Source organism: Bacillus sp. Xin1, assembly GCF_013314535.1.
GTDB lineage: Bacteria > Bacillota > Bacilli > Bacillales > Bacillaceae_G > Bacillus_A.
In genome coordinates, this window is record NZ_JABUAE010000016.1 from 57,672 (window position 1) to 106,064 (window position 48,393).

The window sequence follows — 48,393 nt, forward strand, 5'->3', positions numbered from 1 at the left end:
TCGAATATATTCGTATTACAGAAAACAGACATAAATATGAATAAGAAAAAATGACATAATATTACACTCATTTAGAGGTTATACGATTGTATACCCTCTTTTTCGTCATAAAAAGACGTTCATTCCATGGCAAAACCACTTTACCGAACGTCTTTTCAATCACTTTTATATAACTATCTTATGCCTTTTTAACAAATTCAGATTTTAATTTCATAGCTCCAAAACCGTCAATTTTGCAATCGATATCATGATCTCCGTCAACTAAACGGATACTCTTTACTTTTGTACCTATTTTGATAACGGATGAAGTTCCTTTTACTTTCAGGTCTTTGATTACTGTTACAGCATCCCCATCGTTTAAGATATTTCCATTTGCATCTTTCACAACTTTTGTATCTTCACTATTTTCAGTTTCTGATTCTAAAGCCCATTCATGCGCACACTCTGGGCAAACAAAAAGACTTCCATCTTCATACGTATATTCTGAATTACATTTCGGGCAGTTTGGTAAGTTTTGCATATTTTTTATTTCCTCCATTATAAAAATTACTTTCAATTCCCTTTTTATACCTTCGTAACCATAACAATTACGAACTTAAAATTCATGAAAAATAGGGATATTGCTTATATACTGCCATAGTATTTTCAGATTGACAAGCCAACTTTATGTGAACATTTTGTCTACAAATTAAACAGAGGATACTCTGCTCCTGTATGGAACTTAGTATCCTCTCGTCCTTATAAACTTACAGTCTCTCCCACTAACACCTTCGCTTTTTCCAAAGCTTTTTGAATTTGTTCGAATCCTGTCCCACCTGCACTATTACGACGTTTTACCGCTGCATACGGTGAAAGAACTTCATATAAATCCTCTTCAAATAATGGGCTCATTTCTTGATATGTTTCTAGCGGTACATCTAATAGATAGATTCCTTTTTGCGTACAATGAAGAACGAGCTTCCCGACAATTTCATGCGCTTGGCGGAATGGAAGTCCTTTGTTTGCTAAATAATCAGCAATTTCTGTTGCATTAGAGAAGTCTTGTTTTACAGCTTGCCCCATTTTTTCTTTGTTTACAGTCATCGTTTCTAGCATGCCAGCCATAATATGCAAGCAGCCTTCTACTGTTTTCACTGTATCAAACATTCCTTCTTTGTCTTCTTGTAAGTCCTTATTATAAGCAAGCGGCAGGCCTTTCATTACCGTTAATAAACTAAATAGATTGCCGTATACTCTCCCTGTTTTACCACGGATAAGCTCGGCCATATCAGGGTTTTTCTTTTGCGGCATAATGCTGCTTCCTGTTGCATACTGATCGCTCATTTCAATAAATTGAAACTCCTGACTGCTCCATAAAATGAGTTCTTCACAAAAACGTGATAAATGCATCATTAATATAGATGAGTTGCTAAGAAACTCTAATATGAAATCACGGTCACTTACCGCATCTAAGCTATTTTCATAGATTCCGTCAAAACCGAGAAGCTTTGCGCTATACGCACGATCAATCGGAAATGTTGTTCCCGCAAGTGCGCCTGCACCAAGCGGAGACATATTAATGCGCCCGAGTGAATCTTCATAGCGGTTTACATCACGCTCTAGCATCCAAAAATATGCAAGCACATGATGAGCGAACGAAATTGGTTGCGCACGCTGCAAATGTGTATATCCTGGCATAATCGTTTCAACATTCTTCTCTGCTTGATGAACAAGAACAGATTGCAATTGTTTCGTTGCCTTTATAATATCTTTCACTTTATTACGTAAATATAAATGCATATCTGTCGCAACTTGATCATTACGGCTTCTTCCTGTATGAAGTTTCCCGCCAACTTCACCAATTTGCTCAATTAACATCTTTTCAATGTTTAAATGAATATCCTCAGCATCTACTGAAAAAGTTAATTCATTTGCTTTCGCTTTTTCTAGTAAATGTTGTAAACCTTCTTTAATTTTTTCTGCTTCTTCTTTTGTCACAATCCCCTGCTTCGCAAGCATTGTAACGTGGGCAATACTTCCTTCTATATCTTCTACCACTAATTTTTGGTCAAAGGAGATAGAAGCTCCAAACTCCTCGACCCATTCTTCTGCTTCTGCTGTAAAACGACCACCCCAAAGTTTGCTCACGCTTCCACCTTCTTCTGATTCACTTGGCTGTATACTTTTGTTGGAAGACCAAATAAAGAAATAAAGCCAACTGCTGCATCATGGTTAAACTCATCATCCACTGTATATGTTGCTAATTTTTCATCGTATAGAGAGTACTCTGATTTACGTCCCTCTACAATTGCATGACCTTTAAACAATTTCACGCGCACTGTACCTGTTACTGTTTTTTGTGTTTCTTGTAAGAATGCAACAAGTGCTTGTTTTAAAGGCGAGAACCATAAACCGTTATAAATAAGTTCCGTTAATTTTTGTTCAATCATCGGTTTAAAATGAGCTACTTCTTTTACAAGCGTTAAATCTTCTAACTCTTTATGCGCTGTAAGTAATGTCATTGCTGCTGGACATTCATATACTTCACGCGATTTAATCCCAACAAGACGATTTTCCACATGATCGATACGTCCAACACCATGTTTTCCAGCAAGAGTGTTTAACGTTTTGATTAGTTCAGAAAGCGAATAAGAAGTACCATTTAATGTTGTTGGTACACCTGCTTCAAAGCCAATTTCTACAAACTCCGGTTTATTCGGTGTATCTTCTAGTGCTAATGTCATTTCATATGCATCTTCTGGTGGTGCTGCCCATGGATCTTCTAAAATCCCACATTCATTGCTACGTCCCCACAAGTTTTGGTCAATTGAAAAAGGACTATCTAAATTGATTGGAATCGGCACATCATTTTCTTTTGCATACGCAATTTCTTCTTCACGTGACCATTTCCATTCACGTACTGGCGCAATCACTTCTAAATACGGATTTAATGCTTGGATAGAAACTTCAAAACGAACTTGGTCATTTCCTTTTCCTGTACAACCATGAGCTACTGCACTTGCGCCTTCCTGCTCTGCAACTTCTACTAGTTTTTTCGCAATTAACGGACGAGACAATGCAGAAACAAGTGGGTATTTTCCTTCGTATAACGTATGACCTTGCAGAGCCATCAATGCATATTCATTCGCAAATTCTTCTTGAACATCAATCATGTAAGATTTAACAGCTCCTACTGAAATTGCTTTTTCTTTTACGAACTCTAAATCTTTACCTTCCCCTAAATCTAAGCAAAGTGCAATAACATCGTAATTTTTCTCTTGTAACCATTTAATTGCAACGGAAGTATCCAGACCTCCGGAATATGCTAACACAACTTTTTTCTTCTCCATTTTATATCCCCCTAAAGAATAAATATTCATTATGATTTATATTAATTCAAACTTTAACACCTTTTATAAAATGAATCAAGAGATATTAGCAAAAATTTTTCAAACAATTTCGTCGAACTTCTTTCTTTTTTTCGGTACAATGAAAACAGAAAATGGGGGGTGTCTATGTGGAACAACATTTTATATACGATGAACACCTAGGAATAGAAGTACCTGAATTACAAGAAGAATGGGAAGATATCCCTGAAAAAGTACAACATGCTATTTTATTAAAATGGGAACAAATTCGCGGGAAAATTCCTGATCGTATAAAAGAACTTGAATGTCATATTAATCAAAAACAACATCGTTTAAATAACGAAGAGAACTTTGAAATCTCCTGTAGGCTCAATTCTGAAATCGCAAACCTTGCCTCCATCATTAATGATCTATGGCTTTGGTATCGCCTTACTCAAAATGTATCTGAGGGGAAAGCGCATCAGTAATAATCCAAATAAAAAGGCATCTATAAATAGATGCCTTTTTATTTGCAATTCAATTCTTCTTCCTCAACCATCTCATAAACTACCCCTTCTTGCCTCTCATAAAAAACTTCTCGCAATCAAAAGTTTTTTATTGTATCATGATGCAGGTACATAAGAATAGGAAAATCATTCCAAATTAGTTGTATATTACAAAATAATAATTTATTAAATCTACTTATCTACTACACAAGTAAACACAGAAATAAGTCAAGATCACCTTCATATGGAAGAACATTCTAAGGCTACTCAACAAATAAAAACGTTAAAAACAGATGAATCCCTAAACGATGTTTCAACTAATAAAAAAGGACAGATTCAAGAAAATGATGTAACTACCGATAAAAAAGAACAAATTCAAGAAAACAATCTAACTTCTGATACAGAAGAACGCATTCAAGAAAATAATGTAACCCCTGATAAAAAAGGACAAATTCAAGAAGGCAATCTAACTTCTGATACAGAAGAGCGCATTCAAGAAAATAATGTAACCCCTGATAAAAAAGGACAAATTCAAGAAAGCAATCTAACTACCGATAAAAAAGAGCAAACGCAAGAAAACAATCTAGCTCCTACTATAAAAGCACAAACACAAGAAAATAAAACGGAATTAGAGACAAACAAGGAAGAGAATAACCAAAAAGAAGGCTGGATTAAAGAAGGAAATAATTAGTACTATTACTCAAATAGTGTGAAAGTAACAGGATGGAAAAATGATCAAGGTAACTGGTATTACCTTGATACCAATGGTGCTATGGTTACTGGATGGACGAAAGTGAACGGTACATGGTATCTCCTTGCTCACGATGGTGTAATGCGTACAGGTTGGTATTTGGACGATGCTAACTGGTACTATCTTCATGGCGGCGGTGATATGGCTACCGGATGGACGAAAGTAAACGGAAAATGGTATCTTCTTGCTCACGATGGCGTCATGCGTACAGGTTGGTATTTTGACGGTGCTAACTGGTACTATCTTCATGGCGGCGGTGATATGGCTACCGGATGGACGAAAGTAAACGGAAAATGGTATCTTCTTGCTCACGATGGCGTCATGCGTACAGGTTGGTATTTTGACGGTGCTAACTGGTACTATCTTTATAATGGTGGTGATATGGCTACTGGATGGATTCAAGATAATGGAAAATGGTATTACTTATATGCAGATGGAGTCATGAAAAAAGAGTCTGTATATTTAGATGCTCCAATGATTTTCCAACTACCTGAACTACGTAATGGATGCGAAGTTGTTTCAATGACAATGATGCTAAAATATCATGGATATAATGTAGACAAGCTAACATTAGCGAATCAATTACCTGTTGATTCTACACCTATGGTTAGAAGTGCTGGATCTATTTTAATATGGGGAGATCCTTCGGTTGGATTTGTTGGGGATGTCAAAGGTATATCGCCTGGATATTCAATTGATCCAGCTCCATTAAAAAAAGTATTAGACCGTTATACAAGCAGCGGCATCAATTTAACAGGATCTGATTTTTCTAAAATTGAGCGTTTAGTAGCACAAGGCAAACCGGTTGTAACTTGGATTACAGCATCTTTTTCACATCCTGTAGCTCCAAAAAGTTGGAAAACTTCATCAGGAAAAGTTATCCAAGCTGATTTTGATATGCACGCCGTGTTAGTCACTGGGTATGATAATGATTATGTATATATTAATGACCCTCTTCGACGCGGCAAAGGGGCTAAAATTCCAAAAAACAAATTTATTAGCAGTTACAATTACATGGGGAAAAAAGCATTAAGCATGTAGTAAACACAAATAAAAAGAGATAAAATGGGTTCCATTTTATCTCTTTTATTTTGTAAATTTACACATTTATACCATATAATAAATAAAAATAGATTTTGAAAGGAGCATAAAAGTCATGAAAGCTTTTGTCATTATTGTTCTCACTTTTCTTAGTGTCATTAGTTGGGAGGCTTTCTTTAAAGACAAAACAGATATAAACAATACAAAGCAGCAAAATGAATAAATTTGTCATTCCATAATTCAAAATCCCGCCTTATTTCCACCCTCTATTCCTTATGCATAACTGATCGTCACTATCATGTGCACTACCTACTTATTACTTATAACCCCTGAACAAACAAGACTATTCTACAAAAATATATAAGAATCCTAATTCAATCGCTATGAAACTGCAAATTATGTAGTTTTTTCTTCTGTTATTGTCGGTTTCCATCCACATACATTTTTTCAAAGTATGATATAATAATATAAAATCTTTTACAGAAAGGATTTAGATATCATGATCGCTCGAAGGAGCATGTGGCATCGAATTGATGAATCTTACACGTAGCGTATTTTTTCAGCCAGATACTTTAGTCTAGCGAAAAAAATACGAGAGTGGGGAAATTATGATTGCCCGAAGGATAATTTGGCAACGAAAAGACTCTTCTTACACATAGCGTTTTGTTTAAGCCTTTATTGTTACTCGCTAAACAAAACGAAGAAGAGGGCAGGATTGCTAAATAATAAATCCTACTCAAAGTTTTGTTTAGTCGTTTTTAGACTTAAACTAAAACGAAAGTAGGGAGAATTGATGGACGAGAGGATTATTCGTTATTTCTTCAGCGACATATAGCGTAGTTAGTTTTACGTAAACTAACTGAAGGCTACATGAGCTCGTAGTTAGTTTACGACACAAAAAGGACTACTAACTACGGAAAGAAGGAATAACGATGAGGAACATCCAAAGTCGACAAATTATTAAAGAAATTTTTATGGTTTTAATCGGTTCATTTATTTTATCAGCAGCACTGTATCACATTCATTTCCAAAACCACTTAACAGAAGGTGGTTTTGTAGGAATCGCGCTATTTATCCAGTACTTTTTTGATATTTCACCGTCAATTTCAACTGTATTGATGGATATCCCAATCATTTTATTATGTGCTACATTTTTAGGTAAAAAGATGGTTGGTTATTCATTTATGGGCTCTATTTCATTCGGAGTATTTTATTCTCTCATGGAAAACTATTCTCCATTTACAGTGGATTTATCAAATCATTTATGGATAGCTGCAGTAGTGGGCGGCGCGCTAGCTGGTATTGGACTCGGTTTTATATTGCGATTTGGCGGTGCAACCGGTGGAGACGATATTTTAACTATTGTATTAAGCAAAAAAACTCGCTTTACAATTGGGCAAATTTTCTTCGTCTTTGACGCGATTGTTCTAGCGCTTTCATTATATTATTTAACATGGACAGAAATTGCTTTTACTATTCTTTCAATTGCCATTCAGGCGAAAACATTGGATTTAATTTACTATCCAAAAACAGAAAAGAAAGCAGTATCTATTCCAATGTCAAAAAAGCATGCAACAAACTAAAAGCGAAAGGCCTTTGCCTCTCGCTTTTTTTATGCTCTTTTTTCTTTTTCTAATATGTAACGCACTTGATAGAACCTGTTTGCAAACTCTGTTACATTCCGCGTTAAGCGATAATTCACCGTAGAACCAATCGCTATCCCTAACACAGGAATACCTTGGAATAATTTGCGACGAAGCGCATAGATCGAGAAGGTTTTCAGAATTTGTTTTAACACAACTTCTGTAGAAGCTGGTTTTAACACTTCTTCTTCTCCTTCATAAAAGAACGAATCTTCTTGTTCTAACTCCTGAAGCAAGTTATACCAAGCATATTGCTGGAGCCTTGCTGGCAACAGGGCCGCATGGAATACTTTTAAAGCAAGCATCATTTCATAAGGCTTGTTCACGTCATGACCAAACGACGTTGCAATAAGCTGAACTGCCTTCACATTTAAAGTAATCATAACAGGGAAATCGGCAGTCAATAATAACAAACCACCTACCCCAGTTGCCCCTCCCTGCACGAAAGAATATAACCGATGCTTTGCTGTCTGTTGCTCTGCTATATATGTTAATTGATCAATGGATAATGCTTTCAATTCTTCCAACTGTTCAATCGATTCATCAAATAACCGCGCTGTTCCTAAAATACGATTTCGCGCATCAAGCTGTGATTGTGAGCTTTGAATCAATGCATGGAGATGGAATAACCATCCATCTGCTTTCGCAAAAAATTCCTTTCGCTTTTTCTCTGGAATTTTTGCAATTGAAGTATGCAACCACTTATCAAATACTTTTTGGAAATCGGTAGACTCCTGTTCTAACAATTGTTCTTCCCAATTTTTAACCTCTTGTAAAATGGCTTGTTCTCGCTTTGATCGCATCGTAACAACCACCTCGCTCAATTTTTTTCTATTGTAACATATTTCCGGTTTTTCTTTGTAAATCTGATAGGCTAAACATATATTTATTCAATATATGGGAGGTATGTTTGTGTATCCATGCGCGAAAGCATTTGGAGTATCCAAATGGACTCATTCATTTTCTCTCAGTAAAAATAAAACAAAAATAAAAAACGGAATCCTATAGGATCCCGTCTTTTTTACATATATTAACCAATGTCTCCAAGACGTAATACGTCACGAGCAATCATAACTTCTTCGTCAGTTGGAATTACGATAATTTTCACTGGAGAGTGAGGGAAGCTGATGAATGCTTCTTCGCCACGAATGTCGTTACGTTTTGGATCGAAGTATACGCCCATAAACTCAAGGCCTTCTAATACACGCTCACGAATTAGAGCACTGTTTTCTCCAATACCAGCTGTAAAGATGATTGCGTCTACACCTTTCATACGAGCTGCATAAGAACCAATATATTTATGAATACGCTCTACGAATACCTCTAACGCTACTTCTGCACGGTGGTTTCCTTCTTCTTCCGCTTGTTCGATGTCACGTAAGTCACTAGAGAATCCAGAAAGACCTAGCATACCACTTTTCTTGTTTAATACGTTCAGAACTTCTTCTACAGATTGTCCTGTTTTTTCCATGATGTATGGAATTAATGCAGGGTCAAGGTTACCAGAACGTGTACCCATTGTTACACCAGCAAGTGGAGTGAAGCCCATAGAAGTATCAATAGATTTTCCACCTTCTACAGCTGCGATACTTGCACCGTTACCTAAGTGACAAGAAAGTAAACGTAAGTTTTCAAGTGGACGACCTAATAATTCAGCCGCACGCTCAGTTACATATTTATGAGAAGTTCCGTGGAAACCGTATTTACGGATGCCATATTTCTCATAGTATTCATATGGTAAGCTGTAAAGGAATGCAGATTCTGGCATTGTTTGGTGGAATGCTGTATCGAATACTGCTACTGCTGGTACGTTTGGAAGTACTTCTTGGAACGCTTTAATCCCTACAATGTTTGCTGGGTTATGAAGTGGTGCTAAATCACTTAAATCTTCAATATCAGCTAATACTTGATCAGTAATTAAAACAGAATCAGCAAACTTTTCGCCGCCGTGTACAACGCGGTGGCCGATACCGCCAATCTCATCAAGAGATTTCACGATTCCGTTTTCAGTTAATTTGTTAAGAAGCATATTAACTGCTACTGCATGATCTGGAATGTTTGTAACTTCTTTTTGTTTTTCGCCGTTCACAGTAATTGTGAAGATACTATCTTCTAAACCGATACGTTCTACTAAACCTTTTGTTAATACTGTTTCACTTGGCATTTCAAATAATTGGAATTTTAAGGAAGAGCTTCCTGCATTAATCGCGATGATTTTTGACATCTGTCTTTCGCCCCTTTTTCTCTTGGTCGCTGTGTGGATTACTCCACAAACCGCTCGATTTTATCTGATTAAATTTACCAAATATGAAAACGTTTCACTTTTAGTAAATTTTATACTCACGATTTTAATTTAAACATCGTACGACATATATTTCAAGTGAAAAAATTGTAACACCAAGAAAAAAAATATATTACAGATTTCAAAAAAATTCAGTTTTATCTTGTATATATTAAAAATTATTACACACAATACAAAACTGTACTATATCTATGAGTACTACTGTTACACACGTTATGACTTATGAGTAGCAAACCATTCATTTAATTGGTCCATAATGTTCTCCATCGCTTTCATATTGGAAAACTTAGGCAATTCCACTAATAACGCCTGTTTCGGCATCGTTACATTCGGACCTTTCTTTTGGAGAACAAATATACTTTTTGCATTTTTCTCGTTTTTAAACATGGAAACAGGAAGCTGTAATAATCCTTGAATAAAGCTTGTTTCTTTAATAAATGCATGTAATTTCGGTGCTTGATCACTTTCAAAGATAAAGTTCGGTACTAAGAAGAATAAATACCCGCCTTCTTTTGTATGCTTCACACTTTGTTCAATAAATAGGTGATGTGCATAAGACATTCCTTCATCTGCTTTTAAAGTATATTCACTTGCACCTATTTCGTTTGGATAAAACCCAATTGGTAAATCACAAACAACTGCATCTACTGGATCAATATAAAGCGACGCTAGTCCATCTTGATTGAAGAACTCGATTGCTTGCTTTTGTAAATTCGCATTCACTAAAGCAAGTCTAACAAGTACATCATCCACTTCTACACCAAACCCGCTTATCGTTGTACCTTCTTGCGCACCATTAAAAATTGTCGTCATTAAATTCCCTGTTCCAATAGCTGGGTCTAAAACAACGATTTCTTTCTGATCCTTCATAAACTTATGGAATAAGTAACTCATAAACATTCCAACTGCATCAGGCGTCATTTCGTGATTGGCTTGCACGCCCTCTTTCATTCCTTTTAGAATGGCAAGTTGAAATGCTTTGCGAATTTCCTCGCCTTTATATTTTTCTTCATTAAACTTACTATATTCACGATTCAACCGTTCAATTGTTGATTCAGATAATCCCTCTTGCAGAATCGCTCCTTCAAACAAATTATCTCCTGTTTCCACAAGCGCTTCTAAATATGTTACATCCAATTCTTTACGTAAAATTACGGTAGAAGAATCAAAAATAGAAAATAATGTTTCTACTGTCTGACTCACGCATATTCCTCCTTCAGTCAATTACACATAACTTATATCATACCATAAAGTGAAACTTTAATCAGTGGGAAGGTTTCTTCATCCTTACTGATTATTAGCCTCACCAATTGGACATTCTAATTTTTTGCCAAAAGAAAAAACGACCTCTTACATAGAGGTCGCCTTCATTTACATTACTTCGCCGCTTTTGCTGCTTCTAATGCTGCTTCGTAATTTGGATGGCTTGTACCTTCGCTTACGTACTCTACGTAAACTACTTTGTCGTTGCTGTCTACTACGAATACCGCACGAGCAAGTAAACGAAGTTCTTTCATTACTACGCCATAAGCTTCACCGAATGAAAGGTCACGGTGGTCAGAAAGTGTTGCTACGTTTTCTAAGCCGTTTGCTGCACACCAGCGTTTTTGAGCGAATGGTAGATCTACACTAATTGTTAATACTTTTGTGTTTTCAATACCAGCTGCATCTTGGTTAAAACGACGAGTTTGTGCATCGCACACACCTGTGTCGATAGATGGTACAACACTAATTAATTTCACTTCACCTTTGTATGTTTCTAAACTTACTGGAGATAAGTCGTTTGCTAACACTTGGAAGTTTGGCGCTTGATCGCCAACTTTAACTTCTGTTCCAACTAAAGTAATTGGGTTACCTTTAAAAGTTACATTTGCCACTTGAAAATCCTCCCTTATTTAAACAAAATATGTACAATGTAAATGATAGTTTGTCCTTATTCAGAATGCAAATAAAATCGCTTTATTTACAAAAAAATAAAGAAGCTAACCAATCGATTAGCTTCTTTTTCGCTGTTAGATTTCAAATTCTGGTTCATCACCTTTTTGCTTCTCCATCATTTCCTTCACTTTATCAACAGCTTGTGGTGCTAACTCAATGATTTTATCAATCACATGTGTTTGTTTATCTAAATGTAAAACTTTCACTCCATCTCCATTTATAACGAGAAAGGCAACTGGGTTAATGGAAACTCCTCCACCACTCCCTCCACCAAATGGATGACGGCCCGAGCTATCTATTCTTCCAAATTCGCTCCCGCCAGCAGCAAATCCAAAGCTCACTTTAGAAACCGTTAAAATAACGCTTCCATCCGCTGCTTTAATTGGATCGCCGATAATTGTATTTACATCTGTCATTTGCTTTAAATGCTGCATTGCAGTTGTCATTAAACCTTGAATTGGATGATCCATTTTATCCCCCTATGCTTGTGCAGATTTTTCAACTGCACTAGATCTTTGTTTTCTCATAAACCACAGTATTTTTACTCCTGCCACTGTAGCACGATATATCCGAAAGGATGCTGTTAATTCGCCTTTCGATGCAAATCCTTTCCCTTGAAACACAGGTGTAATTTCAAACTCGGGTATATCAATTACATGCGTATATTGCCCCAAGACCCCAGCGACCATTCCTTTTGTCCCCCATGCATATCCAGTGACAATTCCGGTGCTAGCTGCATCCCCAGTTCCAATTTGCGAATGCCATTTCCACCTATTGATTTTCACTTTTTTAAGAAAATCTTTAAGGATAGTATGGATCTCTCGTAGCTTTTTTATCAGTTCCCCGATACTATCAAGCTGCGCCATAATTTTATTCTCAATCCCTCCATCTTCTTCTGCTTTTTCAATTTTTTGTCCGATTTTTTTTTGCTGTTTTTCAATTCTTTCTAAAATATCAAACGTATAGTGAATCATCCATATTTTCACTTGAAATAAACATTGCTTCTCCATTTCTGAATATAAAAACGTCACTTTAAGCGATAGCCTCGACAATAGTATAAGTAAAATGAGCAAGAGAAGAATTCCAATTCCAATTACAAGCCACTTCATTCGTACCATCCTTTCACTCCACATCCATTATCGACAGGTTCAATCAGGATTAAACAAGAAGTGATAAAATTGAATATAAAAATTTTTCTAAAAATAAAGAGGGATTTTGACATTTTATATCGAAATATAATATTTGAGCATACCATTAGTTTTTTTCTACTGGGGCACAACGCTAAATTTGACTGCAATGGAGGGATACACAATGGCAGATCGTCGCAATTTATTTTTCTTTTATGGTGATGACAAAGCAACGCTTGTTGAAAAAATGAAGCCAATATATCGTATTTTAGAGGAAAATGGATTTACCATATTAGATCACCCAAAAAATGCAAACGCTATCGTCAGTGTTGGAGATGATGGAACCTTCCTACAAGCCGTTCGTAAAACAGGCTTTAGAGAAGATTGCTTATATGCAGGTGTTTCTACGAAAGATGAAATTTCTTTCTACTGCGATTTCCATATTGACCATGTCGATACAGCCCTTCAAGAAATTACACAAAATGAAATTGAAGTGCGTAAATACCCAACAATTCAAATAGATGTTGATCATGGCACATCTTTCCATTGTTTAAATGAGTTTTCTTTACGCTCTAGCATCATTAAAACATTTGTAGTAGATGTGCATGTTGATGATTTATATTTTGAAACATTTAGAGGGGACGGCTTGGTTATCTCTACCCCGACTGGAAGTACAGCTTATAATAAATCATTGCATGGCGCGGTTGTCGATCCACTCATCCCATGCTTCCAAATAAGCGAACTTGCTTCTTTAAATAACAACACATACCGTACACTTGGATCACCGTTTATTTTAAACCATGAACGTACATTAACGTTAAAACTTGCTCCAGACGGTAATGATTATCCTGTTATCGGCATGGATAACGAAGCACTTAGCATTAAACAAGTTGAAAAAGCAGTCGTACGTTTAAGTGATAAACAAATTAAAACAGTAAAACTAAAAAACAATTCGTTCTGGGAAAAAGTACAAAGAACGTTTTTATAAACAGCAAAAAAACGAGTGCCAAAAGATTTTCTGGCACTCGTTTTTTGTGATTCACACGTCGTGTATTAGCGAACCGCTGATATTATTTTTGGTATACAATTTGACCATCTATTACAGTTGCCACAGCTTGTATATCTTTTATTTCCTCTGCTTCAACTTCAAATATGTCGCGATCTATAATTGTAAAATCCGCTTCATATCCTTTTACAATTTTACCACGTTTGTTTTCTTTTCCAATCGTATAGGCGCTTCCAGTTGTAAATAAAGAGACAGCTTCAAATATAGATAACTTCTCTTCAGGTATGTAACATGCCCCATCAATAAAGCTTCTCCGCGTTACCGCACTATATATTCCTAAAAATGGATTTACTTGTTCAATTGGTGCATCTGATCCACCTGCGCAATGCAATTCAGCATCGAGTAACGTTTTCCAAGCATACGCATACCGAAGACGATACTCTCCTAACTTTTCAATCACTGATGGAAAATCAGATGAGACAAATACAGGCTGAATATCAATGATGACCGGCAAGGGCTTCATCCGTTCAATTAATTCTTCGCGTGCCAGCTGGCAATGAATAATACGATCGCGTAGCCCCTCTGCCGGTGGGTATAACTCTAGTGCATCAATCACATATTCAAGAGACAGGTCACCAATTGTATGAATCGCGACCGGCATATGTAAATTACGTGCTTTTCTCACTAGTTCAGCCAGTTCTTCCTGAGAAAAGATTGCTACGCCATTTGTTTCCTTCGCATCTTCATATGGCTCACTTAGTAACGCAGTTCGTCCACCAAACGAACCATCTGAAAAGATTTTCATTGCACCAAATTCAATATAATGCTCGTTCTCATAATTTTTTCGTTCATGTGCTACTTCATGATGAACAAGTAAATGTGCTTTAAATGGCATTCCCTTTATTATGTGTGAAAATGCATTGTATGTTTTTTGAAAGCCGCCATAATAATTTAAGTCTTCTGTATGTCCTCCTACTAGGCCATATTTCCAACAATCTTGAATCGCTGTTTGCAATGCCCTTTGTAAATATGCTTCATTGATTTCTGGCTGAACGTGCTTGATTACATCTTGTGCTTGTTCATATAAAAGTCCTGTCAGTTCACCCGATGAATCCCGGCCAAGCTTTCCACCTTTTGGATCTGGCATGTCCCATGTGATATTTGCCTTTTCTAGTATATAAGAATTTACCCATGTCACGTGACGACAAACACGTTTTAATAAAATCGGATGTTCTTTCGAAATCGCATCTAAATCACGGACATGGACGCTTTTTGTATCTGTGAAATTATTTTCGTTCCAACCTTCGCCAATCACCCATGTACCCTCTGGCACATCCTCTACTCGCTGCGTGACAAGCTGCAGCATTTTCTTATAAGACGTACAAGCAGATAAGTCTAAACGTAGCAGTCGTTCCCCATGTCCAATGAGGTGCAGATGACTATCAACAAGACCTGGAATCATTGTTCTTCCCTCTAAATGATGGATCTCCTCAGCCTGATACCGACTCTCCAAATCCTCTTTGTTTCCTGTATCGAGAATTATTCCATTTTCTACATAAATAGCTTTAACTTTTTCTTTCTCTTCATTCATTGTGTAAATATGTCCGCCGTGCCAAATTTCCCCCATACTTTCATCCCCTTTTCTTTTTAGTCTACGAAATTGAAGCATAGAAAAAAAGCACCATTTTACATCACATGGTGCTTTTCCAAACATTAATTTTGATTCGCTGGGATTGTTGACACTTGCCATTCTACGTTAAATTTATCTTTTACCTGTCCATACGCCGGGCTCCAGAAAGTTTCTTGAATTGGCATGATGACTTGACCGCCATCTTGTAATTTCCCAAATACTTCTTTTGCTTTTTCTGCATCGCTTAATCTAATCGCTATCGTTACTTGAGATCCAATTGTATGCCCTTGACCTGGGAATGTATCAGAAATCATAAGTTCCGTATTACCAACTTTTAAATGAGCATGTAAAACGCGCTCTTTTGCTTCAGCTGGAATAGGGTATTCTGGATTTTCAGGCATCTCACCAAAAGTCTGTATAACTTCAACTTTGGCATCTAATGCCTCTTTATAAAACTGTACAGCTTCTTGTCCATTACCATCCAAAACTAAATACGGGTTAATACCTAAAATCATAAAAGGCACCTCTTTTTTAAAATTTTTTTGGTAATCATCTCAAGTTTAAATCAGAACATACGTTCCATTAGATGATATCATAATCTTACATGCATATGCAACAATCTAATTCCATTCTTGTTTTACTTTAACCCTAATTCCATCTCTTGTTTTCTAAGTTCAACACGGCGAATTTTTCCGGAAATCGTTTTTGGTAGTTCATCTACAAATTCAATTTTACGAGGATATTTATATGGTGCAGTAAGTTTTTTGACGTGTTCTTGAAGTATAGGAATTAATATTTCTTGTTTCTCTTGTATATTCTCTCTTAATACGATAAAAGCCTTCACGACACTTCCGCGAATTTCATCAGGACTTGCAACAACCGCACATTCTCTTACATAAGGATGTTTCACAAGCGCATCTTCGACTTCAAATGGTCCAATTGTGTAACCAGAGCTAATGATAATATCGTCACCGCGGCCCTCAAACCAAAAATAGCCATCTTCATCCTCTTTCGCTTTATCGCCTGTAATATAATAATCACCACGGAATTGCATCGCTGTCCGCTCATCATCTTTATAATATTGTTTAAAGAGTGCTGGTGTTTCAATATGAACAGCAATATCTCCTACTTCTCCAACAGATACAGGTTGTCCTTCTTCATTTACAATGTCTACATGATTACCTGGCGTTGGTTTTCCCATAGATCCTGGCCTAATCTCCATTCCTTTCATTACGCCAACAAGTAATGTATTTTCTGTTTGACCATAGCCATCTCTAACTGTAACATTAAAATGATTTTGGAATGTTTCTATTACCTCTCGGTTTAGCGGCTCTCCTGCTGATACAGCACTATGTAAAGCTGTTAAATTATACTGCTGCAGGTTCTCTACCTTTGCCATTAAGCGATATTCTGTCGGCGTACAACAAAGCACATTCACCTTATTATCATCTAATAACTGCAAATATGTTTTCGGTTCGAATTTACCGTGATACACAAACCCTGTCGCTCCTGAACCAAGCGTTGCTAAAAACGGGCTCCAAATCCATTTTTGCCAGCCTGGACTAGCCGTTGCCCATACAACATCATTCTCTTCTATTCCGAGCCAATTTGGAGCGCTTGTACGTAAATGCGCGTAGCCCCAGGCATGTGTATGAACGACACCTTTGGGATTTCCTGTCGTTCCTGATGTGTAAGATAAGAAGACCATATCTTCTCGGTCTGTCTTAGCCATTTCTAATTCGTCACTCTCTATTTCTAGTGCGTCTTTTAAATTGATCCAGCCATCTACTGACTGATTGCTCAATACGAATTTTTGAAGAGACTCCATCATCTCTATACCTTCAAATTGCTGAATATACGGTTCATGACTGATAATTGCTTTTACTTCTCCATGCTGAATGCGATATTCAATATCTTTTTTGCGAAGCATTTCCGAACTTGGAATGACTACAAACCCCGCTTTAATTGCGGCAATATACGTCATATATGCTTCAATTAAGCGTGGCATCATAATAAGAAGCTTGTCCCCTTTTTGCAAGCCACTCTTTATAAAAGCGTTTCCAATTTTATTCGCTCCTTTTATCAATTCACGGTATGTAACCTCACGTCTATTTCCTTCATCATCCTGCCAAATTAAAGCAAGCTTCTGCTCGTCATGTGTATATTTCTCTATCTCTGCAACTAAGTTATAAGACGGCGGTGCTAATAATTCTTCCCTCTTCATAATAATCATCCTCCTTTTTCTCTATGCCTCCCTTCTATAATAAAGAATTTTCAGTAAATTTTAAACCTACTTCTTTTGACAAATTTTTCAGTTACATGTCGACAAAAAGAAGGAGTGGGAAAACCCGCTCCTTCTAAGCCATCGTATATGGGATTATTTGTGGAAACCGCCTAATTGTTGTTCAGCTAGTGAAACTAGACGTTTTGTAATTTCGCCACCAACAGATCCGTTAGCGCGAGATGTTGAATCAGCTCCAAGTTGAACTCCAAACTCTTGAGCGATTTCGTATTTCATTTGGTCTAATGCTGATTCAGCACCAGGAACCGCTAATTTATTTGTGCTTCGTGCCATATAGTATCACCTCCTTGTGAGTATAGAGTGTGATAAACCATATGACTTCATACATATCTAGAGATGGTAATTTATGGTTTTAAAAGATGTTCAAAAAGTCCAGTAAAGATAACTGTCGCATTTCTTCGTTGCGTTGCCAGTCCGGCACTCATGTAGTCCACTCTACTCCGTATCGTCCTTTTTGAACAAGCACTTTTAGAAAAGATCTTCAAATTGCTCTTCTTCAGCCACTTCAATTGTCTGTAGCACCATCTTCTCTGTACCAGCAACAGCTTCTTCAATAAGTGGTGTAAAGTCATATTTTGATTCGAAGCGATTTGCTTTTTCACGCTTCGGTTTTGTCGATGGACTTGCTGGTGTAAATACTGTACAGCAGTCTTCATATGGACGAATTGAAATATCATATGTTCCAATTTCATTTGCAATTTTAATAATTTCTAGTTTGTCCATCGTAATAAGCGGGCGAATGACTGGATAGTTTGTCACTTCATTAATCGTGTGCATACTATCTAACGTTTGGCTCGCTACTTGTCCGAGACTTTCACCTGTTGTAATTGCAAGTGCATTACGCTCCTCTGCAATACGCTCAGTAATACGCATCATCATACGGCGCATAACTGTCATAGAGTAGCTAGATGGAATTTCTTTATTAATCGTTTTTTGCACTTCAGTAAATGGAACAAGATGAAGCGTCAAACGTTTGCAATACTTCGTTAACTCTTGTGCTAAATCAATTACTTTTTGCTTCGCACGCTCACTTGTGAATGGCGGACTATGGAAGTGAACGGCCTCTACTGATACACCGCGCTTCATTGTTAAGAAAGCAGCTACTGGGCTATCGATTCCGCCAGAAAGAAGTACCATTACTTTTCCGCCAACGCCGACTGGTAAACCACCTGCTCCCATACGCTCATCACACATAATATAGCTATAACCACTACGAATTTCTACGCGAACATTCACATCTGGATTATGAACATCTACTGTGATGTCTTCTGTATTTTCTAAAATATAGCCGCCAATCTCCGGAAGTAACTCCATCGTTTGCATTGGGAAATGTTTATATGAACGGTGCACTGTAATTTTAAATGTTTTCACATCGCCTTTTACTTGTAAGAAAGCAGCAAGCGCACCTTTTTTAATCTCTTCTAATTCTGATGGTACTTTCATCGCTAAGTTAAACTTATGAATACCAAATACATCTTTCAATCTCTCTGCAATCGCCTCATGATCTTCCCCATTTAACTGGATGTACATGCGGTCATGTGTCGCATCGATTTTGATGTTTGGAAATTTCTTCAATTTAAATTTCACGTTATCTTTTAACGTGTTTACAAACTTAGAACGGTTTTTTCCTTTTGTCGTCATTTCACCGTAACGAACTAAAATATATTCATATTTCATCATGTTTCTTTACCTCATCACTTCGTATAATTTTGGCAATGTTTCTTTTATAATCCCTTCAAACTGTGTTACTTCTTCCATCGTATTTTCAGGTGCTAAACTAATACGAATCGCACTTGCTGCGGCAGCATGCGGTACTCCCATTGATGCTAACACACGACTTACTTCATTCGCTTTTGAAGAACATGCTGATTTTGTTGATACATATACGTCACGTTCTTCTAGAGCATGAACCACTACTTCTGGTTTTAAACCAACGAATGACACATTTAAAATATGCGGTGCCGAATATGCAAGCGATGTATTAATCGTTACATCTTCCATTCCTTCGAAGAAACGTACGAGTTCTGCTTGTAACTTGTGTAAGTGGTCACTCTTTTCACTCATATGTTCCATTGTCATACGTAATGCCTTGACCATCGCGACAATACCAGGTAAATTCTCTGTACCAGAACGATAACGAAGCTCCTGCTGACCACCTGATAAAATCGGATCTAATCTTACGCCATCACGTACATATAAAAGTCCTGTTCCTTTTACGCTATGAAATTTATGCCCAGATATCGAACAAAGATCAATATGAGAAGCATATAAATCAAGTGGCACTTTTCCGATACCTTGCACGTGATCTACATGGAATCTTATTTTGGGATAGTTCGCTAACAATTTTCCTACTTCAGAAACAGGTTGAATTGCCCCTGTTTCATTATTCACATGGATCATAGAAACAAGGATTGTATCCTCACGAAGTGCTCGTTTTACATTTTCTACTGATACAATACCATGTTCGTTTACAGGTAAATAAGTAACATCAAAGCCGAGACCTTCTAATTGTTTATATGCTTCAAACACAGACGCGTGTTCAATATTTGTTGTAATAATATGTTTGCCACGAGAGCGATTCCTCATCGCTATTCCTTTAATCGCAAGGTTATTTCCTTCCGTTCCACCCGATGTGAAAATAATCTCGGAAGGCTTAACATGAAGGAGCTGCGCTGCAATCGTTCTTGATTGTGTTAGTAAATGCTCTGCTTCTCCCCCGAGCGAATGAATAGAAGAAGGGTTTCCAAAATATTTTCCTGCAACCGTTACGTAAGATTGAAGGACTTCTGGATATGGTTTCGTCGTCGCACTATTATCAAAATAGATCATCGTTCTTCCCCTTTCAGCGCTGTCACATCATATAATCATATCACAAATGTATGCCATTACGCTAAACATACTCAAAGCTTCTATTTTTTTGATACAGAAGTATACTTTTATATTTTGAAACGAAAAACACTGCTGTATTCCGCTATTCATTATAGCAACATCATCCGAGAATTTACACAAATCCAGCACAAAAAAACAAACCCCTTTTTCATCAAGGGGTTTGTTCATTATCAACAAATTCAGCAATTTTTTGTACAACGCCAGGTTCAAGTTGTTCTAAAACAGAAGCTGCTTGTTCTAAAGCGGCATCATATTCATACTCACGGAATAATCTTTCTGCATTTTCTAAGCTTTGCGCCAAGTCACCATCATGACTACGATAGCGATTACCATATTGGATTAGCTTTTCTACTAAGTACGCCTGTCCAATTAACTCCTGCGTCTTTTCAAATACACCGTTTACGATTGTATATGCTTCTTCTAACATGCTATTTACAGCATGCATATTTAGCGGTTTTAATTCTAACTGTCCATAAACACCTTGCATTGCCTCTTGTCCTCTTTGTAAATCTTCCATAATGCTTTGTGGAAGACCTGGTAAATTAGACTTTTGCATAAAGCGTTTTGCTTCTACAATCATATGGCGCATCTCTTGTAATTTTTCACGTGCTTCAAACTCTTCCTTACGCATCGTTTGGAGCATCTCTTTATATTCTACATGAAGTACCTTTAATGTTTCACATTGCTCATCAATCTCTTCCAGTTCTTCGCGAATAACAGAGAAGGCAATATCTTGTTCCGCAATGCGCATTTGTAATACTTCAAAGCGTTTCATTAAAATATGCATTTGTTTTTCAATCAACTTTTGTGATTCAATGTCTTTATCTTGCAACTGATAGCTTTGTTTCACAAATTGCGTTTCGGATTTTGTCTCAATTGCTTTTTCATGAATTTCCTCTAAATCTTCATAAACAGTAACTGAATTTTTCTCTACATAATGCTTCGCATGTACTTCTTGTTCTAATTGATCATACAACATATCTAGACGCTTTTTTAAGCCTTCTATTTTCTCGTTTGCTTCTGCTATATGAAGCTCTTCCAAATCAATCAGACATGTTTGTAGTTGTTTGTTCATCTCTCGTACTTCTTTAGGGATTTCTAAATGATTTAATACATATCCTTGTCTTTTCATATCATCATGACCTTGTAATAAATCATCTAATTGCATTGGTAATGTCGCTTGACACTCCACTAATAAATCAGGAACTTGATGAATAATAATTTCTAAGTTCGCTAATCCATCTTCTAAGCTTTTTACAATTTCACGCGCCTTTAAATAATCACCGTTCGCTGTTGCCTCGTCAAATTCTTGGAATTTTGCCTGTTCTATATCAAGTAACTCTTCAATTTTCTGTTCAGATTGTCCAAACATATGACGATGAGCGAGTACGCTCTTTTTCATACTACGATATGTATCACGTAAATCTTCAATTTCCGAACTATTTTTCTCATAGCTCTCTAGCAATTGTTGCAATTCATTTAACATTTCCGTAATGCGGTTATCCGCTTCATCTAAATCACGAATGGATTCACTCATCAAACGCTTTGCTTTTCGGAAGGAAAATTGTGAGGCTGATTTTTGGGCGCTTTCTAATGTTTTATCAGCTTTTGGCAGAAGGTTTGTAACAATTTCATCCCATTCTTCACGCCACTTTCCAAACAGTTCTTCTGTTTGTCCAGTCATATTCAAATCCTTTACCCGTTTCAATTCATCTGCAACAGGTTTATCTTTTATTTCTTGTTTCCACTGCTCAACCGCTTCAATATCTTTATATAAACGATTTCTTATCACGAGCTCTATCATGAGCAGCACTAGAATAGAGCTCACTACAATGATAACGATCGTTAGAATAGAATCCATGCAAAATAGCCTCCTACTTATATCTCTTTTTTTGTCCGTTCCGTTTATGAAATGGAAGGCATTATGTATAAAAGGGAAATCTCCTATATTTAACAACTGACAATGTACTAATCATACCATGTAATGACATGTTTTTGACCTAGTTTTTTTAAAATTTCATGTTTCTTTTGTTGAGGAGGTAATATTCCCAATCCTTCATTTCTCTTTATGCACCGTTTTCGTATTTCAGTATGCATCCAAAAGTACTTGTACTAAGGATTCTTCTTTTTTATGTGATGCAAAATATATCGCCCGCTTTAATGGTGGTTCAACAGGAATCATACAAATCCCAGATTGTATAGCCTGCTCCACTGCGATTTCTGGTAGCAATGTAACACCAAGCCCAGCACGCACCATTGCAAGCATCGGCTCCGCATAAGATGTTTCAACAGCAATTGTCGGCTTCACTCCCATCTGTTGAAACAATGTCATAATCATTTTTCTTACATCACAAATTTCCGGATAAACAATTAGCTTTTCATGCTGTAAATCTTTCATTTGAATCGTATGTTTTTCTTTATATACATGATTACTCGAGACGACACAAACAATATTGTCTTTCCTTATTTCTTGCAGATAGCCTGCTCCGTCTACTATAGAATCAACCAACATCGCATCAATTTTTCGCTCCCGAAATAATTCCATTAATACTTTCGTATATTCAATTTTCCAATCTACTTCATATGTTTCTAATACATTCTTACATTTTGATATGTAATGAGCAGCTAAACTGGGCAATACTCCAATTGAAATCTTTTTCTTTTCTTGGTACTCTTTCAGCTCTCTCTTCACACTATTTATTTGTTCTATAATAGGCTCAATCCGTTTTATAAATAGTTTACCAGCCTCTGTTAGTTCCACTCCTTGCGTGGACCGTTTTAATAACTTGACTTCTAAGCCTGCCTCTAATCTTTGAATTTGTTTACTGAGAGCTGGCTGTGAAATATGCAGACGTTTACTTGCTTTTGATAAACTTCCCGTATGTTGCACTTCAATAAACGATTGTACCGCTTCCAAATCCATCTCATATACACCTCTAACAAAAAGTTATAACCCCTATAACAAATCAATATTTCCTGTCCGCAAAAAATGAACGTTATACTCATCCCATGCTTATTTTTATGAACTTACTATATCGAAATAAGAAGGAGAAAGATACTCTTGGATAAAAAACAAATACTATTTGGAACTCTCTTATGCTTACTTGCTGTAAAAGCTTGGGGCTTTATGTTTCCCGTTATGGCCAGCGCTCTGGAACTTATAGACCCATTCTTTTTCACTACTTTTCGTTACGGATCGGCAGCGGTCATTTTTACCGTTCTTCTCTTCATAATTGAAGGGAAACACGCTTTCCATTTAGAAAAACAAGCTTTGTATTTGTTATTTTATGGTACAGTCGGTTTTGCCGGATACGGATTTCTTGTTTTTTATGGACAACAATTAGCAGGACCTTCAGGTGCGATTCACGCAGCCATGATTCAGTCTCTTATGCCGTTACTTGCCTTACTATTGCAATGGGGCTTACAAAATAAAAAGCCACAAAACTATACATTCCTTTGTATGTTTTGTGCACTTATAGGTGTGCTACTTGTTATTTCAAAAGGCAATATTCATATGTTATTTGGAGCAGCAAGCCATATCTCAACAAACATATTTATGCTCTCTGGCGTTTTTTGCTGGGTTATTTACACAAACGGCGGCTCTCATTTTCCAACTTGGTCGCCACTTCGATATACAACACTTACATGTTTATTTGGAAGTATTTCGTTAGTTCTTACTGTTACTGTACTAACATATTTGAAAGTTATTTCTATACCTACATTCCATACAATCGCTACAGTACGATTTGAACTATTGTATATGTCCATTATTGCTGGTGTGGTTGCAGTCTTTTGCTGGAACATGGGTAATCGCCTTATTTCATCTATTAACGGCATATTATTTATGAACTTAGTCCCTGTGCTCGCACTGATAGGATCCATTTTTCGCGGCTATCAAGTTGAAAGAATTGAAGTAATGGGAGCGATCATAACCATTATCGCTTTACTATGCAACAACTTATGGCAACGAAAACAAGAGCGCATACAAGAAAAAATCACTTCTTGAAAAATACGTCATAAAATACCCCCACCAAAAATATGGCGGGGTATTTTACATATGAACTGCTCGCGGTAGAGGATAATACATATGTGTTACACATAATGTTTGCTCCATCCATTGCTCTACTTCTTTCGTATACATTTCCAAAAAGAATGTTTCTGATGGAAACGAATGCAGCACCTCCGATATATACTGCGGATATAAATATGGCATATTAATCATGCCTTTTAATTGCGTCATAAACATTGTAAAAGAAATCTTCTGAAACTCCTGCTGCATTTGTCCCTGTTTAATAATTTGCTCTATATAATATCTTTCTTTAGAAAAATAAATAGTCATGACTTCCCGAATTAACGTTGTATCAAGTGAAAGCTCCCTGTAAAAAAATCGCGTCAGTTCCCTATGTTCAAACTGATACCGCAAAATTCCTCGTACAATTTGATTTATCACTTCTTTAGCTGGCAAATACTCTCTTTGTTCAAATGACCTCTCAATTACCCCGATATACCCTTCTAAAAAATCAGTTATAAGCTGTTCTAATAAACCTTGCTTTCCAGCAAAATAATATGAAATATTAGCCACATTCACATCCGCCCGCTTTGCAATATCTCGCACCGATGTTCCATCGTACCCTTTCGTATTAAACAATGAAATTGCCGCATCAATTACCTTTTGTTTCGTCTGCTTCATGCGCTCACTTCCTCTCACCCTGAACAGCTATAGTTTAAATTTCTTGACTTTTAAGACAAATTCCTTTAATTTTCTATCGACAAAGTCATTTGAAATATATCGTATTTTGCTATGATTTTACATTTCTCGATAGAAAGGATGACGTTTCCATGTTTACAAAAGAAAGTTATGCAGGATCACGTGAACAGCAGTACGAAACAGTAATCAAACAACTTGATGCATTGTTAACAGGAGAATCAAATGTAGTCGCAAATTTAGCAAATGCCTCAGCACTATTAAATCAATTTTTAGAGCGTATTAATTGGGTTGGCTTTTATGTAACAAAAGATAATCAACTTGTACTAGGGCCATTTCAAGGAATGCCTGCATGCGTTCGCATCCCATTTGGACGCGGTGTTTGCGGCGTGGCAGCTGAAACAAAAACAACTCAGCTTGTTGCAGATGTTCATCAATTTCCAGGTCATATCGCTTGTGATAGCGCCTCTAATTCTGAGATTGTTGTACCAATTATAAAAGAAGGTAACGTCATTGGTGTGTTAGATATCGATAGTCCTGAAAAAAATCGCTTCGATGAAGTAGATCAACACTACTTAGAAAAATTTGTGGAAACGCTCCTAAAACATATGTAAAAAATAAGAGCCATCAATCTCATAGATCGATGGCTCATTTCTTATTCTCCGTTCACGTGAGAAAATGTATCCGATAGCTTCTGCAGTGCATCCGCCAAATCTAGGGTAATATCCTCCCATGCTTCTAATCCAATAGATAGGCGTATTAGATTATCAAAAATACCCATTTCATGGCGTACTTCTGCTGGAATAACAGCATGTGTCATCGTTGCCGGATGCTGCACTAACGTTTCTGTATCACCAAGACTTACTGCAATCGTAATGAAATTCAACTCATTCATAAATGCTTGTGCTTCTTCTTTTCCGCCTTTAATCGTAAATGAAATCACACCGCCCCCGCGCTTCATTTGGCGAGATGCTAGTTCTCCTTCTGGATACCATACCGCTTCAATACTTTCTTGATTTTTCAAAAACTCGACCACTTTTTCCGCATTATCACAGTGCCGATCCATTCGTACAGCTAACGTCTTTAAGCCGCGGAGCAAGAGCCACGCATCAAAAGGTGCCATAATTCCGCCAATATCTTTTCGAATCGGGCGAATTTGTTCAGCTAGCTCCTTCGTTTTACAAACCGTCACACCCGCAACAACATCTCCATGTCCACCAATATATTTTGTTGCACTATGAAGAACAACATCACATCCAAGTGTAAGAGGCGTTTGTAAATAAGGTGAACAAAATGTATTATCAACAACGACAAGCAGTTCATTTTGTTTTGCAACTTTTATAACCTTTTCTAAATCGATAAGTTTCATTGTTGGATTAATGGGCGTTTCAACAAATATCAACTTTGTATTCGAGCGCATACTTGCCTGAATCTCTTCTTCGGTTTCCATATCACATAATGAATGTGTAATCATAAACTTCTCTTCTAACACTTCTAAAAAACCGTACGTACATCCATACAAACCGTTTGAACAAATAATATGATCTCCAGCACGTAAAAATGCGAGAAGCGTTGCCGAGATTGCAGCCATTCCAGAACCGAACGCTAACGCCGATTCCCCCCCTTCTAAAACAGCCATACGCTCTTCGAACAATTCCACAGTTGGATTTCCAAGTCTTGAATAAATGTAAGATGGGTCCTGCCCAGCGAAACTTGCTTCTCCTTGCTGCGCTGTTTCAAATGTATACGTTGACGTTTGAAATAGCGGTGGTGTTAAACTCCCTTTGTGCATTTTAGAATCATACCCGTGATGAATAAGTGCTGTTTCTATCTGTTTCTTTTTCATACAAACATCCCCCTTATGCTTCTATAATATGTAAGCGTTTTCTCTCTGTTGCTATCCTTTCTTTCATACTGTTTCGAATTCCTTCTTGCAATTTCCAAACTTTACATGTATAAAACAAAATGGAAACTCGCTTGACGAAATTCCATTCAAAAGATATAATAGCGTTTGTGTAAAATAAAAAGGCAGCCTTGTAATGTGAGTTTATCGTTTGTATTTTGTTCCTCACGTTTGAGGTGTATCTCGTAACTCCCTGCTGCTGGAGCGAAGGTACATGAAAACAAAATACGCATAAATATCGATTACGTCTGTTTTTATTTTACGAAAATAAAAACACTTAAAGGAGGAGTCAACTATGGCTCGTTATACAGGTCCAGCTTGGAAACTGTCTCGTCGTCTTGGAATCTCTCTAAGCGGCACAGGTAAAGAATTAGAAAAACGCCCTTACGCACCAGGTCCTCACGGTCCGAACCAACGTAAGAAACTTTCAGAATACGGTTTACAATTACAAGAGAAACAAAAACTTCGTCACATGTACGGCATGACTGAGCGTCAATTCCGTCGCACATTTGACCAAGCAGGTAAAATGCCAGGTAAACACGGCGAAAACTTCATGATCCTTCTTGAAGCTCGTCTTGACAACCTAGTTTACCGCATGGGCTTAGCTCGCACTCGTCGTGCAGCTCGCCAATTAGTAAACCACGGCCACATCATGGTAGATGGCGCTCGCGTAGACATCCCATCTTACCGCGTAAAACCTGGTCAAACTATCAGCGTTCGCGAAAAATCTAACAACCTTGTTGTTGTTAAAGAAGCGATCGAAGTTAACAACTTCGTACCAGAATACTTAACTTTCGATGCTGATAAATTAGAAGCTACTTACACTCGTCACGCTGAGCGCGCTGAGTTACCAGCTGAAATCAACGAAGCATTAATCGTAGAGTTCTACTCTCGTTAATCTCGGTACTCTGCAAAGAGTAGTATTAAAAGCCTTAGAAACCTTGTTAACTCAAGGTTCCTGGGCTTTTTTTATTTGTCACTAATAATGCAAAATAGGGCATAAAAAAGAATGTCCCTGGGGCCAATTGGGGCTAGTTTGGGGCAAAAATTATAAGGCTGGCGTATGTATTGTAATAGATAAGTGCAAAATACAGATGATAAAAGGAGTTACTTATTTTGAAAGAAAAATTTACTAAGATTCCTCTTCATGCACAAGACTTTCAAAAATTAAAGATGCTATTAGAAGAATTAGTACAAGACGAAATAGAACTCATTGAAAATTTTTCTAAATACGCTTTAATTATTTCTTCTAAAGAATCTATGGTCACAATTAATCTTAGAAGCGAATTTGTTCCTGATCCACACTTAGCAATTACTGCTATAAGTATTACCCCAAGTAATCAAGGTAAGGGAAGTATTGTTATTGAATGGTTTAAGACGTTCGCTAAAGAAAAAGGCTTTGAACGATTAGTGTTGCAAGAAGTTATAACTGAAGAAGGTTACCATTTTGCATTAAAAAATGGTTTTTCAAAAAAGGTTGGTCCATTCGAGGAAATATTTAGAAAGCCCGATAGTCCTGACGGAAATTATGAAATACATTTATAAAGAGTAAAATAAAAGTGAACAATTATTTTTCGTAATCGTTCACTTTTTTATTTGATGAATTATCTAACACAGTTCGTTCTTTTCTTTCCATAAGAGCAACTCACCTTTTCATTCATGATTTTTTACCTCTTTTCTTTTTATCCCCTTTGTAAGTGAGTATCGTACACAACTTACCATCCCCCAAAACAACCTTTCTGTCATAATCCACTAGGATTTCCTCACGAATAATTCTTTCTACTTCTTCACCGCATCTCCAATAACCAGCACGAAGTAAAAATTCAGAAAAACCTTCTGGAATCGGTAATTCATAACCATCTAAAGTTATTTTAGTGACTTCAATACCTTCTCTGATTATCATTTAATCACCCTTTCATTTGGAATATGGATAAGTTCGCTTTGAGGTATGTTCATACCTCTAATAAATTCATTACAATGTAATATTTACACTCATCTCCTTAAATTGGTGTTATTTACTTATTAAGGAGGGAGATTTTTGAGTTTAAACATGTATCTAGGAGAAGTACATACCCAAACACAAAGTATGAATGCTATATGTACCGCTACCATTCAAGGTATGGAACAAGCCATTCAGTCGATTGACGCTTTTGTAATTGATACTGTTTTACAAGGACAGACTTATGACAGTGCAAAAACATTTTTTGTACAAACCTTTCGTCCTTTAGCACAAGGAATCATTTACTTATGTGAAGAATTAATCGTTCAGAATAATGCCTTTCCAAGTCAATTTCAATCAAAGGTAGCTTCAACTGATGTAATTGAACAAGAAATACTAGAACAAATTCAAGAAATTGACCGAATGAAAGCAAGTATGGAAGCCATCACTCAAAACATACCAATACCAGGTATGGACGCTATGACGAATCTTTTTACTGTCATGAGAAAAAAACTGCAAGAAAGGTTAGATCATCTGTATCAATTCAATCAGACCTCTAGCAATAACTATAGTACAGCAATTCAATTAGCTGCTAGCATTGCGACAGGCCTTGCCGAAGTCCAAAGCGGAAAAGGATTTAGTCTTGCAAGCGGAACATTTAGTACGCAAGAGTTGAATATGGAGTGGACGACTTCTATTCAAGCGATTACAGAAGAGAAAGCCCGAAAAGCTGACCATTCGATTAAAGATGGAGAAATGTGCGGTAGGCTAGAAGAGAAATCTTCGATTAGAAAGGCTTGGGACGATAAGGTAGACGATGTAGTTAAGGTGTTCGAAAGAGTAAAAAAGATGTGGAATGGTACTGTAATCGGATCAGGGAAAGCTGTTGAAGATGAAATCAAGTTTATGGAAACTTTAAATAATATGGATATAGGAACTTTTATTAATGTTACATATGCGATTTTACATTTGGATGAAACGACAAAAAATATGTGGCATACATTTTCAAATTCTGTGAAACGGGATTTGATAGATGGAGATGCAGAGAGCCGTACACAATGGACTACTTATGGATTAACACAAATAGCGATTGGTCTAATTGCCGATAAGGGACTAGGTAAAGCAGGCCTGGTCACAAAAGAAGCAGGAGGAGCAAGTACTTTAGCTAAAGGAGTAACGTTAATAAAAGAATTGAAACAAGCAGCTGATATTTTACAATCTTTTAAGAAAGATGTTTCTTTTGCTTTCTCTGGCGGAAATATCATAACCAAGATACCTCAAAGCGAACTAAATCAAGCCTATTATAATTTTGCAAAGACTATAGATAGTAATGCTAGAAAACAACCAGGAATTGCAAGTGGTGGTGAAAATCTATCTAATCCACGTAAGTCAATGAGAGGTTCAAGTGGTAATATAGGATTAGTACCCAAAGATGTTGCGGATAGCTTAAGAGGCAGAGAATTTAGTAATTTTGATGCATTTAGAAAAGCTTTCTGGGAAGAATATTCAAAGTCAAGTTATGCAAATGAGTTTAGTAAAGCTAACATTAAGAGAATGAGTGCCGGGTTAGCGCCAAAAGCTCCAAAATCACAGCATTACGGAAAACAAACAAGTTATGTTTTACATCATAGGAATCCTATTCACAATGGAAGAGGCGTTTATGATTTAGATAATATAGTAATATCTTCTCCGAGAATGCATCAAGAAATTTTAAGTAAGGGATTCCATTTTAATAAATAAGGAATGAAATATATGTTAAAAAAATTAACAAGAGAAGAACTGATAAATCTAGTAAGTAAAATTGTAGAATGTGAAGGAACTGAAGAAGAGATTGATGAAATGATAGAAATTGTAGAAAGAAATGTTCCACATCCAGACGTAAGTGATCTAATATATTGGAATGATGAAGACCTTACTCCAGAACAAATAGTAGATATAGCATTAGCATATAAACCAATACAGCTTTAGAATTTAATAATGTCTTACTCTTGCTACATAAATAACAATAAAGTTAATGCTTTATTAGATAAAAATTAGAAGAGTTATAAATTCAGCAAAAATGATTTCAAAATATTTTACTATCTATCTCCTAAGTGGAAATTGTAATCAAAAATAAAGTTCAAAATATGATAAAAAGCCAATTCTTATGAACTGGCTTTTTTATTCACCTCATCTGTACATAAGTTTCATTTCAATCACAAGTAGCTTTAACTGATGTCATCAAATTACAAGAAATTTACCAATGGGGTAGGATTGGAGTTATAAAAACAAATGGAAAGATAAGGACTATTTTCCCGGATGCTGCTCAACAACCGTAGATAGAGTTTGGAGGATTAATATGAATATAGAAAATAAAATGCAAGTTATATTAGATAAAAGAAAAAAATTAAATTTAAATGATGATTATGGAATACAAACAAGTTGGAATGAAATAATAGAAGTTCTCTCAGAAAATGAGGAAAATACTATAAGATATTTAGAGAATTGTAGTAAGGAAGATTTATATTGGATAAGTGAAGTTTTTGAAGATATAGCAGAAATTGTGCAAAGTAAAGAATTTATTAATTGTTTAAGAAAATTAGATGAAAAATTTCCAGAATTAGAAATGACAAAGGATATTGATATAGCAGAAAGTTATATAGAAAACCTTTAAATTAAATGGTAAGCCGCCCACCTAAAAATGAACGACTTTCTTCATTACCTAATCCATTTTATACTGTTTTATTCGATCTAATGTTAGCATTTCGTTTCAATGCTAACATTAGAACTATCAGTTCTAAGTTTAGCAAGTGTACCTTCCACCTTTCAATGTAATAAAGAAACATATACTAAATAAAAAAGTTTACTAATTGTATACCTCAGTAAGCTTTTTTGTATGTTCTATTAAGATGTAAGTAGTTCTTGATTTTGTGTTTTCATGTACATCTGTAATAGTGGTGGCATATCAGTTATAAAACTCGTTCTTTAATTTTGAATATGGATAAGTTCTACTTTAACTATTTCAAGACCTTTTTTATTTTTTAAAATTACATCATAACTCAAGATTATCTTCAAATATTAAATATTTTTCATCCTTCCATGTAAAATATCATTTTCCAAACTTAACCATTTAAAATATTAACAATGGTAAAATATTATATATATATATATATGTATTTTATAATGGTGGCAAATTTTAATTATTAGGAGGGGGAAAAATGGCAATAAAAATGAAAAAAGCATACTCAACAATCAAAAAAGAAGATGTAACAGCTAAATATGTCGAAAATCATCAAGAATTGAAAGTGGGATTAGAATGTCATATTTGTAGGATAGGTGTGGCTCACAAAAATAGTTATAAAAGAGTTGAGAGTCCGGTTCCAACTCACTTCACAAGAAAACCAAGGGTAGAACATAAGGAGGGGTGTAAATATAATACGGTAGGACAAGTTACTGAAATAGCTAAGGACTCTAATGATAAAATTTTAGAAAGTATAAAGAAAAATAAATTCACTTTCCGATTAACAATGATTCACGAGCCATTAAGAGATTTAGGTAAACATAGTAATAGTTCTCCTAATAACGACGGAACTGCAGCTCCAAACAAAGATAGGAAGTATGTTTCCAAAGGAAAATTAAGTTCCTATTTAGCCACAATGAAAAAGGTTCTTGAACTACGAAAAGCCGTAGAAGATGACGATTCGAATGAATTAGAATCTATTATAGAAATTCAAATGTATGGGAAGAAAATCAAATGGCCAAATTTTTATTATGATCAAGAAAGATATCTAGATGCTTATAACTATTTGAAATCTCTTGGATCCAAAAAACACCCTATTTGTATCGAAGGGATAGTAAACAATGTTAGCCCGTTTAAGCAAGGAGATCGTTACGCTGTAAATCTGCGGTATGGTAAAAAAGATAAAAACATGGAACAAATTCCTGCAGCTTCTATCTTTGTTAGTGAAAACGATATCCCGTCTGACACTTTTGAACCTGGTCAACACATTGTTGTATGTGCATTATGTACAAAAAATGAAGGTGAGCAAAAAGACGAAAACGGAAAAGTTATAAATAAATATTTCAACATTCGCGCATCACTATATCATAAAAATCAGCTAGTTATATTTAAAGACGATGAAGAACGTTGATGACATAGAAAATCTATCAGTACATTAATAGAAATATAAATACCATGTTATCGGGATACCCTTCCCCAATAAAAAGCTTACTGCTATGTATATTCAGTAAGCTTTTTATATGGTACTTGTTTAAAAAAGGGATAAAGAAAGCGAGCAGCTATCTTTATCCTCTTTTTTGAATTCACTCTTATATATAAATAAACTTATTTATTTTCTTCTTGTTTCTCCACATACACATAAGCATCTTTCGCACTTTTATGTATCTCACCTTGTGTATTCTCCGCAAGCTGACTCGCATTTAGCAAAGAAAAGATGATGAGCGCTTCTAGTGACATTTTATTTTACCACTCCTTTCGTCCAATTGATTATATACATTCATCATAACGCTTTCATGTGATTTCCGTATGAACATGAAAAGAAAATTAAAACAAAAGAGCTTTGAGGAATCTATCTCCTCAAAGCTCTTTAATCATTCTCTATTGATTAGTAACGAATTAAGAAATATTTCTTTTTACCGCGGCGGATGATTGTAAATTTACCTTCAATGCGGTCATTTTCTGTTACAACATAATCTAATGCTTGTGTACGCTCACCATTTACATAAATCGCACCATTTGTTACATCTTCACGTGCTTGACGTTTAGATGGAGAGATTTTACTTTCTACAAGTAAGTCAATTAATCCAGTATCTTCTGCACTGCGTTCTACAGATGGTACATCTTTGAAGCCTTGCTCGATTTCGCTTGCAGTAAGTTCTGCTACAGAACCGCTGAATAATGCCGCTGAAATTTTAATTGCTTGTTCTAATGCTTCTTCGCCGTGAACAAGTTTTGTCATTTCAGATCCTAATGCTTTTTGCGCTGCACGTTTTTCTGGCGCTTCAGCTACTTGCTTCTCAAGCTCAATAATTTCTTCATGAGATAAGAATGTGAAGTATTTTAAGTATTTTACAACATCGCGGTCATCTGTGTTAATCCAGAATTGGTAGAACTCGTAAGGCGTTGTTTTCTCTGGATCTAACCAAATCGCACCGCCTTCTGTTTTACCAAACTTCGTACCGTCAGATTTTGTAACAAGTGGAATTGTTAAACCGAATGCTTTCGCATCTTCTTCTGATTTACGGATTAATTCAAGACCAGCTGTAATGTTACCCCATTGGTCACTACCACCGATTTGCAGGCGGCAATTATGTTGTTGGTATAAGTTTAAGAAGTCGTATGATTGTAAAATCATGTAACTAAACTCAGTAAATGAAATACCAGTCTCTAGACGAGATGCTACTGTATCTTTTGCTAACATGTAGTTTAAACCGAAGTTTTTACCGATATCACGTAAGAATGTGATGACATCTAAGTTACCAAGCCAGTCATAGTTGTTAGCCATTGTTGCTGGGTTGTCCACATTTTCAAACTCCAAGAAGTTTGAAAGCTGGTTTTTAATGCTTTCCGTGTAGTAAGCAACTGTATCTTTCGTATTTAATGTACGCTCTGCTTTTTTACCACTTGGGTCACCGATCATACCCGTACCACCGCCAACAAGTGCGATTGGTTGGTGACCAGCTAATTGGAAACGACGCAACATTAATACTGGTAACATATGACCGATGTGTAAGCTATCCGCTGTTGGGTCGAAACCACAGTATAGTTTAACGCTTTCTTTTTCTAGTAACTGCTCTAAACCTTCAGCATCTGTTTGCTGATTAATTAGTCCGCGAAATTCAAGATCTTGTAAAATACCCATATCCTACATACTCTCCTTTAAGTTAAGTCTGGCGTGAATGTTGAAAACATAAAAAAATCGCCCCTTCAAATAAGGGACGATTTTGATCATCGCGTTACCACCCTAGTTGCAGACAAAAAAAGCCTACCACCTTATTTACATAACGGCTTAGCACCGTCTTTTCCCTTTTGAATACAATTCAATCGAAAAAAGATGCTCTAGGGGCGTAATTCGCGATCATCTATGTGCTGATTTTCACCGACCATCAGCTCTCTAAAACAGGGAAATGATCACTACTTCTCCCTTTCCACGCTCAATTATTCATATACTTTTCTTTATATCATTATTTGTATAGGCGTGTCAAATAGAGGTGGGAGTTCTTTTCTTACCAACCCCTTACAAAGTCGCAATGAATATTGTAATAAGGGAGAGGATTGGAACACCAACTAATAGTGAAACATGAAACACAATCGATAAATCATTTCCAATCGTTGCTTCCACAGGATCTTTCGCTGGAGCGGCAAGGAATCCAAGCATTCTATCAAAACGACTTACCGTTTTCGGAAAATCCGGTATTTCTACATGGTCGCTATCTAAATGTTGCTTTATTTTATATTCATTCTTAAAAGGATTTTCACTCAATTTCATCCACCTCCAGCAATTGTTTCAATTTCTTTATACCATTATGAAGTCTCGATTTCACTGTTCCTAGAGGAATACCTAAAACCTCTGCAATTTCCTTTTGCGGCATATCGTGATAATAAGAAAGAATAAGGACCGCTCTCTGCTCTTCAGGAACTTTCAAGATTGCCTCTCTTACGGTGAGTCTATCTTCTTGAGAAAATTCCTTCTCCTGTATCGGCACTAAAAACGGCAAAAGAGAACGCCATTTTTTTCTTCGATTCAATTTATTAATCATAAGCCGATAACCGATTTGGAACAAATACGTCTTAATCTTCCCCTTTTCAATCTCATACATATGTTTCTTACGCTCTAACGTTAAAAATGTATCTTGAACGAGGTCTATACTCAATTGCTCATCACGGTTAAATCGATACAAAAATGTATATAGCGCTGGTTTGATCAAAACATATAGTTTTTCTCCGGCCTGCTTATCTCCATTTTGGTACGCAAGCATGAGCTCCTCCTCAATCCCAATCTGCGCCATGATTCTTGATCTCCTTTATTCCTTTTAACGTTAATGAAATTCGGGAAATTAAATATACACTTGCGACAATAATCCACACTTGTGATTGATTCGTAAAAAATTGAACGTAAGGGTTTTGAATTGTATGACCGATTGAAACTAAAATATTTAATACTTGTACACATATGCATGCATACACTGCAAGACAGACCGAAATAGTATCGAATACATTCCAGCGAAAATATACTTTTGTTTTTGTAAAATCGATTTTATATCCTTTTTTTCGTACAATATATTTTCTATCAAACGGAATAATAATTGAAAACATAACAATCAGTATGACTCCAGCTGTAATCATTGATACTTTAAATCCAATTGGCATCGGTAATAACATACCGCAAGAAAATACGGCTATAATTCCGATTAAAGCAAACGTAAAAATCCATTTATTAAACATATAAGTGCCTCCCCCATCTATTCTTTCATAAATGTATACAGCCGAGGAAGGCGCTTCGTTCAAATATTATTTTATTTTTTTAATAATCTTCGCAGGATTTCCACCCACTACTACATTACTTGGAACATCCTTCGTTACAACTGCACCAGAGGCAATCACCGCGTTATCTCCAATTGTAACCCCTGGATTAATTATAGCTCTCCCGCCAATCCACACGTTATTTCCAATTGTTACTGGTTTACCAAATTCTTTACCACTAATACGTTCAATTGGATCAAGCGGATGTGTCGCCGTATAAATATGAACCCCTGGAGCTAGCATACAGTTTTCGCCAATCGTTACAGGGCATACATCTAAAATGACGCAATCAAAATTTGCGTAAAAGTTTTCTCCGACATGAATGTTATAACCGTAATCACATTTGAAAGAAGATTCAACATGAATATTATCTCCTGTCGTTCCGAATAGCTCTTTTACGATTAAACTGCGCTCTTCGTATTTTGTTTCCGGTGTTTCATTTAATTTTCTCGTTAATATACGAGCCTGCGCTCTGCCTTCCACTAGTACTGGGTCAGCAGGTACATACATTTCCCCTTGTATCATCTTTTCTTTTTCTGTTTTCATAATAGCATCCCCTTCAACACGTATATATAAGTTAACTCTTATTATAATAACACAAAAAGAAAGGTCTGAACGAAGTATACGTTCAGACCTTTCCTTCTTAATCTTCCATTGTTGATAAGTCACCAGTTGGTAAGTTTAGCTCCCATGCTTTTAACACGCGTCGCATAATTTTACCACTTCTCGTTTTCGGTAATTTATCACGGAATTCAATTTGTCTTGGCGCTGCATGAGCTGCTAAGCCTTTTTTCACAAATTGACGAATCTCTTCTTTTAATTCATCAGATGCTTCATATCCCGCGCGCAGTGCAATAAACGCTTTAATAATTTCACCGCGTACTGGGTCTGGAATACCGATTACACCCGCTTCAGCTACTGCAGAGTGTTCAATTAATTTACTTTCTACTTCAAATGGCCCAACGCGCTCACCAGACGTCATGATCACGTCATCAATACGCCCTTGGAACCAGAAATATCCATCTTCATCCATATAAGCCGAGTCTCCTGATACATACCAATCTCCTGGCATAAAGTAAGACTCATATTTTTGCGGGTTGTTCCAAACAGCGCGCATCATAGATGGCCATCCCTTAGCAATCGCTAAATTCCCCATTGTGTATGGTGGCACTTCATTTCCTTCATTATCAACAATCGCTGCCTTCACACCTGGAATTGGTTTTCCCATTGATCCAGGACGAATTTCCATACAAGGATAGTTACAGATTACTTGTCCTCCTGTTTCTGTCATCCACCATGTATCATGAATTCGAAGACCGAATGCATTCATTCCCCAGCGAATTACTTCTGGGTTTAATGGTTCACCAACACTTAGTACGTGACGGAGTGCTGATAAGTCGTACTTCTTAATCGCCCCTTCGCCTGCTCCCATCAGCATACGGAATGCTGTTGGCGCACTATACCAAACTGTTACACCGTAATCTTGCAATGCTTCGTACCATGCCTCTGGACTAAAACGTCCTCCTAAAACGACATTTGATCCCCCTACTAACCACGGTGCAAAAATACCGTAAGCTGTTCCTGTTACCCAGCCTGGATCAGCTGTGCACCAATATACATCGTCTTCTTTTAAATCAAGCACCCATTTTGCTGTTTGATAGTGCTGCACCATTGCATTTTGCGCATGAAGGACTCCCTTTGGTTTTCCTGTAGAACCGGATGTATAATGAAGAATTAATCCATCTTCGCGATCTAACCACTCAATTTGCAGTTTGTTAGAAGCTTGCTCAAATAATGGATTGAACGCTACAAGCTTTCCACCTTCTTCTACATTATCACCAACAAGAAAGACTGTTTTTAATGCTGGTAAATCATTTAATGGTACACGCTCTAGTAATTCAGGCGTTGTAATTAACACCTTCGCTTCACTATCTTCTAAGCGATCGCGTACTGCTCCTTCCATAAATGCTTCAAATAGCGGTCCAACAATTGCTCCTAATTTGACTGCACCAAGAAGTGCAAAATATAATTCTGGTGAACGCGGCATGAAAATAAAAACGCGATCGCCTTTTTCCACATCACCATAGTTTTTTAGGACATTTCCCGCTTTATTGGAGAATTCCTTCATTTCTTTAAAGGTATATTTCTCTTTGCGCGCTCCATCTTGATAATATAGAGCCACTTTATTTTTCCGAGCAGATTTCGCATGTTTATCAATTGCTTCATACGCCATATTTACTCGGCCAGTTTCATACCAAGAAAAGTTTTTATTTACCTCTTCCCAGTTAAAACCTGCATACGTTTCTTCATAGTTCAACAAATTATTTTCTCCTTTAATAACTGGAAGCGTTTCTACTTTCATACTTTACATCCCCCTCCTATGTATTCTATTATCTATTATAATGACATTATTTAAAATTTTCAGTATATTTGTTGATTTTTAGACAAATTTTTACTGACAAAATTCGATTCACATCGCATATATTATAAAGTACGATAGTTTGTAGATTCACAAACCCTCAAGGTGGTGAGCAAAACATTGATTCATAAAAAACTATATAATGCACGAAATTTAAAAACGGCAAGAGGTACTTTAATCATTGAAGGTCCAGTATCTACACATAATCTCGAAATGTATGAATTTCACCCAGACTTAGTTGCATTTCGCCCTGCTGATCAACAATATAAAGCAATTGTCGAAATTTCTAAGTTACCAGAAGCTCGTCTCATTATTGCGAGACAAGACCAAACAATTGTCGGATATGTTACGTATTTATATCCTGATCCGCTAGAACGATGGTCAGAAGGAAAAATGGACAATTTAATTGAACTCGGGGCAATTGAAGTCGTCCCCGCATTCCGTGGATGCTCTGTTGGAAAAAATCTATTAGAAGTTTCGATGATGGATGATTATATGGAAGATTATATTATATTAACAACTGAGTATTATTGGCACTGGGATTTAAAACAAACCGGCTTAAATGTTTGGGAATATCGAAAAGTAATGGAAAAAATGATGAATGCCGGTGGTTTAGAATGGATGGCAACAGACGATCCAGAAATTTGTTCTCATCCCGCTAACTGTTTAATGGTTCGCATCGGCAAGCGCGTTGATACAAATTCCATCCAAGATTTTGATCGCTTACGATTTCAAAATCGCTTTATGTATTAAGAAGGGAGGCATATAAAATGATTGTAGAAGAAATTATGAATCATGACGTAATTACACTGCGTCCAGATGACACAATCGAAACCGCAATTCGTACAATACGTACAAATGGAATTCGTCATATTCCCATTATTGGGCATAACAACAACGTAGTCGGTATTATTTCTGACCGTGACGTACGTGATGCAAGTCCATCAATTCTCGATGAAGAAGTTTCACTGGATATGCTTAAACAACCGATTCAATTAATTATGAAACAACCAGTAATGACGTGTCATCCTCTCGATTTCGTCGAAGAAATTGCCACATTATTTTTTGAAAATAAAATCGGCTGCCTTCCTGTTACAAAGAGCGGTAAACTTGTTGGAATCATATCGGAATCCACAGTATTACATACACTCGTTAAACTAACAGGTGCCCATCAACCAAGTTCACAAATTGAAATTCAAGTAAAAAATGAACCTGGTATTCTTGGAAAAGTAGTTGCTATTTTTAGTGACTTACACATTAATATTGTGAGCGTTCTCGTCTATCCAGCAAAAGATGAGAATGATAAAGTACTCGTTTTCCGCATTCAAACGATGAATCCTCTAAGAGTGATTGAAGCACTAGAGAAAAAAGGCTACCATGTTTTATGGCCAAATATTATGGGGATGCAGGCATGACAAGTGCCTTCATCTATTCAGAGGATTTTCGGGGCTATTCCTTTAGCCCTGAACATCCCTTTAATCAACTTCGCGTAACACTCACCTATGATTTACTAGTAAAGAGTGGATTCATTCATCCTTCTCAAGTCATTCCACCACGAATGGCGACTGATGAGGAGATTGCTTTCGTTCATACGGAAGAATACATAAATGCGGTAAAACGTGCTGGGGAAGGAAAGTTAGAACAGTCAATTGCTATGTCATACGGTCTTGGAACAGAAGATACACCGATGTTCCCGAATATGCATGAAGCGAGCGCATTACTTGTTGGTGGAACATTAACAGCTGTAGATGCTGTCCTCTCAGGTAAAGTAAAGCATGCATTAAATTTAGGCGGTGGATTACATCACGGATTCCGTGGTAAAGCATCTGGCTTTTGTATTTACAACGACAGTTCGATTGCAATCAAATATATACAGAAAAAATATGGCTTACGTGTTTTATATATTGATACAGACGCCCATCACGGCGATGGTGTACAATGGTCCTTTTATGATGACCCTAACGTCTGTACCATCTCACTGCATGAAACTGGACGCTATTTATTTCCTGGAACCGGTGCTGTAAACGAGCGTGGACAAGGTAATGGCTATAATTATTCCTTTAACGTTCCACTCGATGCCTTTACAGAGGATGAATCTTTTTTACAATCGTACCGAACCGTTGTGAAAGAAGTGGCAGCTTATTTTAAGCCAGATATTATTTTAACGCAAAACGGGGCCGATGCACATTATTACGATCCTCTTACTCACCTTTGTGCAACGATGCAAATTTATCGTGAAATTCCAAAGCTTGCTCATGAAATTGCCAATGAATACTGCGATGGGCGCTGGATTGCTGTTGGCGGTGGTGGCTACGATATGTGGCGTGTCGTCCCAAGAGCATGGGCACTCATTTGGCTCGAAATGAACAACAGCCAAAACATCTCAGGTTACCTCCCTCCAGAATGGATTGAAGCTTGGAAAGGACAAGCACCTATCGATCTTCCTCTTACATGGGAAGATTCTAACAACATGTATAATCCCATCCCTCGAAAACGAGAAATTGAAGAAAAAAATGCATTAACAGTGGCAAAATGCCTTGAAATCATTCGGAATAATACAAAAAAGGCTTTATATTAAATAATAAGAATAGGAGGTTTCCTCCTATTCTTATTCATGCTAAAAAAAGGAACCATATTGTGTAATCGGTGGTTCGCGTAATATAGTAAATGAAATTTTATCAGCGATTTTTTAAATATATCGACCATTTCTCACCATATATCGGCGATTCGACAAAGGATATCGATCATTCAGCAAATATCGACACCAAAATCTGTTTCCTTTCGTTTCTCAACACTTGGGATAAGAATAGAAGGAGGATATTCTATGTGGAAACAACAACCCTTACATACAAAACGCGGCATTTTTGAAATTTTTATAAAAGGTAGTGGTGAACCACTATGCGTTACACATCATTACTCCGAATTTAACGAATCCGGTGATTATTTTGCTGAAAGCTTTACTTCTACTCACCAAGTATTTCTTATTAATTTAAGAAATGCTGGTCATTCTGCGAAAGCTACAACGGAACATGAATTAAGTATGAGCGAAACAATTGAAGATTTAGAAGCAATAAAAGAATCTCTGCACCTTTCAGCGTGGCATTTCGCTGGTCATTCTACTGGTGGTATGCTTGGTCTCCTGTATGCAATTACCTATCCTGCCTCCTTGCAATCCTTAGTTGTTGTCGGTGCTGCTGCTAGTAACTATACAGCAACACCAGATTGTATTTACCATCCTGCTCACCCAAAATTTCAATATATGCAAGACATCATCGAAGAATTGAAACTCCCTCATCTTACACCAGAAGTGCGAAGTGCATTATCGGCTAAGCGAACAACATTATCTTTATATAAGCCCGAAAATTACGAAATATATTTTTCAAAACCTATTTATAAAACAATGGCAGTAAGTCGAATGAACGCTTTTGCTAAAGAATATTCACAATTTGACCTAAGAGATCGCCTCTCATCTATTACAACCAGAACACTCATTATTTGTGGAAACCATGATGTTCAATGCCCAGTTCAATATTCTATCGAGATAGAAAAGAAGATAACGGATTCTATCTTTATCCTATTTGAGTACAGCAACCACTACCCTTTTTTAGAAGAAAGCAATCGTTTTATGTCGATCATTGAAACTTTTTATAAATTATTACAACATGAAAGCAGCAAGTACTAAATCACTTGCTGCTTGTGTAAACCACTTCTTTATTTCGTTACAAACGTAACCTGATTTGCAGTTGCCCAGCCATTCATCGGTACAACCGTATATTTCTTGCCTGACTGCAACGTTGTACCATTTTGTAAATCAAAGATTCCTACTGCTCCTTTTCGAGAAGTAAAACGATATTGTGCCTCTATTTTATTTCCATCCTCATCTTGTAATTCCACTTTTCGTCCAGCAAACAGTTCCATATTCGGATCTTTCCCTAATGTAATTTGAATCGACTTATTATCTATCGCTTCTGCGCTTTGAATCGTAAGTGGCCCAATAGTTCCCGCAGTAAATGTTGGATTTTTAACCGTCGCCCAATCAGACGTGATTGTGTATGTCATACCTGGTTGTAACGTTTGACCAGCAGGTAGACGAAACTTCGGTGCTTGTCTGCCATCTGCCGCTTGTGCAAATGGGACATATCCTACTACAATTTGTTCCCCTGAACTTGATGTAATTGTTAGTTTCCGATCGCGCAGCGAAGAGATAACTTGATATTGTTTTCCTTCTTTATCTTTATTTTCTTCGTCTAACTGAAACGCTTGATCTCCTCGCCCTGCTTTATACGCTTCAATTATATTTGCATAATCTGTCACACCATCTTCTAAAAAGGATTCAATTTCAAACGTATCATTTGTCACTTGCTTTGCTTGGCGAACATTAATTTTTTCAGTACTCGCCTCGAATTTTTCCTTTTTCCCACCTCTATAGCTTACTTTATATATTGTCCCTGGCTTTTGAACTGTAACAGGTACAATATATGTACTTGTAGCTCCTGTTTTTAATCGTGGTACATTCACAATTTCTAAGCCGTTATCAAATACAAAGTTTTTCTTAATCGCCTCTAAATTTTCCGGCTTCACCTCTTCTTCTGATAAAGGTTTAGAAAATGTTAGTTGTAATGTTATTGCGTTTAACGGCTGTAATTTTGTAATCTGCGCTTCTTGTTGCTCCTTTTCTTTTTTCTTTTCTTGTTTTGTCTCCTGTTTTGCTTCTACTTTTGTTTCCCCTTGTACACAACCTGTTACCATTACTGTAAACCCAATCATAGCTGGCACTATAAATTTCATTTTTTTCATCCTCATCAAACCTCCAAATGATTATTTTCATTTCGTATTCAACCATCTCGTGCACATATAACAGATACCAGTTCCTTTCTTCCTGTGATACCTATAGTAGATGGCAAGTATAAATTGCCAATAAATAAATTCTTAAAAAAAGATAAAATAAAGGTAATATATTTTTAAATTCTGTGAATTTCACTGCCCTTAAACATAAAAAAACCTGTCAACACTTTGACAGGTTCGCTATACATTAAAACGATATCCAGCTCCCCACACCGTTTCAATATATTGTGGAAGAGCAGGATCTCTTTCAATTTTCTCACGTAACTTTCGCACATGAACAACAACTGTAGCTAAATCTCCAGCTGAATCTAATCCCCAAATACGTTCAAATAATTGTTCCTTACTTAACACTTGATTCGGATTCATCACAAAAAATGTTAGCAAATCAAATTCTTTCGTTGTAAAAGCAATTTCTTCATTGTTTATGAATACTTTTCTAGCACGCTGATCAATAGAAATCCCATGGATATATAACGTATCTCGCTGCTTAATTATATTTCCAGATAATCGTTCATAACGCGCGATATGTGCTTTTACTCTTGCGACTAATTCACTTGGACTGAATGGCTTCGTAATATAATCATCAGCTCCGAGCCCAAGTCCACGAATTTTATCGATATCTTCTTTTTTGGCTGAGACAAGTAAAATCGGAATATCTTTCACCGCACGTATTTGTTTACAAATTTCAAATCCATTTATTTTTGGAAGCATGATATCTAAAATAATTAGATCATATTGTTCCTGTAAAGCGCAGTGCAGTCCTGTTTCACCTGAATGTTGTACATCAACTTGAAAATCATGAATCTCTAAATAATCCCGCTGTAATTCCGCAATACTTACTTCATCTTCAATTAATAACACTCGCTTCAATTTACTCACCACATTCCTGTACTTTTTTCAATGAAAAGAAAATACTTGTGCTTTCTCCTAGTTTACTTTCCGCCCAAATCTTTCCGCCGTGCTCTTCAACAATCTGCTTTGCAATAGCCAAACCAAGACCACTTCCACCTGTACTAGAATTACGTGATTGTTCTGCACGATAAAAACGTTCAAAAATATAAGGAAGTGTATCTGATGCTATACCCGATCCATTATCTGTCACTCTCACGATTGCCATATCCGCTTCCTCTAGTAATGTAACTATAATTTCTTTCTGCGGTTTATCCATGTATTTCATACTATTATGAATTAAATTCGATATAACTCGCTTTACTTTCTCTCGATCAGCAGTTACATATAATGGCGATTCACGAAATGATTGCAAAGATAAATGGATTCCATCTTTACTTAAATCCATCTGTATTTCTTCTACTATATCTTCCATAAACAAATACAATTCTATCGTTTCAAAGTGAAATGGCACACGATTTAAATCTAATTTTGAAAATAAAAAGAGTTCATCGATGAGTGTATCCATATGTGTCGCCTTTGTATAAATCGTCGTTAAGTATCTATTCATTTTTTCAGGTGTATTAGCAACTCCATCTTTTATCCCTTCTACATAACCAATAATAGATGTAATGGGTGTTTTTAAGTCATGTGAGATATTCGAAATGAGCTCTTTTCGATTCTCTTCATATTGCGCTTGCACTTCAATTGATTCTTTTAATTTCTGCCTCATCTCTTCAAACGCTTGATTTAACTGCCCAATTTCATCATGAGACGTAACTGGAATTTGAAATTGCAAATCTCCGTCTTTAATTCTCCCAGTCGCATCTTTCAAGATCAGAATGGGTTTTATCACACTTCTTGAAACAAAATAACTTAATAATCCAATGATGAAAATAGCTAAAAGCAATAACGATACAAATAAAATAGGAAATAACTTTTGCGTTAAGTCTACATATGAGCTTTGCTTATTTAATACAAATATACTTCCTTCCTCATGATGAGGAAAATAAAAATCAAACTTTACATAGCGATAAAATGTATCATTTAGTTCCGTCGTACCGCGACTATTAATATTCGTTGATTCAAATTTAGGGAGAGCTCCTTTCAAATTAGAACTTTCAATTGCTTTTGATGCATATGAAATTGCATCTCCTTTTCTTACAACTATTTTCACACCTTTTTTCTCTAAGAGCGGCATCATTGCTGCATCCAATAGTTGCGATTGATTCTGCTTAGCTGCTACCTTCAATTCAAGAAAAGCATTTTCCTCCTCTGGCGTCAGTGGCTTTTGAATATAAGAACTCTTATAAAAATTTTTCACTGATTCTAAATTCCCTGTTATAGAAAAAACAATTAAAAAACCCGTAACCAATAACAGAGTAATTGAAACAAAAATCACAGCAATATAAGATAATAAAAATCTTGTTTTAATAGACATAACTCCATTCCTCGCTTTACGAACCTTTCTTATTATTCATAAGCATAAGAAGATATTTCCGAATACTCAAGCGATTTTATAGTTATTTTAGACACAGTTTATAAAAAATTAATATTTATATTTTACAGTATAAAGAGAAGCACCTGTATTCTAAGACGATTCTTACATTTACTGAGAAGAAGGTGGTGAAATTCAATGCTAAAAAGAACATTAAATATGATATGTTGTTTATTCTTTTTCCAAGGTTGCACACAAAATCAAGAACCTAAAAAGGAGATAAAAAACATGGAGAAGCAACTACTTACGGCTGTAGAACAAAGAGAGACAGCTACCGTTCTATCATTGGTTCAGCAAGGAGTAAATACAAATGTAACAGATAGTAAGGGCCGCACTCCTGTTATGATTGCTACCTATGGAAATGATGTAAAAACCGCAAAAATACTGATTGATGCCGGGGCTGATGTCAACATCCGAGACGGGATGAAAAATAACCCATTCTTATATGCTGGCGCTGAAGGTTATTTGGAAATTCTAAAACTAACAATTGATGCCGGTGCCGATCCAACACTTACAAATCGTTATGGAGGAACGGCTCTCATTCCGGCAGCAGAGCATGGGTATATCGAAGTGATAAAAGAACTTTTGACTCGAACAAATATTGATGTAAATCATGTTAATAATCTTGGTTGGACAGCCCTAATGGAAGCGATCGTATTGAGTGATAGTAGTAAAGAACAGCAGCAAGTAATACGCTTATTAATTGAACATGGCGCAGATGTAAATATTTCAGATCATGATGGAGTTACTCCACTGCAACACGCACGTACTCACAAGTTTAAAGAAATTGAAGAAATTTTATTACAAGCTGGTGCACAAGAATCGAACGTTTATAAGTAAGAATGTACTTCCGGTATACTTAAATCTTAATTTTTGCCTTTCCCCTCACACTATGCTACAGTTATCCCATCAAACATAGCTATACGGCTAGACAACCTTGATATTTATAACAGGGGGAAAATACATGAACAAACCTCGAATTGGTATGATAGGGCTAGGAAGCATCGCACAAAAGGCATATCTTCCAACACTTACAAAAGAAACAGATTGGACATTTGTGGGAGCGTTTACACCGAATGCTGCAAAACGCAAGCAAATTTGTGAGCAATATCGTATTCAAGACTTCACTAGCTTACAAAATCTCTCTTCAGAATGCGACGCAATGTTTGTCCATAGTTCCACTGCAACTCATTACGAAATTGTTTCTGAGCTTCTTCAAAAAGGAATCGATGTTTATGTGGATAAACCGTTAGCTGCCACAATTGAACAAGCTGAAAAATTAGTAGAGCTGAGTGAAAAGCATAACCGAAAACTTATGGTTGGCTTCAATCGCCGCTTCGTTCCAATTTATGTTGCTGCAAAAGAACAAGCTAATGATATTTCATGGATTCGTATTGAAAAACACCGGACAAACAAAGTTGGTCCATACACATATGATTTTACAATGCTTGATGATTATTTACACATCGTCGATACAGCACGCTGGTTAGCAGATGGTGATCTTCATGTTGTTCATAATATGATACAAACTAACGAAAAAAATGAACTCCTTTATGGCCATCATACATATACAAGTTCAAATGACACATTACTCTCTACAGCTATGCATCGCCATGCTGGCACAAATCTAGAACAAATCGAACTTGTGACAACAGGGAAAATTATTCGTGTGAAAAATATGAATACACTAGAGATTGAACAAGATAATCACGTTACACAAAGTGGTTCGCCATCATGGGAAACAACATTAAAACAGCGCGGGTTTGAAGATGCTGTGCATCATTTCATACATTGTGTACAAGGGGATACAAAGCCTCTTATTGATGGAGTAGAAGGATTAAAATCACAGCAAATGTTAGCGTCATTACTACAATTAACTATATAGGGCAAAATAAAACAACCACTCAGTCATAAAACTAAATGGTTGTTTTATTTTTTCTATGCGTTTTTACGTTTCATAAACAGTATCGAACCTACAGCTAGTAATAATCCCCCAGCTACAATAAAAATCCAATTTGAAAGATTTGAACCAGTAGCCGGTAATAATCCTCCTATTGTTGATTCTTTCTCTATTTTTGATTGTACCTGTTCTTTTGCTGGAAGGTTGTTATCGGGATGTGTTGTTGTACCCGGTGTAACTACCTTTTCAGGTTTCTTTTTATCCTTTACAGTATGTTTAATAATTTCTCCATCTTGCTTGATTTCAAATGGGA

Annotated in this window: 51 protein-coding genes and 1 other annotated feature (1 of these 52 cut by a window edge); of the genes, 20 read left to right on the forward strand and 31 right to left on the reverse strand. The window is 36.4% G+C overall.

Annotation, left to right across the window (positions count from 1 at the left end):
• Window positions 1-44, forward strand: partial view of a ProA domain protein gene (locus HRG09_RS15480; RefSeq protein WP_098335431.1) — the 3' portion only. Its footprint begins 136 nt before the window's first position; the window shows 44 of its 180 coding nt (coding positions 137-180); its start codon lies beyond the left edge, outside the window; its stop codon occupies window positions 42-44.
• Between the two features lie 134 nt (window positions 45-178).
• On the opposite strand, the gene HRG09_RS15485 is transcribed toward HRG09_RS15480, so the two are convergent.
• From HRG09_RS15485 to HRG09_RS15495, 3 genes are all read right to left on the reverse strand, one after another.
• The gene (locus HRG09_RS15485; RefSeq protein WP_174101705.1) at window positions 179-520 is read right to left on the reverse strand and encodes a zinc ribbon domain-containing protein YjdM; all 342 of its coding nucleotides are present in this window, start codon (window positions 518-520) and stop codon (window positions 179-181) included.
• A gap of 218 nt (window positions 521-738) precedes the next feature.
• A complete protein-coding gene (gene argH / locus HRG09_RS15490) occupies window positions 739-2,127 on the reverse strand; it encodes an argininosuccinate lyase (RefSeq protein WP_174101707.1) in 1,389 nt (462 codons plus the stop codon).
• The gene (locus HRG09_RS15495) at window positions 2,124-3,329 is read right to left on the reverse strand and encodes an argininosuccinate synthase (RefSeq protein WP_174101709.1); all 1,206 of its coding nucleotides are present in this window, start codon (window positions 3,327-3,329) and stop codon (window positions 2,124-2,126) included. The genes argH and HRG09_RS15495 overlap by 4 nt, the downstream gene beginning before the upstream one ends.
• Window positions 3,330-3,496: 167 nt before the next feature.
• On the opposite strand from HRG09_RS15495, the gene HRG09_RS15500 reads away from it, so the two are divergent.
• The 4 genes from HRG09_RS15500 to HRG09_RS15515 all read left to right on the forward strand — a co-directional run bounded on the left by HRG09_RS15500 (window position 3,497) and on the right by HRG09_RS15515 (window position 7,207).
• Window positions 3,497-3,814, forward strand: coding sequence for a radical SAM protein (locus tag HRG09_RS15500; RefSeq protein ID WP_174101711.1), 318 nt, complete (start codon window positions 3,497-3,499; stop codon window positions 3,812-3,814).
• Between the two features lie 262 nt (window positions 3,815-4,076).
• Window positions 4,077-4,523 (forward strand): hypothetical protein, encoded by a 447-nt coding sequence (locus HRG09_RS15505; RefSeq protein WP_174101713.1) that lies wholly within the window; start codon window positions 4,077-4,079, stop codon window positions 4,521-4,523.
• Window positions 4,524-4,541: 18 nt separating this feature from the next.
• Entirely contained in the window at window positions 4,542-5,624 is a 1,083-nt protein-coding gene (locus HRG09_RS15510; RefSeq protein ID WP_174101715.1) for a C39 family peptidase, read from the forward strand.
• 932 nt (window positions 5,625-6,556) lie between these two features.
• Window positions 6,557-7,207: a YitT family protein gene (locus tag HRG09_RS15515; RefSeq protein ID WP_174101717.1), complete on the forward strand. Its 651-nt coding sequence runs from the start codon at window positions 6,557-6,559 to the stop codon at window positions 7,205-7,207.
• Window positions 7,208-7,236: 29 nt separating this feature from the next.
• Here HRG09_RS15515 and HRG09_RS15520 read toward each other — a convergent pair whose 3' ends face one another.
• The 6 genes from HRG09_RS15520 to HRG09_RS15545 all read right to left on the reverse strand — a co-directional run bounded on the left by HRG09_RS15520 (window position 7,237) and on the right by HRG09_RS15545 (window position 12,625).
• On the reverse strand, window positions 7,237-8,070 hold the full coding sequence (locus HRG09_RS15520; RefSeq protein WP_174101719.1) for an EcsC family protein: 834 nt from the start codon (window positions 8,068-8,070) through the stop codon (window positions 7,237-7,239).
• Between the two features lie 227 nt (window positions 8,071-8,297).
• On the reverse strand, window positions 8,298-9,491 hold the full coding sequence (locus HRG09_RS15525) for an acetate kinase (RefSeq protein WP_174101721.1): 1,194 nt from the start codon (window positions 9,489-9,491) through the stop codon (window positions 8,298-8,300).
• 291 nt (window positions 9,492-9,782) lie between these two features.
• Window positions 9,783-10,772, reverse strand: a complete 990-nt coding sequence (locus tag HRG09_RS15530) for a class I SAM-dependent methyltransferase (protein ID WP_174101722.1) — start codon at window positions 10,770-10,772, stop codon at window positions 9,783-9,785.
• A 173-nt stretch (window positions 10,773-10,945) separates the two neighbouring features.
• Window positions 10,946-11,446: a thiol peroxidase gene (gene tpx, locus HRG09_RS15535; protein WP_174101724.1), complete on the reverse strand. Its 501-nt coding sequence runs from the start codon at window positions 11,444-11,446 to the stop codon at window positions 10,946-10,948.
• Window positions 11,447-11,581: 135 nt separating this feature from the next.
• On the reverse strand, window positions 11,582-11,977 hold the full coding sequence (ytfJ, locus tag HRG09_RS15540) for a GerW family sporulation protein (protein ID WP_174101726.1): 396 nt from the start codon (window positions 11,975-11,977) through the stop codon (window positions 11,582-11,584).
• A 9-nt stretch (window positions 11,978-11,986) separates the two neighbouring features.
• On the reverse strand, window positions 11,987-12,625 hold the full coding sequence (locus tag HRG09_RS15545; protein ID WP_174101728.1) for a DUF2953 domain-containing protein: 639 nt from the start codon (window positions 12,623-12,625) through the stop codon (window positions 11,987-11,989).
• A gap of 193 nt (window positions 12,626-12,818) precedes the next feature.
• Between HRG09_RS15545 and HRG09_RS15550 the strand changes: the two genes are divergently transcribed.
• Window positions 12,819-13,622: an NAD kinase gene (locus HRG09_RS15550; RefSeq protein WP_174101730.1), complete on the forward strand. Its 804-nt coding sequence runs from the start codon at window positions 12,819-12,821 to the stop codon at window positions 13,620-13,622.
• An 82-nt stretch (window positions 13,623-13,704) separates the two neighbouring features.
• Here the strand turns inward: HRG09_RS15550 and HRG09_RS15555 are convergent, their stop codons facing one another.
• The 8 genes from HRG09_RS15555 to HRG09_RS15590 form a co-directional block, all read right to left on the reverse strand.
• Window positions 13,705-15,267 carry an amidohydrolase gene (locus HRG09_RS15555; RefSeq protein ID WP_174101732.1) on the reverse strand — a complete coding sequence of 521 codons (1,563 nt, stop codon included), beginning with the start codon at window positions 15,265-15,267 and terminating at the stop codon, window positions 13,705-13,707.
• Window positions 15,268-15,353: 86 nt separating this feature from the next.
• Window positions 15,354-15,785 carry a VOC family protein gene (locus HRG09_RS15560; RefSeq protein ID WP_174101734.1) on the reverse strand — a complete coding sequence of 144 codons (432 nt, stop codon included), beginning with the start codon at window positions 15,783-15,785 and terminating at the stop codon, window positions 15,354-15,356.
• Between the two features lie 122 nt (window positions 15,786-15,907).
• Window positions 15,908-17,494, reverse strand: coding sequence for an acyl-CoA synthetase MbcS (gene mbcS, locus HRG09_RS15565; RefSeq protein WP_174101736.1), 1,587 nt, complete (start codon window positions 17,492-17,494; stop codon window positions 15,908-15,910).
• 153 nt (window positions 17,495-17,647) lie between these two features.
• Window positions 17,648-17,845 carry an alpha/beta-type small acid-soluble spore protein gene (locus HRG09_RS15570; RefSeq protein ID WP_017153881.1) on the reverse strand — a complete coding sequence of 66 codons (198 nt, stop codon included), beginning with the start codon at window positions 17,843-17,845 and terminating at the stop codon, window positions 17,648-17,650.
• A gap of 195 nt (window positions 17,846-18,040) precedes the next feature.
• Complete coding sequence (thiI, locus tag HRG09_RS15575) at window positions 18,041-19,252, reverse strand: tRNA uracil 4-sulfurtransferase ThiI (RefSeq protein ID WP_174101738.1); 1,212 nt, start codon at window positions 19,250-19,252, stop codon at window positions 18,041-18,043.
• 6 nt (window positions 19,253-19,258) lie between these two features.
• A complete protein-coding gene (locus HRG09_RS15580) occupies window positions 19,259-20,401 on the reverse strand; it encodes a cysteine desulfurase family protein (RefSeq protein ID WP_174101740.1) in 1,143 nt (380 codons plus the stop codon).
• A 211-nt stretch (window positions 20,402-20,612) separates the two neighbouring features.
• Window positions 20,613-22,322 carry a septation ring formation regulator EzrA gene (ezrA, locus tag HRG09_RS15585; RefSeq protein WP_174101742.1) on the reverse strand — a complete coding sequence of 570 codons (1,710 nt, stop codon included), beginning with the start codon at window positions 22,320-22,322 and terminating at the stop codon, window positions 20,613-20,615.
• A 225-nt stretch (window positions 22,323-22,547) separates the two neighbouring features.
• Window positions 22,548-23,384 carry a LysR family transcriptional regulator gene (locus HRG09_RS15590; protein WP_174101744.1) on the reverse strand — a complete coding sequence of 279 codons (837 nt, stop codon included), beginning with the start codon at window positions 23,382-23,384 and terminating at the stop codon, window positions 22,548-22,550.
• 138 nt (window positions 23,385-23,522) lie between these two features.
• Between HRG09_RS15590 and HRG09_RS15595 the strand changes: the two genes are divergently transcribed.
• Window positions 23,523-24,467: a DMT family transporter gene (locus HRG09_RS15595; protein WP_174101746.1), complete on the forward strand. Its 945-nt coding sequence runs from the start codon at window positions 23,523-23,525 to the stop codon at window positions 24,465-24,467.
• 45 nt (window positions 24,468-24,512) lie between these two features.
• Here HRG09_RS15595 and refZ read toward each other — a convergent pair whose 3' ends face one another.
• Window positions 24,513-25,151, reverse strand: coding sequence for a forespore capture DNA-binding protein RefZ (gene refZ / locus HRG09_RS15600; RefSeq protein ID WP_174101748.1), 639 nt, complete (start codon window positions 25,149-25,151; stop codon window positions 24,513-24,515).
• Window positions 25,152-25,300: 149 nt separating this feature from the next.
• Between refZ and HRG09_RS15605 the strand changes: the two genes are divergently transcribed.
• Window positions 25,301-25,780 (forward strand): GAF domain-containing protein, encoded by a 480-nt coding sequence (locus tag HRG09_RS15605; protein WP_174101749.1) that lies wholly within the window; start codon window positions 25,301-25,303, stop codon window positions 25,778-25,780.
• A 41-nt stretch (window positions 25,781-25,821) separates the two neighbouring features.
• Here HRG09_RS15605 and megL read toward each other — a convergent pair whose 3' ends face one another.
• Complete coding sequence (gene megL, locus HRG09_RS15610) at window positions 25,822-27,012, reverse strand: methionine gamma-lyase (protein ID WP_174101751.1); 1,191 nt, start codon at window positions 27,010-27,012, stop codon at window positions 25,822-25,824.
• A gap of 352 nt (window positions 27,013-27,364) precedes the next feature.
• Between megL and rpsD the strand changes: the two genes are divergently transcribed.
• Window positions 27,365-27,967, forward strand: a complete 603-nt coding sequence (rpsD, locus tag HRG09_RS15615) for a 30S ribosomal protein S4 (protein WP_000135311.1) — start codon at window positions 27,365-27,367, stop codon at window positions 27,965-27,967.
• A gap of 218 nt (window positions 27,968-28,185) precedes the next feature.
• On the forward strand, window positions 28,186-28,614 hold the full coding sequence (locus tag HRG09_RS15620; protein ID WP_174101753.1) for a GNAT family protein: 429 nt from the start codon (window positions 28,186-28,188) through the stop codon (window positions 28,612-28,614).
• A 112-nt stretch (window positions 28,615-28,726) separates the two neighbouring features.
• Here the strand turns inward: HRG09_RS15620 and HRG09_RS15625 are convergent, their stop codons facing one another.
• A complete protein-coding gene (locus tag HRG09_RS15625) occupies window positions 28,727-28,972 on the reverse strand; it encodes a hypothetical protein (RefSeq protein ID WP_174101754.1) in 246 nt (81 codons plus the stop codon).
• 135 nt (window positions 28,973-29,107) lie between these two features.
• Between HRG09_RS15625 and HRG09_RS15630 the strand changes: the two genes are divergently transcribed.
• The 4 genes from HRG09_RS15630 to HRG09_RS15645 all read left to right on the forward strand — a co-directional run bounded on the left by HRG09_RS15630 (window position 29,108) and on the right by HRG09_RS15645 (window position 33,138).
• Entirely contained in the window at window positions 29,108-30,748 is a 1,641-nt protein-coding gene (locus tag HRG09_RS15630) for a T7SS effector LXG polymorphic toxin (RefSeq protein WP_174101755.1), read from the forward strand.
• A 12-nt stretch (window positions 30,749-30,760) separates the two neighbouring features.
• Window positions 30,761-30,976 carry a bacteriocin immunity protein gene (locus HRG09_RS15635; protein ID WP_174101756.1) on the forward strand — a complete coding sequence of 72 codons (216 nt, stop codon included), beginning with the start codon at window positions 30,761-30,763 and terminating at the stop codon, window positions 30,974-30,976.
• 370 nt (window positions 30,977-31,346) lie between these two features.
• Window positions 31,347-31,661 (forward strand): hypothetical protein, encoded by a 315-nt coding sequence (locus HRG09_RS15640; RefSeq protein WP_174101757.1) that lies wholly within the window; start codon window positions 31,347-31,349, stop codon window positions 31,659-31,661.
• A 544-nt stretch (window positions 31,662-32,205) separates the two neighbouring features.
• Window positions 32,206-33,138, forward strand: a complete 933-nt coding sequence (locus HRG09_RS15645) for a hypothetical protein (RefSeq protein ID WP_174101758.1) — start codon at window positions 32,206-32,208, stop codon at window positions 33,136-33,138.
• Between the two features lie 194 nt (window positions 33,139-33,332).
• Here the strand turns inward: HRG09_RS15645 and HRG09_RS15650 are convergent, their stop codons facing one another.
• The 7 genes from HRG09_RS15650 to acsA form a co-directional block, all read right to left on the reverse strand.
• Window positions 33,333-33,464 carry a transporter gene (locus HRG09_RS15650; protein WP_174101759.1) on the reverse strand — a complete coding sequence of 44 codons (132 nt, stop codon included), beginning with the start codon at window positions 33,462-33,464 and terminating at the stop codon, window positions 33,333-33,335.
• A gap of 148 nt (window positions 33,465-33,612) precedes the next feature.
• Complete coding sequence (tyrS, locus tag HRG09_RS15655) at window positions 33,613-34,869, reverse strand: tyrosine--tRNA ligase (RefSeq protein WP_174101760.1); 1,257 nt, start codon at window positions 34,867-34,869, stop codon at window positions 33,613-33,615.
• A 69-nt stretch (window positions 34,870-34,938) separates the two neighbouring features.
• Window positions 34,939-35,167 (reverse strand) — a binding site (T-box leader).
• 77 nt (window positions 35,168-35,244) lie between these two features.
• Window positions 35,245-35,490: a hypothetical protein gene (locus HRG09_RS15660; protein ID WP_174101761.1), complete on the reverse strand. Its 246-nt coding sequence runs from the start codon at window positions 35,488-35,490 to the stop codon at window positions 35,245-35,247.
• The gene (locus tag HRG09_RS15665; protein ID WP_174101762.1) at window positions 35,483-36,016 is read right to left on the reverse strand and encodes an RNA polymerase sigma factor; all 534 of its coding nucleotides are present in this window, start codon (window positions 36,014-36,016) and stop codon (window positions 35,483-35,485) included. Before HRG09_RS15665 ends, HRG09_RS15660 begins: the two co-directional genes overlap by 8 nt.
• Window positions 35,997-36,452 carry a hypothetical protein gene (locus tag HRG09_RS15670; protein WP_174101763.1) on the reverse strand — a complete coding sequence of 152 codons (456 nt, stop codon included), beginning with the start codon at window positions 36,450-36,452 and terminating at the stop codon, window positions 35,997-35,999. Before HRG09_RS15670 ends, HRG09_RS15665 begins: the two co-directional genes overlap by 20 nt.
• A 66-nt stretch (window positions 36,453-36,518) precedes the next feature.
• Window positions 36,519-37,076: a maltose acetyltransferase domain-containing protein gene (locus HRG09_RS15675; protein ID WP_174101764.1), complete on the reverse strand. Its 558-nt coding sequence runs from the start codon at window positions 37,074-37,076 to the stop codon at window positions 36,519-36,521.
• Window positions 37,077-37,173: 97 nt separating this feature from the next.
• On the reverse strand, window positions 37,174-38,892 hold the full coding sequence (gene acsA / locus HRG09_RS15680) for an acetate--CoA ligase (RefSeq protein WP_174101765.1): 1,719 nt from the start codon (window positions 38,890-38,892) through the stop codon (window positions 37,174-37,176).
• A gap of 177 nt (window positions 38,893-39,069) precedes the next feature.
• On the opposite strand from acsA, the gene acuA reads away from it, so the two are divergent.
• The 4 genes from acuA to HRG09_RS15700 all read left to right on the forward strand — a co-directional run bounded on the left by acuA (window position 39,070) and on the right by HRG09_RS15700 (window position 42,631).
• Window positions 39,070-39,702 carry an acetoin utilization protein acetyltransferase AcuA gene (gene acuA, locus HRG09_RS15685; protein ID WP_174101766.1) on the forward strand — a complete coding sequence of 211 codons (633 nt, stop codon included), beginning with the start codon at window positions 39,070-39,072 and terminating at the stop codon, window positions 39,700-39,702.
• A 17-nt stretch (window positions 39,703-39,719) separates the two neighbouring features.
• A complete protein-coding gene (locus tag HRG09_RS15690; protein ID WP_174101767.1) occupies window positions 39,720-40,364 on the forward strand; it encodes an acetoin utilization AcuB family protein in 645 nt (214 codons plus the stop codon).
• Window positions 40,361-41,527, forward strand: coding sequence for an acetoin utilization protein AcuC (locus HRG09_RS15695; RefSeq protein WP_174101768.1), 1,167 nt, complete (start codon window positions 40,361-40,363; stop codon window positions 41,525-41,527). The genes HRG09_RS15690 and HRG09_RS15695 overlap by 4 nt, the downstream gene beginning before the upstream one ends.
• A 246-nt stretch (window positions 41,528-41,773) precedes the next feature.
• A complete protein-coding gene (locus HRG09_RS15700; RefSeq protein ID WP_174101769.1) occupies window positions 41,774-42,631 on the forward strand; it encodes an alpha/beta fold hydrolase in 858 nt (285 codons plus the stop codon).
• A 29-nt stretch (window positions 42,632-42,660) separates the two neighbouring features.
• Here HRG09_RS15700 and HRG09_RS15705 read toward each other — a convergent pair whose 3' ends face one another.
• From HRG09_RS15705 to HRG09_RS15715, 3 genes are all read right to left on the reverse strand, one after another.
• The gene (locus HRG09_RS15705; RefSeq protein ID WP_174101770.1) at window positions 42,661-43,746 is read right to left on the reverse strand and encodes a hypothetical protein; all 1,086 of its coding nucleotides are present in this window, start codon (window positions 43,744-43,746) and stop codon (window positions 42,661-42,663) included.
• A 228-nt stretch (window positions 43,747-43,974) separates the two neighbouring features.
• A complete protein-coding gene (locus HRG09_RS15710) occupies window positions 43,975-44,664 on the reverse strand; it encodes a response regulator transcription factor (protein ID WP_174101771.1) in 690 nt (229 codons plus the stop codon).
• Between the two features lies 1 nt (window position 44,665).
• Complete coding sequence (locus HRG09_RS15715) at window positions 44,666-46,123, reverse strand: sensor histidine kinase (protein ID WP_174101772.1); 1,458 nt, start codon at window positions 46,121-46,123, stop codon at window positions 44,666-44,668.
• A 195-nt stretch (window positions 46,124-46,318) separates the two neighbouring features.
• Between HRG09_RS15715 and HRG09_RS15720 the strand changes: the two genes are divergently transcribed.
• Window positions 46,319-47,020, forward strand: a complete 702-nt coding sequence (locus HRG09_RS15720; RefSeq protein ID WP_174101773.1) for an ankyrin repeat domain-containing protein — start codon at window positions 46,319-46,321, stop codon at window positions 47,018-47,020.
• Between the two features lie 124 nt (window positions 47,021-47,144).
• Window positions 47,145-48,065, forward strand: a complete 921-nt coding sequence (locus HRG09_RS15725) for a Gfo/Idh/MocA family protein (protein WP_174101774.1) — start codon at window positions 47,145-47,147, stop codon at window positions 48,063-48,065.
• Between the two features lie 53 nt (window positions 48,066-48,118).
• Here HRG09_RS15725 and HRG09_RS15730 read toward each other — a convergent pair.
• A partial coding sequence (locus HRG09_RS15730; RefSeq protein ID WP_174101775.1) for an LPXTG cell wall anchor domain-containing protein occupies window positions 48,119-48,393 on the reverse strand: 275 nt, incomplete at its 5' end.

Excerpts from the sequence above, each read along its gene's own strand:
- HRG09_RS15580 (WP_174101740.1), bottom strand. The coding sequence starts at position 20,401 with ATGATCTATTTTGATAATAGTGCGACGACGAAACCATATCCAGAAGTC.
- HRG09_RS15670 (WP_174101763.1), bottom strand. The coding sequence starts at position 36,452 with ATGTTTAATAAATGGATTTTTACGTTTGCTTTAATCGGAATTATAGCC.
- ezrA (WP_174101742.1), bottom strand. The coding sequence starts at position 22,322 with ATGGATTCTATTCTAACGATCGTTATCATTGTAGTGAGCTCTATTCTA.
- HRG09_RS15700 (WP_174101769.1), top strand. The coding sequence starts at position 41,774 with ATGTGGAAACAACAACCCTTACATACAAAACGCGGCATTTTTGAAATT.
- HRG09_RS15720 (WP_174101773.1), top strand. The coding sequence starts at position 46,319 with ATGCTAAAAAGAACATTAAATATGATATGTTGTTTATTCTTTTTCCAA.
- HRG09_RS15650 (WP_174101759.1), bottom strand. The coding sequence starts at position 33,464 with ATGTCACTAGAAGCGCTCATCATCTTTTCTTTGCTAAATGCGAGTCAG.
- HRG09_RS15545 (WP_174101728.1), bottom strand. The coding sequence starts at position 12,625 with ATGGTACGAATGAAGTGGCTTGTAATTGGAATTGGAATTCTTCTCTTG.
- HRG09_RS15505 (WP_174101713.1), top strand. The coding sequence starts at position 4,077 with ATGGAAGAACATTCTAAGGCTACTCAACAAATAAAAACGTTAAAAACA.
- HRG09_RS15695 (WP_174101768.1), top strand. The coding sequence starts at position 40,361 with ATGACAAGTGCCTTCATCTATTCAGAGGATTTTCGGGGCTATTCCTTT.
- tyrS (WP_174101760.1), bottom strand. The coding sequence starts at position 34,869 with ATGGGTATTTTACAAGATCTTGAATTTCGCGGACTAATTAATCAGCAA.
- HRG09_RS15590 (WP_174101744.1), bottom strand. The coding sequence starts at position 23,384 with ATGGATTTGGAAGCGGTACAATCGTTTATTGAAGTGCAACATACGGGA.
- HRG09_RS15690 (WP_174101767.1), top strand. The coding sequence starts at position 39,720 with ATGATTGTAGAAGAAATTATGAATCATGACGTAATTACACTGCGTCCA.
- HRG09_RS15495 (WP_174101709.1), bottom strand. The coding sequence starts at position 3,329 with ATGGAGAAGAAAAAAGTTGTGTTAGCATATTCCGGAGGTCTGGATACT.
- HRG09_RS15605 (WP_174101749.1), top strand. The coding sequence starts at position 25,301 with ATGTTTACAAAAGAAAGTTATGCAGGATCACGTGAACAGCAGTACGAA.
- ytfJ (WP_174101726.1), bottom strand. The coding sequence starts at position 11,977 with ATGGATCATCCAATTCAAGGTTTAATGACAACTGCAATGCAGCATTTA.
- HRG09_RS15485 (WP_174101705.1), bottom strand. The coding sequence starts at position 520 with ATGCAAAACTTACCAAACTGCCCGAAATGTAATTCAGAATATACGTAT.
- HRG09_RS15645 (WP_174101758.1), top strand. The coding sequence starts at position 32,206 with ATGGCAATAAAAATGAAAAAAGCATACTCAACAATCAAAAAAGAAGAT.
- HRG09_RS15570 (WP_017153881.1), bottom strand. The coding sequence starts at position 17,845 with ATGGCACGAAGCACAAATAAATTAGCGGTTCCTGGTGCTGAATCAGCA.
- thiI (WP_174101738.1), bottom strand. The coding sequence starts at position 19,252 with ATGATGAAATATGAATATATTTTAGTTCGTTACGGTGAAATGACGACA.
- HRG09_RS15515 (WP_174101717.1), top strand. The coding sequence starts at position 6,557 with ATGAGGAACATCCAAAGTCGACAAATTATTAAAGAAATTTTTATGGTT.
- HRG09_RS15715 (WP_174101772.1), bottom strand. The coding sequence starts at position 46,123 with ATGTCTATTAAAACAAGATTTTTATTATCTTATATTGCTGTGATTTTT.
- refZ (WP_174101748.1), bottom strand. The coding sequence starts at position 25,151 with ATGAAGCAGACGAAACAAAAGGTAATTGATGCGGCAATTTCATTGTTT.
- rpsD (WP_000135311.1), top strand. The coding sequence starts at position 27,365 with ATGGCTCGTTATACAGGTCCAGCTTGGAAACTGTCTCGTCGTCTTGGA.
- HRG09_RS15675 (WP_174101764.1), bottom strand. The coding sequence starts at position 37,076 with ATGAAAACAGAAAAAGAAAAGATGATACAAGGGGAAATGTATGTACCT.
- HRG09_RS15635 (WP_174101756.1), top strand. The coding sequence starts at position 30,761 with ATGTTAAAAAAATTAACAAGAGAAGAACTGATAAATCTAGTAAGTAAA.
- HRG09_RS15560 (WP_174101734.1), bottom strand. The coding sequence starts at position 15,785 with ATGATTTTAGGTATTAACCCGTATTTAGTTTTGGATGGTAATGGACAA.
- HRG09_RS15550 (WP_174101730.1), top strand. The coding sequence starts at position 12,819 with ATGGCAGATCGTCGCAATTTATTTTTCTTTTATGGTGATGACAAAGCA.
- HRG09_RS15625 (WP_174101754.1), bottom strand. The coding sequence starts at position 28,972 with ATGATAATCAGAGAAGGTATTGAAGTCACTAAAATAACTTTAGATGGT.
- acsA (WP_174101765.1), bottom strand. The coding sequence starts at position 38,892 with ATGAAAGTAGAAACGCTTCCAGTTATTAAAGGAGAAAATAATTTGTTG.
- mbcS (WP_174101736.1), bottom strand. The coding sequence starts at position 17,494 with ATGAAGAGGGAAGAATTATTAGCACCGCCGTCTTATAACTTAGTTGCA.
- HRG09_RS15525 (WP_174101721.1), bottom strand. The coding sequence starts at position 9,491 with ATGTCAAAAATCATCGCGATTAATGCAGGAAGCTCTTCCTTAAAATTC.
- HRG09_RS15665 (WP_174101762.1), bottom strand. The coding sequence starts at position 36,016 with ATGGCGCAGATTGGGATTGAGGAGGAGCTCATGCTTGCGTACCAAAAT.
- HRG09_RS15555 (WP_174101732.1), bottom strand. The coding sequence starts at position 15,267 with ATGGGGGAAATTTGGCACGGCGGACATATTTACACAATGAATGAAGAG.
- HRG09_RS15725 (WP_174101774.1), top strand. The coding sequence starts at position 47,145 with ATGAACAAACCTCGAATTGGTATGATAGGGCTAGGAAGCATCGCACAA.
- HRG09_RS15520 (WP_174101719.1), bottom strand. The coding sequence starts at position 8,070 with ATGCGATCAAAGCGAGAACAAGCCATTTTACAAGAGGTTAAAAATTGG.
- megL (WP_174101751.1), bottom strand. The coding sequence starts at position 27,012 with ATGAAAAAGAAACAGATAGAAACAGCACTTATTCATCACGGGTATGAT.
- HRG09_RS15640 (WP_174101757.1), top strand. The coding sequence starts at position 31,347 with ATGAATATAGAAAATAAAATGCAAGTTATATTAGATAAAAGAAAAAAA.
- HRG09_RS15705 (WP_174101770.1), bottom strand. The coding sequence starts at position 43,746 with ATGAAAAAAATGAAATTTATAGTGCCAGCTATGATTGGGTTTACAGTA.